We start from the raw sequence: 56057 nt of genomic DNA, 5'->3' as shown, positions 1-56057 counted from the left end.
CGTGAGGTAGCGCGTGACCTGCGTGATCTTGCGGCGACCGGAGTCGCCCTCACGCGCCCAGCGGCCCACGGCGGGGATGACGCCCTGCATCAGCTGCATGATGATCGATGCGGTGATGTAGGGCATGATGCCCAGCGAGAACACCGAGAAGTTCGACAGCGCACCGCCGGTGAACAGGTCGAGCATCGTCATGGCGACGCCGGTGTCCGCGAAGGCCGTGGCGAAGTCATGGAACGGGATGCCCGGGACCGGCACATAGGCGCCGAAGCGGTAGAGCGCGAGGATCGCCAGCGTGAAGAGGATCTTCTTGCGCAGCTCCGGTACCTTGAACGCGTCTATGATCGAGCTTAGCAAGGCTCTTCGACCTTTCCTCCAGCTGCTTCGATCTTCGCCTTGGCGGAAGCAGAAACCTTATCGACCTTGACCGTGAGGGCCTTGGTGATCTCGCCGTCGCCGAGCACCTTCACGAGCGCGTCGGCATGCTTGATGATGCCCTTGGCGCACAGGGACTCGCCGTCGACGACCTCGCCGGCCTCGTACTTCGCCTCGAGGCGGCTCACGTTCACCGGCAGGTACTCCACGCGGTTGAAGTTGCGGAAGCCGGGGAGCTTCGGCAGACGACGGGCGAGCGGCGTCTGGCCGCCCTCGAAGCCCGGGCCCTTGCCGCCGCCGGCACGGGACTTCTGGCCGTTCATGCCGCGGCCGGCCGTCTTGCCATGGCCGGACGCAGGGCCGCGGCCCACGCGCTTGCGGTTCTTCTTAGAGCCCTCAGCAGGCTTCAGATCCTTGAGTTCCATTGAGTCAATCTCCTTATTACGCTTCAGGGGAGCAGGTTCGCCCCTCCCCCGATGCTGGCAGCTCGCCGCCAGCAAACTTCCAAATACTATGCCAACGGCGCACCTCGAGAAAAGGCGCGCCGAACAGCATTATACCCGAATAAGAACATTAATATGCCCTTATCCGTTACAGCCAACTGCCCCTCACATGAACGATTAAGTCAGCGAGGGTTCGTGCGGTGCCTGGAATAGCCCCGCCTTGGGGCCAAGCGGCCTTCGCGCCGCGCCGCGCCCCAAACAAGGGGCTAGGCTAGGTGCCGTACGAAACCGCAGCGTCGGCGTAGAAGTTGAAGAGCTAAAGCTCTTCAACTTCGATAAGATGCTTCACCTTGAAGATCATGCCGCGGACGGACTCGTTGTCCACCTGCTCCACCGTGCGGCCGATCTTGCCGAGGCCGAGAGCCTTGAGCGTCTTGCCCTGGTCGGCCTTGCGACCGATGGCGCTCTTCACCTGCGTGATGCGCAGGGTCTTCTTCGCGTCAGACATTACTTCTGCTCCTTCCAGCCAAAGATCTCGCCGACGGACTTGTCGCGACGAGCGGCAACCTCAGCCGGGCTCTCGAGGGACTTGAGGCCCTCGGCGGCAGCCTTCACGATGTTCATGGCGTTGTCGGTGCCGAGGGACTTGCCGATGACGTTCTTCACGCCGGCAAGCTCGAGCAGCGCGCGGACGGAGCCGCCGGTGATGACGCCGGTACCGGGAACGGCCGGCTTCAGCAGCACGCGGCCGGCGCCGTACTCGCCGAGCACCTCGTGGGGAATGGTGCCGCCCTCGGTCAGCGGGACCGAGAACATGTTCTTCTTCGCGTCCTCGACGCCCTTCTTGATGGCGGTGGGGACCTCGGCGGACTTGCCCATGCCCACGCCGACGCGGCCCTTGCCGTCGCCGACGACCACGAGTGCCGTGAGCTGCATGCGGCGGCCGCCCTTGACGGTCTTGGAAACGCGGTTGATGCTGACGACGCGCTCCTGGAGCTCAGGAACGGCGTTCTCCTGCTGTTGTTTACGAGCCATAAGCTAAAACCCCTTCTAGAATTTCAAACCAGCTTCACGGGCAGCCTCGGCCAGAGCCTTGACGCGTCCGTGATACAGGTGGCCGCCACGGTCGAACACAACTTCCGTCACGCCGTTTTCCAGTGCCAGCTTGCCGGCGATCTCACCGAGGGCAGAGGCGCCCTCGACGTTGCTGCCCCTCTTGCCCGTGGCCTTGAACTCAGGGCCGAGCGTGGAGACGCCGCAGATGGTGGTGTGGGCAACGTCATCGACGAACTGAACGTAGATGTTGTTGTTGCTGCGCGTAACGCACAGACGAGGACGAGCCGCCGTGCCAGAGATCTTCGCGCGAACGCGACGATGGCGACGTGCCAACCCGGCCTGCTTTTTCTGAAGCTTATTCATTGATAATCCCTTCAATCAGATACCGAGCGGACGCTTAGTCCTTGCCAGCCTTGCCAACCTTGCGACGGACATGCTCGCCCTCGTAGCGGATGCCCTTGCCCTTGTAGGGCTCCGGCTTGCGCCACTTGCGGATGTTCGCGGCAACCTGGCCGACCTGCTCCTTGGAGGGGCCGGAGACGACGATCTCGGTCTGGCTGGGAACCTCGAAGGTGATGCCCTCGGGGGCCTCCACCAGAACGGGGTGCGAGTAGCCGAGCTGCATCTCGAGGTCCTTGCCCTTGAGCGCGGCGCGGTAGCCGACGCCCACGAGCTGCAGCTTCTTGGAGAAGCCGGCAGACACGCCCTCGACCATGTTGTGGATGAGGGTGCGGGTCAGGCCGTGGAAGCTCTTGGACTCACGGGTGTCATCAGGACGGGAGACGATGATCTCGCTGCCCTCCTGCGTGATGGTCATGCAGGGCTGAAAGGTGCGCGTGAGCTCACCCTTGGGGCCCTTGACGGTCACCGTGGTGCCGTCGATGGTCACGTCAACGCCAGCAGGAACGGTGACGGGCATCTTGCCGATACGAGACATAATGCAATACCTCCCTTTCCTACCAGATGTAAGCGATGACCTCGCCGCCGACGCCCTTCTTGCGGGCATCGCGGTCGGTCATGACGCCGTGACTCGTCGAGATGATTGCCGTGCCGAGGCCGCCGAGCACGCGGGGCAGCTCGTCCTTGCCGGCGTAGATGCGCAGGCCGGGCTTGGAGATGCGCTTGATGCCGCGGATGGTCTTGGCCTTCTTCGGGCCGTACTTCAGCGTGATCTCAAGCGTCGCGCGGGGCTCGCCGTCGATTACCTCGTAACCGCGGATGTAGCCCTCCTGGTCCATGATGCGAGCAATCTCGATGAGCTTCTTGCTCGAGGGCATGGACACCGTTTCCTTGCCGGCAGACTGGGCATTACGCACGCGCGTAAGCATATCTGCGATGGGATCGGTCATTGTCATGTTTGTTTTCTCCTTTGATTCGTGATGAGCCGAGCGTTCGGTTCGTCGGCGCCCTTAGCGCCTCCGCCTTTCACGTCGACACACCCTAAACGTGTGCCAGCTCTTACCAGGAAGACTTGGTCACGCCGGGCAGCTCGCCTTTGTTGGCCAATTCACGCAAGCAGATGCGGCACAGGCCGAACTTGCGATAGTAAGCACGGGGGCGTCCGCAACGCGTGCAGCGGTTGTGCTGACGCGTGGAGAACTTCGGCTCGCGCTTGGCTTTGGCGATCATCGATTTCTTAGCCATGCATTCCTTCTTTCTTGCTTAAAGACCCGAAACCCCATGCTTCAGGTCTTGTTGCCTGAGGTTACGCAAACAAGCCGCCCCTTGCGAGGCGGCTGTCTGGTTTACTTGCTCTTGAACGGGAAGCCCAGCGCGGAAAGCAGCGCGAAGGCGCTCTCGTTATCGTCAGCCGTGGTCACGAACGTGACGTCCATGCCGCGGGTGCGATCAATCTTGTCGTAGTCGATCTCGGGGAAGATCAGCTGCTCGGTGATGCCGAGCGTGTAGTTGCCGCGGCCGTCGAAGCTCTTCGGCGAGATGCCGCGGAAGTCGCGCACGCGGGGAAGGGCGGTCGCCAGCAGGCGGTCGAGGAACTCCCACATGCGGTTGCCGCGCAGGGTGACCTTGCAGCCGATGGCCTGGCCCTCGCGCACGTGGAAGCCGGCGATGGACTTCTTGGCGCGGGTGACGCAGGGCTGCTGGCCGGTGATGATGCGCATGTCGTTCATGGCGGCGTCGAGCAGCTTGGAGTCGCCGGCGGCAGCGCCCACGCCCATGTTCACGACGATCTTCTCGAGACGCGGAACCTGGTTGACGTTGGTGATGCCGAGCTCGCTCTCGAGCTTGGCGACGATCTCGTTCTGATACTTTTCCTTCAAACGAGGAGCCATAGGTGAAACCTTTCCGTCGATGAATTAAACGCGGGATTTCCGACCCCGCGTCCCTGGTATCCCAGGGCCATAGAGCGCATGGGCGCCCGAAGAAGAGACTTTACCTGAAAGCCCCTCCCCGGTCAACCCATGCGCTCAAAATAGCGTTCTGCCGCCGCTCTTGCGGCGGCAGATAATTATCTCTCATCCCCTACGAGGGTGAGCTTGGCGAGTGCAGGAGACGTGGCTAGCGGAGGGAGTTGGCTTCGTCCAACGACCGGAGCTAGACGCGGCTCCTGTGCCGCCAAGGTCGGCCTAGTCGATGTCCTTGCCGCACTTCTTGCAGACGCGGACCTTCTTGCCGGCCTCGTTCACGCGCTTGGAGACGCGGGACGCCTGGTTGCAGTGCGGGCACACCAGCATCACGTTGGAGACGTGGATGGGGGCCTCCACGGTGGAGATGCCGCCCTGCGGGTTCGCCTGAGTCGGGCGCATGGCCTTCTTCATCATGTTGGCGCCCTCGACGACCACGCGCTGCTTCTGCGGGATAGAGCGCAGGATCTTGCCCTGCTTGCCCTTGTCCTTGCCGCACAGGATCTTGACGGTATCGCCCTTCTTCACATGCATTTTCATGACTGACACCTCCCTTAGAGCGTTTCCGGTGCCAGAGACACGATCTTCATGTACTTCTTGTCGCGGAGCTCGCGAGCGACGGGCCCGAAGATGCGGGTGCCGCGCGGAGAGCCGTCGTTGTTGATCAGAACGGCGGCGTTCTGGTCGAAGCGGATGTAGGAGCCGTCGGCGCGACGGACCTCCTTCTTCACGCGCACGATCACGCAGCGGACGACCTCGCCCTTCTTCACGTTACCGTTGGGCATAGCCTCTTTCACGCTGCAGATGATCACGTCACCGAGGCCCGCATAGCGGCGCTTGGAGCCGCCGAGGACCTTGATGCACTGCACCTTGCGAGCGCCGGAGTTGTCGGCCACCGCGAGCATGGATTGCATCTGAATCATATGCTTTACCTAACTTTCCTAAAAAGATAGCTGCATGCAACGCACACGCGCTATTTGGCCTTCTCGACGATCTTCACGAGGCGCCAGCGCTTCATCTTGGACAGCGGGCGCGTCTCCATGATCTGAACGGTGTCGCCGACGCCGGCTTCGTTGTTCTCGTCATGGGCATGGAACTTCTTCGTGGTGGTCATCATCTTGCCGTACACCGGATGGGGCTTGCGCTGCTCGACGGCTACCACGATGGTCTTGTCATTGGTGTCGCTGACCACGACGCCCTGACGGACCTTACGCAAATTGCGCTCTTCAGTCATTTCTCACACCTTCCCTTAAGCTACGCGCTCAGCTCACGAGCACGCATCTCGGTCTGGATGCGCGCGATGTCCTTCTTAACCTGCTTGACGCGGGCGGTGTTGTCGAGCTGGCTCGTGGCCATCTGGAAGCGCAGGTTGAACAGCTCAGCACGCGCCTCCTTCAACTTCGCCTGCAGGTCTTCGGCAGAAAGTTCACGAATCTCTGCTGCTTTCATTTATTCCTGCCCTTCCGTCTCGCGAGTGACAATCTTGCACTTGATGGGCAGCTTGTTGATGGCGAGGCGCAGGGCCTCCTTGGCCGTCTCCTCGTCAACGCCGTCGATCTCGAACATGATGCGACCCGGCTTGACGACAGCTACCCAGCCCTCGGGGTTGCCCTTGCCGGAACCCATGCGGGTCTCGGCGGGCTTCGAGGTGATCGGCTTGTCGGGGAAGATCGTGATCCACACCTTGCCGCCACGCTTCATGTAGCGGGTCATGGCGATACGAGCTGCCTCGATCTGGCGGTTGGTGATCCAGTGGGCCTCAAGGGCCTGGATGCCGTAAGAACCGTGGTTCAGGCGCGTGCCGCCCTTGGCCTTGCCCTTCATGGAACCACGCTGCACCTTGCGGTGCTTGACGCGCTTAGGTACGAGCATTACTTGTGCCCCCTCTCGTTACGATCGTTGCGACGGCGGCTCGGGCGGGAGCTTCCCTCGAGAGCCGGCTGCGGAGCCTTCTGGCCGGGGAGCACGTCACCGTGGTAGACCCACACCTGGACGCCGATGGAGCCCATGGTGGTGGCGGCGGTGGCGAAGCCGTAGTCGATCTTGGCGCGCAGGGTGTGCAGCGGCACGCGACCCTCGCGGTACCACTCGCGGCGGCTCATCTCGGCGCCGCCGAGGCGGCCGGAGCACTGGATGCGGATGCCCTTGGCGCCGGACTTGCGGGCGGACTGGACGGCCTTGCGCATGGCGCGGCGGAAGGCGACGCGGCCCTCGAGCTGCTCGGCCACGGACTGGGCGATCAGCACGGCGTCAAGCTCGGGACGCTTGATCTCGACGACCTCGACGGAGACGGGGCCGGAGGCGACCTTCTCGAGCTTCTTGCGCAGGGCGTCGATCTCGGCGCCCTTCTTGCCGATGACCACGCCCGGGCGGGCCGTGGTGATGATGACCTTGATCTTGTCGCCGGCGCGCTCGATCTCAACCTTGGAGACAGCGGCACGGGCAAGGTAGGTGTCCAGGAACTTGCGGATGGCAAGATCGTTCTCGAGGGTAGCGGCGTAGTTCTTGTCGGCGTACCAACGGCTGCGCCAATCCTCGGTGATGCCCAGGCGGAACCCAGTAGGGCTGACTTTCTGACCCATGGACTTTATGCCTCCTCTCGCGGTGCGACGATGATGGTGATGTGGCTGGTGCGCTTGTTGATGCGCGACGCAGAGCCTTTGGCACGCGGGCGGATGCGCTTCAGCGTCGGACCCTCGTCCACGTAGGCGGCCTTCACGACGAGCGTGTCGGCGCGCAGGTGGTTGTTGTGCTCAGCGTTGGCCACGGCGGAGTTGAGCGTCTTCTCGACGGTCTCCGCGATGGCGCGGTTGGTAAATGCCAGAATCTCACGAGCCTGCTCGACGGACTTGCCGCGAACCAGGTCGACAACGACGCGAGCCTTGCGAGGGGAGACGCGAACGTAGCGGGATACTGCCTTAACTTCCATTGTTCACCCCTATCCTATCGCTTCTTGCCCTTGTCGGCCGAATGACCCTTGAACGTGCGGGTCGGGGCGAACTCGCCCAGCTTGTGGCCAACCATGGACTCGGTGATGTATACCGGCACGTGCTTGCGACCATCGTGAACGGCGATGGTGTGGCCGACCATCTCGGGGAAGATGGTGCTGGCACGGGACCAGGTCTTGATGACGTTCTTTTCGCCAGCCGCGTTCATAGCCTCGATGCGACCCAGAAGGCGCGGTTCTACGAAAGGACCCTTTTTCAAACTTCTGCTCACTTTTACTCCTTAAAGTGTCACGCGCTACTTCTTGCGACGGCGAATGATCAAGCGGCTCGACGCCTTCTTGGGGTTGCGGGTGCGATGGCCCTTGGTGGGAACGCCCCACGGCGTGACCGGATGACGGCCAGCGGACTTGTTCTTGCCCTCGCCGCCGCCATGCGGATGGTCGACCGGGTTCATGACGGTGCCGCGGACGGTGGGGCGAACGCCCATCCAGCGCTTGCGGCCGGCCTTGCCGATCTTGATGTTGGAGTGCTCAGCGTTGCCGACCTCGCCGATGGTGGCGCGGCACGTGAGGAGCACGCGGCGCATCTCGGAGGAGGGCATGCGCAGGATGGCGTACTTGCCTTCCTTGCCCATGAGCTGAATGCTGGTGCCGGCGGAGCGGGCGATCGCCGCGCCGCGACCCGGCTGCAGCTCGACGTTGTGGACGAGCGTGCCGACGGGGATGTTGGCCAGCGGCAGGGCGTTGCCGGGCTTGATGTCGGCCTCGGGGCCGCTTACCACCATGTCGCCTACCTTGAGGCCCTTGGGGTGGATGATGTAGCGCTTCTCGCCGTCGACGTAGTGCAGAAGGGCGATGCGAGCCGAGCGGTTGGGATCGTACTCGATCGTGGCGACCTTGGCGGGCACGCCGTCCTTGTTGCGCTTGAAGTCGATGATGCGGTAGCGCTGCTTGTTGCCGCCACCCTGATGACGGGTGGTGATGCGGCCGTAGTTGTTGCGCCCTGCCTTCTTAGGCTTCGGCGCAAGCAGCGACTTCTCCGGCTTCGACGTGGTGATCTCCGCGAAGTCGGAGACCGTCTGGAAGCGTCGGCCGGGGCTTGTCGGCTTGTACTGTTTAATACCCACAGTTCAACCTTTCCTGTACCTTCGAGCTAGCGTGCCTGCGCCCCGCGCCTGGTGACGGCAGGTGGAACGCCGGCGGCAGCTCGCCGAGACCCTTGCTCGCGCGCCTCTCCGCACACCAAGGACCTCCTCTACGTTACATGGCCAGGCGATTGCCGATCATGCGCCGATGGAGGCTCGGCGCCGCGACTCCGTCTAACCACGCGTCCGGGTGTATCCATAACACACGCAGACGCAAGGAAACATTATATGCGCGCGCAGGAAGGATTTCAAGAACGTTTTTTATCGTCTCTTGCGGATGCCGCCCTTGCGGCCGTTGGCCTTCGGGGGACGCCCGGCGCGCTGAGACTTCGCGGGCGCAGGGCGGGCGGCGCCCTTCGGGTCCCGCGCGGACTTCGCGCCCCTCGCGCCCTCCCCCTTCGCGCCGTCTTCCGCGGGGTTGCGCTTGCGGGGCTTGCGGGGGCGGATGAGGCATTCGGGGCCGTAGCCGATGAGGTCGCGGCGGCCCGCCTTCGCGAGCGCCTCGGCCACCAGGTCGTAGTTGGCGGGGTTGCGGTACTGGATGAGGGCGCGCTGCAGGGCCTTCTCGTGCGGCGAGCGCGGCACGTAGACGGGCTGCATGGTGCGCGGGTCGACGCCGGTGCAGTACATGCAGGTGGAGATGGTCGAGGGCGTGGGGTAGAAGTCCTGCACCTGCTCGGGGTTGTAGCCCATGTCGCGGCAGAACTCGGCGAGCTCGACGGCCTCCTTGAGCGTGGAGCCGGGATGCGACGACATGAGGTAGGGCACGAGGTACTGCTTCTTGCCCGCGCGCTCGTTCTCGGCCTCGTAGGCGCGCACGAACGCGTCGTACACCGCGCGGGAGGGCTTGCCCATGTGGCGCAGCACCTCGTCGGACACGTGCTCGGGCGCCACCTTGAGCTGGCCCGACACGTGGTGGGCCACGAGCTCGCGCAGGAACGCGGGGTCGGGGTCGGCCATCACGTAGTCGAAGCGGATGCCCGAGCGCACGAACACCTTCTTCACGCCCGGCAGCGCGCGCAGCTTCCGCAGAAGCTCCACGTAGTCGGCGTGGCTCACGTCCATGGCGCGGCAGGGCTCGGGCACAAGGCAGCGCTTGCGCGCGCACGCGCCGCGCTCGAGCTGGTGCGAGCAGGCCGGCGCGCGGAAGTTCGCCGTGGGGCCGCCCACGTCGTGGATGTAGCCCTTGAACCCGGGGTCCTGCGTGATGAGGCGCGCCTCGTCGAGGAGCGACTCGTGGCTGCGCGCCGAGATGACGCGCCCCTGGTGGAACGTGAGCGCGCAGAACGAGCACTCGCCGAAGCAGCCGCGGCAGCTCGCGAGGCTGAACTTCACCTCGGCGATGGCGGGCACGCCGCCGGCCGCGTCATAGGCGGGGTGCCACGTGCGCGCGTACGGCAGGCGGTAGACCGCGTCCATCTCGGAGGTGGTCAGCGGGGGCGCGGGCGGGTTCTGCACCACGAACTCGTGGTCGGAGTAGGGCTCGACCAGGCGCTTCCCGCGGACGGGGTCGGCGTTGTCGTACTGGACGGCGAAGCTCTCGGCGTACTTCAGCTTGTCGGCGCGGATCGCGTCCCACGAGGGCAGGAGCTCGTAGTCGTACACGTGCTCGAGCGAGCGCGCCCGGTACACGGTGCCGTCGATGAACGTGAGGTCGGAGACGGAGAGCCCCGCGGCGAGCGCGTCGGCGATCTGGATGATGGAGTGCTCCCCCATCCCGTAGCTCACGAGGTCGGCGCCTGAGTCGAGCAGGATGGAGCGCTTGAGGGAGTCCGACCAGTAGTCGTAGTGCGCCAGGCGGCGCAGGCTCGCCTCGATGCCGCCGAGGATGACGGGCGTCTTCTTGTAGGTGCGGCGGATGAGGTTCGCGTACACCACCGCCGCGTGGTCGGGGCGCCGCCCCGCCTCGCCGCCCGGCGTGAACGCGTCGGCGTGGCGGCGCTTCTTGGCCACGGTGTAGTGGTTCACCATGGAGTCCATGTTGCCCGCCGACACCAGAAAGCCCAGGCGCGGCTCGCCGAGCACGGTGACGGAGGCCGGGTCGCGCCAGTCGGGCTGCGCGATGACGCCCACGCGGTAGCCGTGCGCCTCGAGCAGGCGCGTGATGATGGCGTGGCCGAACGAGGGGTGGTCGACGTAGGCGTCGCCCGACACGTACACGAAGTCGAGCTCGTCCCACCCGCGCGCGGCCGCCGCCTCGCGCGTCATGGGCAGGAAGTCAGCGGCCGTGGGGCGCGGGGGCTGCGGGGGCTGCTGCGAGCCGTGGGCGCCGCGAGCGCCCTTCGCGCCGTGCGAGCCGTGGGCGCCGCGGGCGCTGCGAGCGCCCTTCGCGCCGTGCGAGCCGTGCGCGCCGCGAGGGCGCGAAAAGGCCGCAGCCTCCTTTCGCGCGGGGGCTGCGGCCTTGTTCTCTCGGGGCTTCGCGTGCGGCAAGGGCGGGCTACTCCGCGGCTTCCTCGGCTGCGGGCGCCTCAGGCGCTGCGGCAGGCGCTTCCTCGGGATGCTTCACGATCGCGTGCTCGAGCGCCCAGCGGTTGGCCTTCATGCGCTCGGCCGACTCGCGCAGGGCGAAGCCGCGGCCCGACTGCTCGAACTGCTGGCGAATCTGCTTGGGGTTCGCCTGCGGGTTCATCACGTGGCAGGCGGCGTTGATGTCGTCGTCGGTGAGCGTGAGCTTCTCGTGGCGGAACACCGCGTCGAGCGCGAAGCCCTGCACGAGCATCTCGCGCGTCTGGAGCATGAGCATCATGCCGAACTGCTGCTCGCCGCCGTTCTCCTGCACGAACTCCTCCCAGTCCTTGCCCTGCTGCTGCAGGTTGACGCGCAGGTTCTGCACGAGGTTGTCGCGCATGGCCTCGTAGGCCTCGTCGGCGATCTTGCCCTGGAAGCGGCGCCCGAGCTCGGAGGCGACCGCCTGCATGCAGTAGGTGTCGTACTGCTCGCGGTCCTGGCGCTCGAGGTTGCGGCCGATGTCAGCGCGCAGCGCGGCGAGGTCCTTGTACATGGGCATGTTCTTGGCGATCCACTCGTCGTCGATGGTGGGGACCGCCTCCTTCTGGATCTCCTTCACCGTGAGCGTGCAGTCGATGACCTGCGTGATCTCGTTGAAGTCGTCATCGATGCCGGGGCCCTCGAAGGTGAACTGCTTCGTCTCGCCCGGCTGCATGCCCAGGATCGCCTCGTCGAAGCCCTCGGGCATGTAGCCCTTGCCGGCCGTGTAGGTGCGGCCCTCGGTGCTGAGGCCCTTGAGCTCCTCGCCCTTCTCGAAGCACTTCATGGCGATGAGGCAGCTGTCACCCTTCTCGACCGGACGGGGGTCGTCTGCGACGAAGGAGGTGTAGCGCTTCGACATCTCCTCGATCTGCGCGTCGACGACGGCCTCGTTGAAGCGGTAGGGCTGGACGGTGACCTCGACCGGGTCGTACGAGGAGAGCTCGTAGGCGGGCTTCAGCGTGACCTCCACGTCGAAGGAGAACTGGCGGCCGCGCTTGAACGGCGACTTCGGCTCGGCCTTCGGCGGGAACAGAGGCACGATGTTCTTCTTGTCGAGCGCGAGCGGGACGAGCGCCTCGATGGCGCTGGCCTCCACGATGGAGTCGAGGTTCTTGATGCCCATGTGCTCCTCGGCGACCTCGGCGACCGTCTTGCCCTGCTGCGGCTGCAAGCCCATGGACTGGGCGAACGCCACGTGCGCCGCCTGCAGGACGTTGCTGACCTCGTCGACGGTGGCGACGGCCTCGAGGCGGACCTTGCCGGGCTCGAGCTTCTTCTGGTTGACCTTCATGAGGGGTTTCTCTCCTTCATCTCCCGTGCGCCCTTGCGGGCGCCTCGTTGTGCTTGGGCATCATTCTATCGCAGGAACAGCGCAAAAGCACACGGATTAGGCAGAAACGAGGAGAAGGCAAATCACGTTTGACATGCGGCGCAAGCGGGCGGGAGGGATGCGGAGGAGGAGCGAGCGCGGCATGAACGCGCAGCGCGGGCGCCGGGATTGCCCTGGCGCCCGCGCCGCATCTCATGGTTTCGGCGTGCTCAGCCCTTCCCTATTCGCTCTGGCTCGCGAACGCCGTCGCCGTCGCGCCCCGCGGAGCCATCGGGACCGGGCCGAGCCCGAAGCCCTCATGGGCAGGCTCCCTCGAAGGCGAGCCGTCGTCGCCCGCGATGTCGTCCTCGTACTTCTTGAGGCGGTGCGAGAACAGCGCGCGGCGAGCCGCCACGCATGCCGCGTAGACGAGCGTGACGATGATGCCGAGAATGATGTAGAGGTGCACCCAGCAGCTCACGTGGCGCTCGGCCAGCGGGGTGGCCTCGTCGCCGATGTCGGCGAGCGGCGTGGCGTCCTCGCCGATGACGATCTCGGCCGCGCCCTCGAGCGCGTCGACGAGAGGCGTGATGACGGGGGCGGCGGCCCCATCAGGCACCGTGCCAGGGATTTGCGCCGGCGTCGGCGGTGCCGGAATCACCGGAATGATGCTGCCGGGAGTCGTGCCGCCCGGAGCCGGCGTAGTGCCACCCGGAGCGGCGCCACCGGGAGTTGTGCCGCCGGGGCTGCCCGGCGTGGGGCCTTCGGGGGTCGTGCCGCCGGGCGTATCGGGCGCGGGCTCTTCAGAAACAGGCTCTTCGGTGATGGTGAAGGTGCCGGGAACGATTTCCACCGTGTAGTTCGGATTACTTGCATAGCTGGCCACAAGCACGTCGGGATACGAACCCACAGCCTCTTCGTCGCCAATGCGGTAGTAGGTGACGACGCCCAGATCGCCCTGGCTCATTAGGCCGGCAACCGAGCCTGCAAACGCTGGATCAGCCGTGCCGACTTGCTTGGAAGAGCTGTCGACCGTGATGATGGCGGGAGCAGGGTCAACGACCAACGTACCGTCCTTGACTTCAATGGCAAAGTTCCCCGTCACGTCGTTGCCGTCGGCATCGCGGACCACGACGTTCGACAGCGTGCTTGCGGAACTGCCTGCATTAGTCTGCTCACCCGAGATAACAGCCTCGGCCGTATATCCCGCCGGCAGCCCCTCGAAGACGGCGGCACCTGGGATAAGCGGTGCGCCATCATAGGTCTTCTGCCCGCTAGGAGCAATCGCGACAATTGAGCCGAGAGCGGCCGTCTTAACGTTAACCATATAGTCTCTGTCAACGCTGGGGATGGGCCCGAATGTGTAGGAGGTCGTGCCGGGTGCGACGCTCTGAGGTTCGCCGTTGACGGCGATCGAGACGATGCGATACCCACTCGCAGCCGTAAAGGTCATGGACTCGGAAGATGCCTGATAGCGTGCCTCTTGGTTGTTGCCTTCGACCGAACCGTCGTTGTCGATAACCCCATTCACCGCGTAGAGATCGCGGTCGTAGTACAGCCTAAGGACAAGTGAGCCATCGCCAGCGATGACGCCGGACTCAACCGAATCGCCAGTCATCACATGCGTAAAGCCCTTGTAATTCTTCGGCGCCGCTGTAACCTCAGCGCCTGCAGAACCCGTACCCTCCAGCATCTCGAACAGGGAGTAACCATCACCGACAACATCTTGACGGTAATGCTGCACTTCATACCTAGCATTGGGATTCGTCATCCACTGGGCGGTGTAGGTGACCGAGCCGGTGACGGTGCCGGCGACCTCGGGGCTCCAGCCCGTGAAGGTGTAGCCGGCGCGCGCCGGGGCGGTGGCGTCGCCCGCGCCGTCGAACGCGGGGGTGGCGGTGCCGTAGGTCAGGCTCTCGTGCTTCTGGTCGGCGAAGACCTCCTCGCCCTCGACGCCGTCGGTGTAGGTGACGGCGTAGACGTCCTGGGTCCACTGGGCGGTGTAGGTGACCGAGCCGGTGACGGTGCCGGCGACCTCGGGGCTCCAGCCCGTGAAGGTGTAGCCGGCGCGCGCCGGGGCGGTGGCGTCGCCCGCGCCGTCGAACGCGGGGGTGGCGGTGCCGTAGGTCAGGCTCTCGTGCTTCTGGTCGGCGAAGACCTCCTCGCCCTCGACGCCGTCGGTGTAGGTGACGGCGTAGACGTCCTGGGTCCACTGGGCGGTGTAGGTGACCGAGCCGGTGACGGTGCCGGCGACCTCGGGGCTCCAGCCCGTGAAGGTGTAGCCGGGCTGACCCTTGTAGGCCGGAGCGGCCGGGGTTTGAGCGCCGTAGTCGAGGCCCGAAGTGACCTGCTGTTTGGAGCCAGGCTTAGCGAGGTCTCCAGGCAGATAGGTTACCGTGAACTGCTTTTTGAAGTAGACCTTAAGCACAAGGGAGCCATCGCCGGCGATATTGCCGGAAAGCACGTTTTTAGCGTTCGTATCGAAGATGTAGTCATCTCGCAAGGGAACCCTATCCGTATCGGTCACAGTAGCTTTAGTGTCAGTGGTATCGGAACGCTCGACCGAAGAGTCGGCTACGGTAGAGTAAGTGCCATTGTCATTCATGTAGTAGTACTCGACCTTATACGGGGTGTCCCCATTCGGCTTCCATACGGCATAGAGCGTTGTGTTGGCGGCGTGCATCGTGTAGCTGGCCTTGTCAGTATATTTCACGCCTCCCTGAGGGCTAATCGCCCAACCTTCGAAGCTATAGCCAGCTCTCTTGAACTCGTTTGCCTTCAGTTCGAATGTCGTGGCAACCTCATGGGTTTCGGTATACGCATTATTCCCTTGCTCGGTCGCGCCACCATTGCCGTCATAAGTTAGGACAACATTTTGAGCTTTCCATATCGCATAGAGCGTGACGTCCGCGTTTGGCATCATGAAAGAGGTGGTTTCACCAGATTTGTACTGAGGCTCAGATGCCGTGGCGCTATCGCTCCAGCCGAGGAACGTATAGCCTGAGCGAGATGGAATCATATTGAAGTTTACATTGACGGTAGATCCCTCTGTATACGTGCTCCTCTCCGGAACGCGGCTGTCTCCCCCGTTGGGATCATAGGTGACCGTATGGCTCGAGAGATTCTGGATGATGCCATCCACATTGTAGTGAGGCCCAAGATAATAATCGTCAAGTTTCTTGATAACATACCAGGTTACCTTCTGTTTTGCGGGGTCAAAAGTGACCTGATTACCCGGATTTTTCGCATTCCAATCGTTCACAGCCGCCGTAATATCATCATTGGTCGGCCCCACTCCGATGTTGGCCTCAACGGCAGCAAGGTTGTTGTTTATCGCTATATCGGATTTCACCCTGCCAGTACCTGACGACCAAAGGATGCCATGGCCGCAACCTCCCGAAGGGAAGTATTTCGAATGCGACGCAGCGTCAGGCTCATAGGGCATCTCTCCATCTATACGGATGAAGTACTCCGCTCGAACCGCCTGGTTTGGGCTCGGATTGTTCGAGAGCCAGATCGCATAGTAGGTCTGGCCATCCTCGACAGCGATTTGCTGGGGCGTGTAGTTCGAGCCGTTGCCGGCCTTATTCGTCGACCACCCGACAAAGGTATGCCCCTCGTTCACAAAGTCTGTACTCGCTATTCCCGGCAAGGTGTACTTTCCGTCTGAGAACTCCCTCGTGAAGGCCGTACCTGTCGCGCCCATCTCGCTATTCGGATCGAACCTGATCGTGCCTTGCTTCACGCTCTGGGAAGCCTCTGCGGAGAACAGGCTCAAGCCCGCGATGACGTAGTCGGTGAAGTGGTCCACGTCGAAGCTCTGGACGTCGGAAGTGGCCTGGCGGGTGCCGATGGTCTCCACCTTGGCAGCGTCGTCGGAGACGCGGTAGACGCCGACCTCCTCGCCCTCGACGCTCGCGTTGAAGAAGCACACATTCACGGCGCCGTCAGGCTGGATGGTGTTGCCGTCCTTGTCGAGGAGAGTCACGTCGATGGCCACGGCGTCTTGGAGCTCCTTGCCCTGTGCCTCCACCTTGTCGCTCACGGCGTCGATCACGTCTTGGCGCTCGACGGCGACGGCCTCCACGGCAGTGCCCTCGGGGAGGATGCCTTCGCCGGCGGTCACCTTGACGATCACGTCGCCCACGTAGGCGTAGCCCTCGAAGGCGGGGCTGCTCACGTCGGCGTGGACGGTGACGACCTCATCGTCGGCAGCGGCCTTGTCATCGTCGGCAGCGGCCTTGCCATTGTCAGCGGCCTCAACCTTGTCAACGACCTCGTCATCAGCCGCAGCTTCGTCCTTGCCAGCGGCCTCGTCATCGGCAGGCTTGCCGTCAGACGCCGCTTTGTCGTTGTCGTCAGTCGCTTCGTCAGCAGAGGCTTTGTCGGCAGGCTCTGCGTCGTCAGCCACTTCGTCGGCTGCAGCTTCGACGTCGTCAGCATCCTCGCCGTCAACTGCGTCTTCCTTGCCGTTCGCATCTTTGCCATCAGCATCAGCCTGGCCGTCAGCGTCAGTTGCATCATTTTCGCCAGCTCCAGCGCTGGCGCCCTGAGGCTCAGCGGGGTTCTCAGCAGGCTCGACAGACTCGTTTTCAGGAGATTCGGAGCCTTCGGACTCGGAAGCTTCAGGTGTTTCGACTTCGGGAGCCTTGACAGCATCAGACGGCTCTGACGCCTCCGACGCCTCAGAAGCCTCTGGGATCTCGGACTCACCTTCGGACGCGGTCACAGCTTCAGGCTCACCCCCAGTCGCAGCCTCTTTCCCAGCCTCAGCTCCAGCCTCGCCCTCGGTCCCGGCCTCAGGCTCGCCAGCCTTCCCTTCCGCCTTGATGTCGGTTTCGTTGGTTATGGGAGTCGTGTCAGATGCCGGAGCAGCTTCGGCGGCCTCGTCGGCTTCGACCTTGACCACCACCACGAGGGTGCTGTTGACGTGGTCGGCGGCTATCGCAGACACATCGCCCTGGGTGGAGATGGGGACGTTCTCGGTCGCGGAGTTCTTCGCCTTGATGCTGGCGATCTTGTAGCCGGCGTTAGCGTTGGCGCGGAACGTGAGATCCTTCGACTTCTCGATCTTCATCTGGATCTTCTTGGTGCCGGCGAGCTTCTGCCCCTTCACCTCGACGTAGGCGTTCTCAAGGTCGAAGGTGACCACGGCCTCGTCAAGGTTCGCCTCGACAAGCGGCGGGGTGGGAAGGACGGCATGCGGGTCATGCGCAACCGCCGCCGTGCTGGAAGCCGACGGGGCAGCCTTCTTCTCGCCCGCGGACTCCTTCGTGTCGCCAGAAGTGGCGGATTCGGACGCAGCGGTGCCTTTGCTCTTGTCGGCGGACGTGGTCGGATCAGCCTGCTCGGTCTTGGCGTCTTTGCTCACGACGCCTCCGGCCTCAGCAAACGCGAACACGTTCGTCACGCTGAGCACGAGGGCAACCGACAGGAGAACCGAGAGAACCTTGCCTTCGAACGTTCCCTTCGCATCGACCAGTCGCTCAAACATTCCAACCACCCGAATCTCCCATGCGGCTTCCCACCTGCCGCGAGGCCTCCGATTGTGATTTTTCACAATCTCTTCACGCTTTGGCGGGGCGATCGGCGCAAAACGCGCCTCCGCCAAGCTCCTCATCCCTAGACCAATTCGTCACGCTCTTCGTTTTCGCAGGTCATAAGCTTGCACATGCATCGTGACAAAAAAGTATACGGCTGTTTACACTTGTACAATATGATATCACCGGCTATTGACAGAAGAATTCTCCTTTGCTACGAGATTCATGGCGTTTGTTACATCCTAGAAAGCTGGGGCATGCGTCCCAGGCCATTGATCGGGCCTGACGGCACGGCCGGAGCGAGGATCAGCATCTGCTTTGCGCAGGGTTGGGAAGTGGGGTATCGTATGGGGCTGCAGCTTTATACGCCTCCGCACAGCGATCACCGCTCGCCGATCGCCGCTCACACGCGGAGGCGCCGCTTGACGAGGAGGACAACGCCATGGGCTTGCTCGAACGCTCTGACGCCTATTGGAAGTTTTTGGGGCAGTGCACCCAGTGCGGCCACTGCGTGGACGCGTGCTCGTCGCTCACCAGCGCGAACATGACGCTCGGCGAGATCGCCCGGGCGCTTCTGGCCCACGAGCGCGCCGCCGGGTCGCGCGAGGACCTCGCCGCGCGCATCTTGGGCGACGGGGCGCTCATGCAGGCCGTGCGCGGCTGCTTCTTCTGCACCTCGTGCAAGAACACCTGCTTCGCGCACAACGACGTGTGCGACCTCATCTACAACGCGCGCGTGGACTTCCAAAGCCTCGGGCTCATCGAGCGCGGCGCCTGGTCGAGCGTGATGGTGGACCAGGAGTGGGACATCTTCACCGCGTACCGCGCCATCCACGGCATCGGCTTTGCCGACCTGGTGCGCCATGCGGAATCCGAGGGGCATGCCGCCGAGACCGACTGCGCGGTGGCGTTCTTCCCCGGCTGCTCGCTGGCCGCCTACGGCCCCGACCTCACGCGCGAGATCTTCGCCACCATGGAGGAGCTCGGCGGGAAGACCACCCTGATCGACCACTGCTGCGGCTCGCCCCTGAAGAGCGCCGGCTTCTTCGAGCGCGCCGAGGCGCTGTGCGACCGCATCGCCGACGAGGTGGCCCTCTCGGGCGCGCGCGAGATCGTGTGCGTGTGCCCGGGGTGCGCGAACGCCATGCGCTCGACGCTCGGGCGCCGCGGGCTTGACGTGGCGGTCACCCTGCTGCCGGCGTTTCTGACCGCGCACGGCTTCACGGGCAAGCGCGCGCTGCCCGAGGGCACGCTCTGCCTGTCGAAGTCGTGCCAAGACCGCGACGGGCGCTACCTCGAGGAGACGTGCCGCGCGCTCGGCGTGGAAGCGGACGCGAGCACGGCTTGCGGGGCCTGCGGGGCAACTGGCGCAACGCCCGGCACGCTTGGCGCGGCGGACGGCGCGCCCGGCGCGATCACCATCTTCAACGGGTGCTGCGGCGCAGGCGGCGCGGTGAGCGCGTTCGACCCCAACCGCCAGGCGAGCCAGGCCGACTCCAAGCTCTCCTTCGCCCCCGACGGCTCGACGGTGGTCACCATGTGCCCCACCTGCACCTACACCTACGCCTTCCGCCTGATGAGCGAGCCGCGCGACGTGGCGAACAAGCACTACACCGAGCTTCTGTTCGAGAACCAGCTCGACTGGGACACGGTGTTCGCCCAGCTCGGCGGCATGTGGTCCGGCGAGTACGGGCCTTGGCTCGCCCAGGTTTTCGCGTGACGGCGCCCAAGAGATCATGAGGAGTGAGAAGATGAGCAGAATCGAGCAAGCCGGCCTTTCGCAGGACGATCAAGCCGCGAAGGCCGAAGGGGCTGCGGGCGCCTCTGCAGGCGCGAGCGCCTCCGTGGGTCAGGAGAACGCCGCGGGCGCCGTCCCTGTGCGCGTGGCCGTCATCGGATACGGCACGGCGGGCGTGAACGCGCTCATCGCGCTGCGCCGCGCGGGCTACGCCGGGGACGTCCACGTGTTCTCGGACGCGGCCACGCTCCCCTACAGCCCCATCCTCACCTCCTACTACGCGGGCGGCGAGAAGGCCTACGAGGAGTGCTTCCCGTGGAGCGCCGACGAGCTCGCCTGCCTGGGCGCCGAGGTGCACCTGGGCTGCCCCGTCACCGCGCTCGACGTCGCCGCGCACCTCATCCGCACGCCGCAAGGCGACTTCTCGTACGAGAAGTGCCTGATCGCCTCAGGCGCGCACCCCTCCACGGCGGGCTTCCCCGCGACGGAGGGCTACGAGCCCCTGGTGCTGCGCACGCTCGACGACGCCTGCCGGCTCAAGCGCGTGCTCGAGGACGACGCCTGCCGCCGCGTGCTGGTGAGCGGCGCGTCCATGGTGGCGCTCAAGTCGCTCGAGGCGTGCCTGCGCCACGGCGTTACATGCACGCTCGTGGGCATGAACCCGCACGTGCTCGACTTCAACGCGCTGCCCGCAGCCGCCGAGCGGTTCGAGCGCGGGCTTGTCGCGAAGGGGATCGAGCTGCGGCTCGGGCAGACCATCAAGAGCGTGGAGGTCGCGGCCGCCGACGCCACGGCCGCCGCCCCCTCCGGCAAGCTCGCGGTCACCTTCTCCACCGGCGAGACGGACTGCTTCGACGAGATCATCGTGGCGCACGGCGTGAGGTCGAACCTCGGCTTCCTGCCCCAAGGCGCGCTCGAGGTCGACCGCGCGCTCCTCGTCGACGAGTTCATGCGCACGAGCGACCCCGACGTGTACGCCGCAGGCGACGTGGCCCAGGCCCTCGAGCTGGTGTCGGGTGAGCGCCGCGTGGTGGGCATCTGGAAGAGCGCCGCGCTCCAGGGCGCGTGCGCGGGAGCGGCCATGGCCGCCGAGCTCGCCGGGAGCGCGCCGCAGGCGGCTGACGCCTACCCGGGCAGCATCCCCACGAACACCATCGCCGTCTCGGGCACGCTGTTCATCTCGGCGGGAAGCGTGGAGATGGGCGAAGGACGCCGCGCGGAGATTCTCGAGGACGGCGACATGACGGTCGTCTACGTGTACGAGGACGCGGGCGACGGCGGGGAGCGCCTCGTGGGCTTCAACGTGACCTGCGACGAAGACGTCGCCGGCAGCCGCGCCTACGACACCGGCGCCATGCTCACCCTCCGCATCGAAGCCGCCTGCCGTCGTCAGAGCATCTGAGTCGCATCTCGTTCGCAAGCGTCAGCGAGAAGGGCTGAGGTGCCCTCAATTGCCCCGCCTTGGCACCAAGCGGCCTTCGCGCCGCGCAGCGTGCCAAACAAGGGGCAAGGGTGGGTGCCTCGGCCCTTCGCAGCGTCGAGCAGTTCCGCCCGCTCCGTCAGGACGGGCGGAATGATCTATTCGTTGCTCTTGAGGCTCTCCACCATGTTGACCTTCGCCAGCTTGCCGCGCATGACCAGCATGACGAAGGCGGCGAACGCGAGCGTGAGCGCGAAGGCCGCCGCGAAGCTCGCGGCGTGGATCTCGCGGCCGAACATCACGTAGTCCACCTCGGCGGTGACCACCACGAAGCCCTCGAGCACAATGCCGAGGAGCAGCCCCGCCACGCACCCGATGACGGTGAGCAGCATGGTCTCGCGGTAGATGTAGAGGTCCACCTCGCGGCGGGTGAAGCCGAGCACCTTCAGCGTGGCGATCTCGCGGACGCGCTCGGTGATGTTGATGTTGGTGAGGTTGTACAGCACGATGAACGCGAGCGCCGCCGCGGCCACCACCAGCACCACGACCACCATGTTCACGCTCTTGAGCATGGTGCGGTACGTGTCGATCGTCTCGTCGTTGAACGTGACCGTCTTCACGCCGTCGACCGCACGCGCGGCCTCGGCGAACGCCTCGTGCGCCGACGCGCTTGAGCCCACGGTGCCGAACAGCGTGCGGTACTCAGGTGATCGCCCGAAGACGGTCCCGTAGGCCTCCTCGCCCACGAACGCGTAGTTGGCGATGTAGTTCTCCGCCACGCCCGTCACCTTGAGCGCGCGTCCCGCCCCTGCGGCGTTGCCCATGACGTCCTGCTCGAAGAGCACGAGCTCGTCCCCCACGCCGATGCCGAGCGTCGAGGCGAGCTTCTCGGTGACCACCACGCTCTCGCCGTCGAGCGCCACGGGCGCATGCCCCATGCGCTCGCGCAGGGCCCACAGATCCGTGAAGGCGTCCGGGTCCTCGGGCACGACCATCGTCATGCGCACGTCGGCGCCCGCCTGCGTGCGCGCGACCATGGGCTCCTCCTGCGCCAGCGCGCTTACGCCCACGTGCTCCCCCACCTCGTCGAGCACGTCCTCGTCGGCGGCGGCGTCCGCGGTGACCACCACGTTGTAGCTCACGATCTCGCCGAACTGCTTGTCGATGATGTCGTTGATGGAGTCCTGCAGCCCCAGCCCCGTGAGCAGGAGCGCCGTGCAGCCCGCGATGCCGATGACCGTCATGACGAAGCGCTTCTTGTAGCGGAAGAGGTTGCGGAGGGTGACCTTCCAGCTGAACGACGCGCGCCGCCACAAAGGCCGGATGCGCTCGATCAGGATGCGCTTGCCCGCCTTCGGCGCGCGCGGCAGCATGAGGTGCGCGGGCTGCTCGCGCAGCGTGGCAGCTGCGGCGGCGAACGTGGCGAGAAGCGTCACGCCCACGCCGAGCCCCGCGGCGGCGAGCGCGATGGGCGCGTCGATGGGCAGCGCCGCGGGCGGCACGGCGTAGATGATCGAGTACGCCTCCATGATGACGGCCGGCAGCACCTGGCTCATGAGGGCGATGCCCGCGACGCTGCCCGTCACGGAGGCCGCCGCGGCGTAGACGAGGTACTTCGAGGTGATGCGCGCACGCGAGTAGCCGAGCGCCTTGAAGGTGCCGATGAGCACGCGCTCCTCCTCCACCATGCGCGTCATGGTGGTGAGCGCCACGAGCGCCGCCACCAGGAAGAAGATGAAGGGGAACACCTGCGCGATGGAGTCGATGCGGTGCGCGTCGGACTCGAAGCTCACCGCGCCGGTGAGCTTGGCGCGATCCATCACGAGCCACGCGGCGTCGTCTTCGGCGAGGCCGTCGAGCGCCTCCTGCGAGCGGTTGATCTCGTCCTCGGCGCTCGCGAGCTGGCTCTCGGCCTCGACGCGCGACTCCTCGTAGCGCGCGAGGTTGCGCTCGTAGGCCGCCTTCCCCTCCGCCAGCTGCGCGCGGGCGTCCTCGAGCTGGTCGGCCGCCTGGGAGAGCGCCTGCTCGGCGGCGGCGAACTGCGCGATCGCCTGGGCGCGGCGCCCCGCGAGCTCGGCGCGGGCGCCGCCGAGGTAGACCTCGGCGCCCTCGACGCCGGCGCTCTGCTCCTGCTGCGCGTCGATCTGCGCCTCGGCGGCGTCAAGCTGCTCGGTGACCGCGGCGCGCTGACGCGCCAGCTCGGCAGTGCCCGCGTAGTAGTCGGCCTGCCCCTGCGCGATGCGCGCCTCGCTCGCCTCGATGGCGGCGGCCGCCTCGTCGAGCTGCGCCTGGGCGTCATCGAGCTCGGCATATGCGCGGTCGCGCTCGGCGGCGTATTCGGCACGCGCCTCGTCGAGGGTGGCCTGGGTCTGCGCGCGGAAGCGCGCGAGGCTTCCCGGCGCGCGCTCGGCGGACACGCCCTCCGCGTTCGCGCAGGCCGCGTCGACGAGGCGCTGGTACGCCTCGTCTCCCGAGAACTCGTCCTTCGCGCCTTCCACCAGCGCGAACGCCTCCGCGTAGGGCACGTCCTCGCAGAACGCGCCGGGAAGCACGTACATGAACTGCTGGATGCTGCCCGAGCCGAGCGAGGTGGAGCCCATGGCCGTCGAGGCCACGTAGTAGGGCGCGTGCGCGAAGCCCACGACCGTGAACGTGCGCGTGACGAGCGTGTCGTCGAGCTCCTGGGTGCACTCGGTGAGCGTGACGGCGTCGCCGACGCCCACGGGCGAGCCCATCACGCGGTCGGCCGAGATCACGCACTCGTCGGCGCGCTCGGGCAGGCGCCCTTCCGCGAGCTCAAGCCGGTTGAGCTCGGGCGAGCCCTCCTCGGCGAGCGAGTGCACGCGCACGGCGTACTGCTCGCCGCCCATGGTGGCCATGACGTCGGTCTCGTACGCCGGCATGACGGCCGACACGCCCTCGACCGCGCGCAGCGCCTCTACGTCCGCCTCCTCGAGGCCGAGCGGCGCCACCACGCGCACGTCGCAGAGGTCCGAGCCGTCGTAGTACGCGTCGGCGGACAGCAGCATGTCGGGGCACGTCATGCGCAGCCCCGCGTAGAAGCCGCAGCCGAGGGCCACGATGGCGGCGATGGCCACGAAGCGCCCGAGCGAGCCCGTGACGGAGCGCAGGAGGTTTTTGCCGAACGAGCTGGTCACGCGCGCAGCCTCACCACTCGAGCGTCTCGGCCGAGGCGGGGTGCGCGTTGACCTCCATGGCGGCCACGCGCCCTTCGCGCACGTGGATCACGCGGTCGGCGATGGCCGTGAAGGCGGAGTTGTGCGTGATGACCACCACGGTGCGCCCCGTGGCGCGGCAGGTGTCCTGCAGAAGCGCCAAGATGGCCTTGCCCGTCTGGTAGTCGAGGGCGCCCGTGGGCTCGTCGCACAGCAGCAGCTTGGGGTTCTTCGCGAGCGCGCGGGCGATGGCCACGCGCTGCTGCTCGCCGCCGGAGAGCTGCCCGGGGAAGTTGTCGGCGCGATGGCCGAGCCCCACCTGGGCGAGCACCTCGTCGGCGTCGAGCGGCTCGGGGCAGATCTGGCTCGCCAGCTCCACGTTCTCGCGCGCCGTGAGGTTCTGCACGAGGTTGTAGAACTGGAACACGAAGCCGATGTCGAGCCGGCGGTACTGCGTGAGCGCGCGCTCGTCCATGCCGCTGATCTCGCGCCCGTCGAGCGTGATGGAGCCGCTCGTGCAGCCGTCCATGCCGCCGAGCATGTTGAGCAGCGTGGTCTTGCCGGCGCCCGACGGCCCCACCACCACGACGAACTCGCCGCGCTCGATCTCAAAGCTCATCCCGTCGACGGCGGCCACCTCGACCTCGCCCATGCGGTAGACCTTGCTCACCTCGCGAAACTCAACGAAAGCCACGCCCCGCGCTCCTCACTTCGCCTCTGTCCTTTTCCCTTACGATACACGATCAGCCCGCCGAAGAGCCCGCCTGCGCCTACCCGCCCACGGAAAAACCGCGCCGCGCAGGCAAGTCCAAGACGTCGACGGCGTCCAGAACGCTCGCCGCACGCCTAAGCCAAAGCGCACCCGAGATGCCCGCAATGTGTCCTTCACCCTTGACGAATCATCGAACAGCGTATGTCTCGAAAACTTAAAAGGCTCATATTAGCGCCCTTTCTTGTGATTTCTCATCATCAGAGCTAAAATATGAGTCATGATAAGTTTTGAGCAACAGACCCCTTGCGAGATTGCCGCTGCGCTGGCGCAGCGTGTCCGGGCGCGGCGCCGAGAGCTCGGACTCACCCAGACGCAAATGAGCAGGAAGGCGGGCATGAGCTTGGGATCGTACAAGCGGTTCGAGCAGACGCATCAGATCTCGCTTGAGTCGCTCATCAAGATCTCGATCGCCCTGAACCGCGAGGATGACTTCGACGTGCTCTTCGCGAAAAGGGAGTATGCCTCCATCCAAGACGTCATCAACGCAAGAAGATAGCCATGCCCACGCAGCCCATGTCGCCTCCTCCGTTCGCCGAAGAACCCGAGTCCCTCAACGTCGTCCACCGAGGGCGCGTCGTCGGAACGCTCGCACAAGACCCTGAGGGTCTGCTCGCGTTTGAATACAGCGACGAGTGGCTCGCCAACGGCTTCAGCATCAGCCCGTTCAGCCTCCCGCTTGAAAAGCGCGTGTTCGTTGCCAAGCCCCATCCACTCGACGGGATGTTCGGCGTGTTCGACGACAGCCTGCCTGACGGATGGGGGCGCCTCCTCGTCGACAGGCTCCTGCAGCGCCACGGCTCAAATCCCTTCGAGATAGGAGCCCTCGCACGTCTCTCCATTGTTGGCGCAAGCGGCCTCGGCGCGCTTGAATACGTCCCCGCAGCACAGCTTGGCAACTCCCAGGGCCCTGGGGATCTCGACGGCATCGCCGCGGAATGCGCGCGCTTGCTGAGCACTGATTTCTCAGATGACCTCGATGCGCTGTTCGCCCTCGGCGGATCATCGGGAGGCGCGAGGCCGAAGATCATGACGGAGATCGGCGGCGAGGATTGGATCATCAAGTTCCCCTCCTCGCATGACGACGCCGACATCGGCCTGCACGAGTACCGCATGGCCTGCGCCGCCCAACGCTGCGGCATCGTCATGCCCGAAACGAAGCTCTTCCCCTCCCGAAAGTGCGCCGGATACTTCGGCGTCCGACGGTTCGACCGACGTGTCGACGCGCAAGGCGACACCCGCAAGGTCCATATGGTCTCCGCTGGCGGCCTGCTTGAGACGTCGCACCGCATTCCCAACCTCGACTACGACTTGCTCATGCGCTTGATCCTGCGGCTCACAGACAGCTTCGACAGCATCGAGCAGCTCTACCGCCTCATGTGCTTCAACGTGTTCGCCGAGAACAGGGACGACCACGCCAAGAACTTCTCGTTCCTCTTCGACGAGGACAAGGGCGCCTGGGAGCTTTCCCCCGCCTACGACCTCACGCGAAATGAGGGCATGAACGGGGAACGCGCCACCACCGTGAACGGGAAGGGACGCGGCATCGAGCACGCCGACCTCGTGGCAGTCGGGCAGCGCGCGGGAATGAGCGCGCACGAGGCGCGTGCCGTCGCAAGCGAGGTGGAGGAAGCGGTCCGCGCAAGCCTGCAAGGATCAAAGAGGGTCAAATCATAGCAGCCAGATGACGCGCCCGCCGCACCCGCGCGAACCCACCTCGCACGCGCCTCCCCCGACACGCAAAAGAGGCACCCTCGCGGGTGCCTCCCTTCGCTGCGATATGGCGCGCCCTGCGGCGCTCCTACGCTTGCCTTAGCTCGCCTTAGCTGGCGAAGATCTCGATGGTGTCGCCTTCCTTCAGCGTGACCATGGCCTTCTTCCAGGTGCGGGTGCGGCCGATGGGGCCGCGCAGGCGCTTCGGCTTGGACTTCACGTTGAGGGTGTTCACCTTCGTGACCGTCACGTCGAAGATGGCCTCGACGGCCTGACGGATCTCGACCTTGTTGGCGTCCTTGGCCACCTCGAAGGTGAAGGTGTTCTTCTCCATCATGTCATAGCTGTGCTCCGTGATGACGGGGCGGATGATGACCTCGCGGGGATCCTTGTTCATTATGCAAGCACCTCCTCGATGCGAGCCAGGCAGGTGTCAACGATCACGAGCGCCTTGTTGTCAATGAGCTCGTAGGTGTTGATGTCACCCACGGGGACGATGTTCACCTCGGGGATGTTGCGGAACGACAAGAACGTCTCCACATCCTCGTTGCCGATGATGAGCGTGATGCGCTTGCCCTCGAGGCCGAGCGCCTTCAGGGCCGCCACGGCGTCCTTGGTGCGGGGCTTCTCGAAGCCGAAGTCCTTCACGACCACGAGCTCGCCGTCAGCCAGCTTGGCGGAGAGCGCAGAGCGCATGGCCAGCTTGACCTCCTTGCGGTTGACCTTCATCTCGTAGGAACGAGTGTGGGGGCCGAACACGACGCCGCCGCCCTTCCACTGGGGAGCGCGGATGGTGCCCTGGCGGGCACGGCCGGTGCCCTTCTGGCGCCACGGCTTCCTGCCGCCGCCGCGGACCATGCCGCGGGTGCGGGTGTTAGCGGTGCCCTGTCGCCAGGAGGCGCGCTGCGCCGTGACGACGTGGTGCATGACGTGAACGTTCGGCTCGATGCCGTACACGGACTCTGCGAGCTCAGCGGTGCCGGCTGCAGCGCCCTTCACGTCCTTGATCTCAATGGTTGTCATAGTATTAGCAGCTCCTTAACGTAAACGAGAACTTAAGCCATGCGAACGCGCACGATGCCGTTCTTGCCACCCGGAACCGCGCCCTTGACCAGGATGAGGTTCTGGTCCTCGTCGATGCGAACGACCTCGAGGTTCTTCACGGTGACGGTGTCGCAGCCCATGTGGCCCGGGAGCTTGAGGCCCTTGAACACACGGGAGGGCGTGGCGCACTGGCCCACGGAACCCGGAGCGCGATGGAAGTGCGCGCCATGGCCGCCCGGGCCGCCGCGGAATCCCCAGCGCTTCATGACGCCGGCGAAGCCCTTGCCCTTCGAGGTGCCCTGGACGTCGACCTTCTTGACGTCGGTGAACGCGGCCACGGTCTGCAGGTCGCCCGCCTTATAGTCGGCGGCGTTCTCCACGCGAACCTCGCGCAGGTAGCGCTTCGGCTCGATGCCCTGCTTCTCGAAGTGACCGGCCATGGGGCGGTTGACGCGGCGCGGCTTCACGTAGCCGAACGCCAGCTGGACAGCCTCGTAGCCGTCGGTCTCGGCGGTCTTCACCTGGCAGACCACGTTGGGCTCAGCCTGGATGACCGTCACGGGGACGACGGTGTCGTCCTCGGCGAAGATCTGGGTCATGCCGATCTTCTTGCCAAAAATAGCGTTAATCATGTTCGAGCAACCCCCTTACAGCTTGATCTCGATGTCAACGCCAGCAGGAAGATCGAGGCGCATCAGCGAGTCGACCGTGTTCGGGGTCGGCTCGAGGATGTCGATCAGGCGCTTGTGCGTGCGCATCTCGAACTGCTCGCGAGAGTCCTTGTTGACGTGCGGCGAGCGGATGACGCAGTACATGTTGCGCTCCGTCGGCAGCGGAATAGGACCGGAAACCTTGGCACCCGTCTTCTGGGCGGTGTCGACGATGAGCTTCGTGGACTGATCCACGATCTCATGATCGTATCCCTTGAGTCGGATGCGAATCTTTTGATTAGCCACTTACCTTACCTCCAAAGATAGCCTGTTGCGGGGCGCTTACGCGTTTCCGCCAGCCTTGCTGATGATTTCTTCCTGAACGCTCTTGGGAACCGGCTCGTAGGAGTCGAACTGCATGGTGTACACCGCGCGACCCTGAGTGCCGGAACGCAGGTCGGTGGCGTAGCCGAACATGTTGCCGAGCGGCACCTTCGCGCTGATCACGTTGGCGTTGCCGCGCTTGTCCTGGCCCTGGATCATGCCGCGGCGGCTCGGGATGTCGCCCATGACGAAGCCGGTGTACTCCTCGGGGGTCTCGACCTCGACGGCCATGACCGGCTCGAGGATGACCGGGTTGGACTTGCGCAGCGCGTCCTTGATGGCCATGGAGCCGGCGACCTTGAACGCAGCCTCGGAGGAGTCGACGTCGTGGTAGGAGCCGTCGATGAGCTCGACCTTCACGTCCTCGACCGGGTAGCCGGCCAGGACGCCGGAGTTCAGCGCCTCCTGGATGCCCTTGTCGATGGACGGGATGTACTCCTTGGGAACCACGCCGCCCACGATCTTGTTGACGAACTCGTAGCCCGCGCCCGGCTCCTGCGGGTACATGTTGATGACCGCATGGCCGTACTGGCCGCGACCGCCGGACTGGCGCACGAACTTGCCCTCGGCGTTGAGGACCTCCTTGCCCGGGCGCTCGCGGTAGGCGACCTGGGGCTTGCCCACGTTCGCCTCGACCTTGAACTCGCGCAGCAGGCGGTCGACGATGATCTCGAGGTGCAGCTCGCCCATGCCGGCGATGATGGTCTGACCGGTCTCGTGGTTGGTGGACACGCGGAACGTCGGGTCCTCCTCGGCGAGCTTCTGCAGGGCGATGGACATCTTGTCCTGCTCGGCCTTCGTCTTCGGCTCGACGGCGATGTCGATGACCGGGTCGGCGAACTCCATGGACTCCAGGACGATGGGGGCGTCCTCGGCGCACAGGGAGTCACCCGTGGAGGTGTCCTTGAGGCCCACGACAGCCACGATGTCGCCCGCGGAGCAGCTGTCGATGTCGACGCGCTGGTTGGAGTGCATCTGCAGCAGGCGGCCGATGCGCTCCTTCTTGCCCTTGACGGCGTTCGTCACGTAGCTGCCGGAGTCGAGCTTGCCCGAGTACACGCGCAGGTAGGTGAGCTTGCCGACGTAGGGGTCGGTCATGATCTTGAACGCCAGGGAGGCGAACGGCGCCTTCGGGTCGGCCGGGCGCTCCTCCTCCTCGCCGGTGTCGGGGTTGGTGCCCTTGATGGGCGGGATGTCGACCGGGGACGGCATGTAGTCGACCACCGCGTCGAGCAGCTCCTGCACGCCCTTGTTCTTGTAGGCGGAGCCCACGAACACGGGGTTGATCTGGCAGGCGATGACGCCCTTGCGGAGGGCGGCCTTCAGCTCCTCGACTGAGACCTCCTCCTCCATGAGGACCTTCTCCATGAGATCGTCGTCGCAGTCGGCGGCGGCCTCAAGGAGCTCCTGGCGGTAGAGCTCGGCGTCTTCGGCGAACTCGGCCGGGATGGCGTCCATGGGCTCGGGGTAGGTCATGCCCTTGTCGTCGGCCTTGAAGTCCCACGCGGTCATGGTCACCAGGTCGATGACGCCCCAGAACTTGTCCTCGGCGCCCATCGGGATCTGGGCGGCCACGGCGTTCGCGTCGAGGCGGTCGCGCATGGTCTGGATGGCGTGGAAGAAGTCAGCGCCCACGCGGTCGTACTTGTTGATGAAGGCGATGCGCGGAACGCCGTAGCGCTCGGCCTGGCGCCAGACCGTCTCGGACTGGGGCTGCACGCCGGCGACGGCGTCGAACACGGCGACGGTGCCGTCGAGCACGCGCAGGGAGCGCTCCACCTCGGCGGTGAAGTCAACGTGGCCGGGGGTGTCGATGATCTGGAAGCGATACTCCTTGCCGTCAGCCGCACCGCCGGGGTACTTCCAGAAGCACGTGGTGGCGGCGGCGGTGATGGTCACGCCGCGCTCCTGCTCCTGGACCATCCAGTCCATGGTCGCGGCGCCGTCGTGGACTTCGCCGATCTTGTGAGTCTTGCCTGTGTAGTAGAGGATGCGCTCGGTGGTGGTCGTCTTGCCCGCGTCGATGTGGGCCATGATGCCGATGTTGCGCGTATCCCTCAGATCGATCTTTGCCATGTTCACTCTCACCTTGCCCTAGAAACGGTAGTGCGAGAAGGCACGGTTTGCCTCGGCCATCTTGTACATGTCCTCGCGCTTCTTGATGGACGCGCCGGTGTTCTCGGAGGCGTCGATGATCTCGTTGGCGAGGCGCTCCTTCATGGTGTGCTCCTTGCGCTTGCGCGAGAAGTCGACGATCCAGCGAATGGCGAGCGTAGTGGCGCGACGGGAGTTGACCTCCATCGGCACCTGGTAGGTGGCGCCGCCGACACGCTTGGGCTTGCACTCGAGCGTGGGGCGCACGTTGTCCATGGCCTTCTTGAAGACGGACAGCGGATCCTGGCCGGTCTTGGTCTCCACGATGTCGAACGCACCGTAGACGATGCCCTCGGCGATGGACTTCTTGCCGTCAAGCAGGACCTTGTTGATCAGCTGCGTGACGAGACGGTTGTTGTACTTTGCGTCCGGCTGGGTTTCACGACGGACTGCTGCTGCACGACGCGGCATGTACTAACTCCTTTTTCCTCTGCGCGCTTCGAGGCCGCTTTCCTTCGGCCCATTAGGCTCCGCCTGCCGCCGGCCTCCTGCCGGCGCGGCGCTTCTCTTAGCCCGCGCGACTTAGCGATTACTTATTTGGGGCGCTTGGCGCCGTAGCGGCTGCGAGCCTGACGACGCTTGTCAACCGACGCGCAGTCGAGGGCGGCGCGAATGACCTTGTAGCGAACGCCAGGCAGGTCCTTCACACGGCCGCCGCGGATGAGCACCATGGAGTGCTCCTGCAGGTTGTGGCCCTCACCGGGGATGTAGGCGGTGACTTCCATGCCGTTGACGAGGCGCACACGGCAGACCTTGCGCAGAGCCGAGTTCGGCTTCTTCGGCGTGGTGGTGTACACGCGAGTGCACACGCCGCGCTTCTGCGGGTTGCCCTTGAGTGCCGGCGTCTTGGACTTGTCAGCCGTCTTCTTGCGGCCCTTGCGGACCAACTGGTTAATAGTAGGCAAGACTCATTCCTTCCTTTTTCTACCGACTGCGGCCCCTCGCCTTGGGCTTGAGGCCGCATGCCCTCGTCGCTGCCGCCTCACAAACAGCAGCGGCGAAGTGCGTGAAAGCTAACGCCTCTTTGAGACGCGAAGTGGTATATTATGCGCCTTTCGCCAGCTTGTCAAACGCCACGCACCCGGGAGTATCCATACCCCGGGGAGCGGAAACGCGCAGGTCAGAGGAAGAGTTTGCGCCCTGTGACGAGGTGCGCGGCCGCCGAGCGAATTTTTTTCGAGAAAATTACCACGCCGGGCGGCGCGCTAGCGAGCGCGCAAAGGCGCGTTAGCGGGCGTACTCGGCGATTATGGCCTCGACGTAGCGGGCGGACCCCTCAAGGTCGCGCACGGCGATGTGCTCGTCGCAGGTGTGGAAGTTCGTCATGCCGATGCCGAGCGTGATGGCGCAGGCCCCCTTGGTCGAGAGCACGTTGGCGTCGGCGCCGCCGCCCGACAGGGCGAGCCGCGGCTCGAGGCCCGCCGCCTTCGCAGCCCTGGCCAGGCTGGACACGATGGGCGCGTCCTCGCTGAAGAGGATGCCCGGGTAGTCGACCGTCCAGCTCACCTCAACCGCGCCGCCGAAGCGGGCCGCCGCCTCCTCGCACGCGCGCGTCATGGCGTCGCGCTGGGCGTTCACGCGGTCCTCGAAAAGCGAGCGGCACTCCCCCTCGACGCAGCAGCTCTCGGGGACGATGTTCACCGCCGCGCCGCCGCTGACGACGCCGACGTTGGCGGTGGTGTGCTCGTCGATGCGCCCGAGCGGCATGCTCGCCACGGCATGCGCGGCCATTTGGATGGCGCTCGCCCCCGCCTCGGGCTCGACGCCCGCGTGCGCCGCGCGGCCCGTGAAGCGGGCGCGCAGCGTGTAGTGGAAGGGGGCGCCGACGATGATGGAGCCCGGGCGCCCGTCGGCGTCGAGCACGAAGCACGGCACGGGATCGGGTTCTGCGAATGTTTCACGTGAAACATTCGTTCGCTCATCCGCCATCGCGGCGGCGCGGGCGAAGACGTCGGGGGCGAGCGCGGAGGCGCCCAGCAGGCTCTGCTCCTCGCAGGTGGTGAGCACCACCGTGAGATCGGGGCGCGGGGCGCCCGCCTCGAGCGTCGCGCGCACGCCTTCGAAGATGGCCGCGATGCCGGCCTTGTCGTCAGCCGAGAGGATCGTCTCCCCCGCCGAGCAGATGACCTCGACCTCCCCCTCGGCGCCTTCGGCGTCCTCGCAGCCGCACGCCGCCGCCGGGCGCGCCTCGATCACCGGGCGGATGCCCGCGCACGGCACCACCGTGTCCATGTGGGCCGAGAACGCGATGTGCCCCGGCGCGGTGCCGCGCAAATGGGCGACGAGGTTGCCGACCTCCGAGCCCGTCACCTCCGCCGAGTCGTCGAGCGCCACGGCGAAGCCCATGCCCTCGAGCTCACGTGTGCAGAAGTCGGCCATCGCCGCCTCGTGCCACGAGGGGCTCTCGACGGCGGTCATGGCGAGGAACGAGTCGAGCAGCCGCTGGGGGTTCATGACGGCGCTCCCCTACCCGAGGATCTTCGCGGCAACCTGCTTCTTGCGCGAGAGGATGCCGGGCATCCAGGTGCCGCCCTCGCCCGTGCACTCGATGCCGAACACGCGGTTCACCACGCGGCGGTTGCCCTCGCAGATGAACTGGCTGCCCTCGGCCACGATGTCGGTCACCATGAGCAGCACGAACTCGTAGCCGTTCGCCTCCAGAAGGGAGCGCATGTGCTCGCGGATCTCCTGCTCGCGGCTCATGACGGCGGCCAGGTCGACCGTCTCATGCTGCGCGATGAGCACCGTCTTGTCGCCGAGCAGGAATTCCTTGGAGTCAGCTTCAACAAGATCCTTCACCGGCATGTCGTCCTCGCCGCCGCGCGTGCGGAACACCTGCAGGCCGAACTCGGTGGGATCGGTGCCGATGATCTCGGCCAGATACGCCACCTGGTCGCTGTCGACCTGCGTGGCCGTGGGTGACTTGAGGATCACCGTGTCGGTCATGATGGCCGACAGCAGCACCGCCGCGATGTTGCGCGGGATCTCCACGCCGTGCTTGCGGAACTCCATGGTGACGATGGTGGCCGTGGAGCCCACCGGCAGGTTCAAGAACTGGATGGGGTTCGAGGTCATCACGTCGGCGATGCGATGGTGGTCGATGATCTCCACCACGTCGGCCTCCTCGATGCCGGGCGCGGCCTGGCGCGTCTCGTTGTGGTCGACGAGCACGACCTTGCGCCGCGGGCCCGTGGCGATGTCGGAGCGCGTGACGATGCCGATGCAGAAGCCGTCGTCGTCGATGACCACGCCTTCGCGGAGCTCGCTGGAGATGAGGTCCTCGACGGCGTCCTTGAGCAGGCCCTCCGCGTCGAGCACGAGCACGTTCTCCTCGGTGAGCTCCCTCACGCGCTGCCCGAGCGACTCGATGAGCGAGGCCGCCACGGCCATGGAGTTCGTCTCGCCCTCGTCGAGCAGGTCGGTGGCCGAGATGTAGCGGTTCGCGATGGCGCGCGTGGCGATGAGGCCGCGGAAGGTGCCGTCGTCGTTGGTGACCACGAGCGAGCGGATGTTGTTCTGGCGCAGCAGGCGGCCCGCCTCGAGCACCGTGGCGTCATGGTTGATGGTCACGAGGTCGGTGGTCATGACGTCGGCGATGCGCGCGTGCACGTGCGGGATGATGCGGGGGGCCGGGATGCCGTTGGCCTCGAGCACCCACTCGCTCTCAGGCGGCAGAGGGCCCAGTCGGGCGGGCAGGTAGGTGACCTCGTCGGCGCGCCCCTCGCGCCGGGCGAGCTCGTTCTTCAGGTACGCGTAGCCGACAGCGGCGCAGATCGAGTCGTTGTCAGGGTTGCGGTGTCCAACCACGATAACCGGTGATGACAATGCAGTGCTCCTTGTTGAATCTAGTCGTTCTCGAGCTCGCAGCCGGCGAGGCTAGCCGATCTTCACGATGGGCGCGTAGTCCTTGAGAAGCTTCTTGGTCTGGCCGGTCTTGGCGAACTTGACGTGCAGTGTATCACCGTCGACCCTGGTCACCTTGCCGCGACCGAACGTTTTATGGTCAACGGCGTCTCCCACGGCGAACGTTGCCGCAGCTCCCGACTTCCTCGAGGCCGCCGAGCCCGCGCCCGATGAGAAGCTGCCGTGGCCCGAGCGGCCTGCGCGCGACCGGTCGGCGCGGCCCGCCGAGCCCGACGCGCTCGAGCGCCCGAACACGCGCCCCTCGCCCGCCTCCGCGCCCGATCCCGCGATGCCGCGGCGGCTCCCGCGCTTCTCCCAGCCCGTGCCGGAGAAGCCCGCCGAGCCCACGCCGGACGTGCGGCGCAGCTCGGAGGGGATCTCGGAGACGAAGCGCGACGTGGGGTTCGCCGAGGTCTGGCCGAAGATCTGGCGCTGCTGGGCGCACGTGAGGAAGAGCTTCTTGCGGGCGCGCGTGATGGCCACGTACGCCAGGCGGCGCTCCTCCTCCACCGAGGCCGCGTCGCCCACCGAGTTCATGTGCGGGAACAGCGTCTCCTCCATGCCGGCCACGAACACGCAGTCGAACTCGAGACCCTTCGACGAGTGCACCGTCATGAGCGTGACGGCGTGCCCGTCCTCGGTGACGGTGTCGAGGTCCGTGCGCAGGCGCACCCACTCGATGAAGTCGGCGAGCGAGTCGCCGCGCAGCACGCGCACCGGCTCGGCGTCGGGGTCGGGGGCGGCGGCGGGGCCCGCATCCGCGCCCGTCAGCGCGTCCCCCAGCATGCCCGCGCCCGCCGTGGGCGCCGCGTAGTCCGCGTCGTCGGCATCGTGCGTCTCGGCGAACTCGTCCACCACGCCCATGAACTCCTGGATGTTCTCCACGCGCCCGCGCGCCTCGTCGGTGCCCTCGGCCTCGAGCGCGCTGACGAGCCCCGCCTGGTCGACGATCATCTCGATCACGCGGCGCAGCTCGCCCGAGTACGTGCGCGCCGTCTTGATGAGCTGCACGAACTCGCCCACCGACTTGCGCGTGGACGCGCGCACCTCCGGGTCGGCGAGCAGGAGCTCGGACGCCTCCAGAAACGGCATGCCCATCTCGCGCGCGAACTGCTCGATGCGCTCGACGGTCGTGCGCCCGATGCCGCGCTTGGGCACGTTGATCACGCGCTTGGCGGCGATGTCGTCGGCGGGGTTGATCACCAGCGTGAGGTAGGCCATGACGTCGCGGATCTCCGCGCGGTCGAAGAACCGCGTGCCGCCCACGATGCGGTAGGGCACGCCCGCGCGCAGCAGCATGTCCTCGAGCATGCGCGACTGGGCGTTCGTGCGGTAGAACACGGCCATGTCGTCGTAGCCCATGCCCTCGCCGCGGCGCTTCTCGATCTCGCCGGCGATCCAGCGGCCCTCGTCACGCTCGTCGGTGGCCATGTACACGTTGATCTTGTCGCCGTCCTCCGCGGCCGTGAACAGGCGCTTCTGCTTGCGGTGCTGGTTGTTCGCGATGACCGCGTTCGCCGCGGCGAGGATGTTGCCCACGCTGCGGTAGTTCTGCTCGAGCTTCACCACGTGCGCTTCGGGGAAGTCGCTCTCGAACTCGAGGATGTTGCGCAGGTCGGCCCCGCGCCAGCTGTAGATGGACTGGTCGTCGTCGCCGACCACCATGATGTTCTGGTGCGCGGCGGCCAGCAGCATGGTGATCTCGTACTGCGCGTGGTTGGTGTCCTGGTACTCGTCCACCATGATGTAGCGGAAGCGCTGCTGGTAGGCGTCGAGCACGTCGGGGTGGTTCTTCAGCAGCAGGTACGCGTAGAGCAGCAGGTCGTCGAAGTCGAACGCGTTCGCGGCGCGCAGGCGCTCCTGCAGACGGGCGTACACGCGCGCGGCCACCTTCCCCACCGGGTCGAGGGCCTGCTTCTCGAAGTCTCCGGGCACGATGAGCTCGTTTTTCGCCTGGGAGATGCGGTTCATGAGCGCGTTGACGGGGAAGCGCTTCGGGTCGACGTCGAGCTCGGCCATGATCTCCTTGTACAGGCGCTTCAGGTCGTCGGTGTCGTAGATGGTGAAGCCCTTGGTGAATCCGATCCGCTCGGCGTCGGCGCGCAGGATGCGCACGCACATGCTGTGGAAGGTGGACACCCACATGCCACGCGCGCTCGGGCCCACGAGCGCGCCGAGACGCTCGCGCATCTCGGCGGCGGCCTTGTTGGTGAACGTGATGGCCAGGATCTGCCACGGGTAGACGCCCTGCTCGATGAGGCGCGCGATGCGGAACGTGAGCACGCGCGTCTTGCCGGAGCCGGCGCCCGCCAGCACGAGCAGCGGGCCTTCCGTGGTGAGCACCGCCTCGCGCTGCGGGGCGTTGAGGGTGTCGAGGTCGAGGGGCATGGGCGTCTTCCTTCGCGTTCGTCTCGTGATCTGGTTCAGGGGGTGACGCACTATTCTAGCGCTTTCGCGCCCGCCTGTGGCGAGCGGGCGCCGCGCGCGCAAAGGAAAACCGACTCGGCAGGCGCATACGCCATCCGCTCAATCATGACGCTTCCGATGTCTTCTTCTGCGTTTGCGAGAGCTCCTGCCGTCGCTTGCCACCTTGCCACAGCTTGCGTCCGCAGCCGCCTAAATCGCCTCAAGCTGCTCGGTTGCCTGTTTGAACAGCTCTGGGGACCAAAGGACCAGCGAAGACCCGTCGGACAAGAACGGCTCCACATCGCGGGCGGCTGCCTTGTAGTCGATGCCGTCGAAACGGTCGGCCAGCAGCTGGCGCAAGCGTTCCACGGTGAGCTTTTCCCGGGAGTCCCAATGGCCCGTCTGCGCAAGGCGCTCCTGGAGGTGCGGCAGGTTCACCTTCGCGCCGCGCGCGAGATAGAAGAGGTAATCATAAAGGTCGCGGCCCTTGACGCGGTTCTTCCAGCCACGGCACAAGACCGCGTGGATCTTGCCGGCGAACAGGGACGGCCGGTCGTACAGGTTCACCTCATAGGGCGCGGGCAGCAGCCGGTAGCGCCGCTCGAAGGTCGCGAGCGCCGGTGGGTTCACGTCCACCTCGAACTTGATCTTTATCTTCTCGTCTCGTGGAACGCCCGCCGAAAAACTCTCCTGGGGGTAGAAAAGGAGCAGATGCTCGCGCGTGTTCCCCTTGAGAAACGCCGACTGCATGTCGGAGCCTGCCTTCACTCAAGAGCGGAGTTCATAACGGGCCTTCCTTTCCAAGTACTTGGCCAGCTTGCCAATGTTCGTGCTGCGGTATCGCCCGACAAGATCGGCTATGGCCCGGGAGTCCAAGTCGCGAAGCTCTGAGGGCTCGAGGCGGAGGTCGTCGAAGAGGAGGGCCTCGAGCTCGCGGTAGTTGGCAACGGGAGAGCGAAGCCAAAGCGTGTCGCACAGGGCCTTCTCGGGACTCGCGATGCGATAGGCGTAGTCGCCCTCCACGACCACTTCGACCCCCCAGGGGAAGGCGCGCGAGGGCACGTCGTGGAAGGTGAAGGTGCCGAAGGGAGTGTCGTAGCGCTTGGCCTTGCCCTTTTCGAAGGTGGCGCTCGTCACGACGGGCACGGCTTCGGGAATCATGCCGCGACGGGCGAGCGCGTATTCGAAGGAGATGTACGACGGACCGTAGATGCTCGCCGCCAGGTATTCGGGCGGCGTCGAGGCGTCGGTTTCGTAAAGGCCCTTCACGATGCGCGTGAGTTCGCCATTCCTCGCCATGCGGGCAATCTTGTTCTTCGGCGCTCCGTAGGAGGACAGTTTTTCTTGGAGCATTTTTGTTGTCATGAGCACTTATTTTCACCTCAAAGTTGCATTATACGCAACTTTGAGGTGAAAATATGGCAGTTTCTGTGCGCTTTTTGGAACATCATTGCGCGATTCCATCTATAGAGAGAAGGGCCTGGTCGACCCGCTGCGGCTCGGCTGACGAATGAACCGCCCCGCCTCTTGCGGGTCCGATTCTCCGTTTCGCCAGGCAAACGCCAGCGCCCTCCTTGACGCCGAAAGCCCACCGCCCGTGCGACCCCCGACCGCGCAAGCCCCCTCTCCGTCTGGCGCAGAGCCCTGTACCACTGTCAGCGATGCGGTCCCTACAGCGCCGTGCCCTTCTTGGGCGCATAGAGGTTCCCCATGTCGACGCCCTCATGCTCGAGCAGCCACGTCTTGCGCGCGAGGCCTCCCGCGTAGCCAGTGAGGCTCCCGTCTGCGCCCACCACGCGGTGGCACGGGATGATGATGGAGATGGGATTGTGCCCCACGGCTCCTCCCACCGCGAGCGCCGAGGCCTTCCCGCGCTCCTCCTTGAGGGCCTGCGCGATGGCGCCGTAGGTGGTCAGCTCGCCGTAGGGAATCTCGAGCAGCTTCTGCCAGACCGCTTGCCGGAACTCGCTCCCGATGGGTGCCAAGGGCACGCTCGCAGGGTCGGGTCGCTCGCCGGCGAAGTAGGCGTCGAGCCATGCGCGCAGCTCGGCGAGCCCGCCGGCCTCGTCGCTTCGCACCATCTCTTCGGACACGGTGGCTCCATGGTACTTCTGCCCCTCAAGCCAGAGCCCGCACACGGCCACGCCGTCGCTCGCGATGGTGAGCTTCCCCATGGGTGAGTCGTATTCGCTGCAGCAGTACATGGTTCTCCTTCGCTCGCGTTCTTATGTGCCTACGACCATGGATCCGGCTCCTTCATGTCTCACGTAAGAGTATATGCCGTGCGCGTTCAAAAGGTAGCCGTAATCGGACATGCATCGTTCGCTCGATGCAATTCAACTCAAGCGCCGGGTTCAGATGCCTTTCTCGGAAATTGCGCTTCTGCGAAAGACCGAGAAGCCCCATCGCCTTGCTTATGCTGAGAGGCCCGCCCGTCAGGACGACACACAGCCTTGCAACTGGATCGGTCAACTGGGTCGGCACTGGGTCGGTCAACTGGGTCGGTTTCATGCTCAACTTCCATGGAGGACCTCCGTCCCCCGGTTGTGCTTTGTGCGGAACATGCCTGCCTGGATTGCTTCCTGCGCAAAACAGAGCACAATGAGGTTGCGCTTTGCGCGAAGCCGATCCGCTCCATCCCGAGGGGGTGTTCGCTATGAGCTTCAAGCGTTCGGGCTGTTACGTAGCTGCAGGATTGGGCCTTCTGGCAGTAGTCGCGCTTTCCGTGTTCTCGATCGGGGCCGCTGCCGAGCTGGAGGACATGCGCCAAGGAGCCGCCGAAGGCTTCGAGCTCAGAGGCACGTATCTGGAGCCCGGGCAAAACAGCGGGAGATTCCTGAGCTTCGCAGAAGGCCAGGAGGATCAGGGCGAGCTGTCATGGCAGGCCCAGGACGAAAGCGGGGCCCGCGCTTCCGGGCGCGTCGAGAGAACCCCGGACCCGAACCTCTATGTCCTGATCGACTCGGACGGCAACGAGGTCGGCTGGACGTATCTTGCCAACGCGAGCCGCTTCAGAGCGAACGAGGCAACCCCCTACGCCGTTGCCAAGAAAAGGAGAAGCCGGGCATGGTTCACGCGATTCAGCATAAACGACGTCACTGCCCCTCCAGACGCAGCTCGTCTAGCTCATGCAGAAACGCTGCAAGCTCTCAATGCCCTCTTGCATGGCGCCGTCGCTGATTGAATAATGCATCCAGCGCCCCTGCTTTCGCGCGTTGACCAGACCCGCATCCTTCAAGATCTTCATGTGGTGCGAGAGGGTCGGCTGCGTAATCTCCAGCTCATCGAGTATGCGGCATGCGCAAAGATCCTCCTTCGCAGCAATGAGCTCCAGTATCCGAAGCCGGTTCTCGTCTCCGAGTGCTTTGAATAACAATGCTGTCTTCTCTAGATCCATGATCTCCCACATCTGATTATCGATTGGCATTGATGTTTGTCGATATATTGTGGCAGGAGCCCGTGTTCGTCAAGTGCCTTTTCAGACTTTCGAGCATCCACCCCCGAGCACGTGCCACCTCCTACCCGAAGCAAGCGAAGCATTCGCCGGAAGAATCAGCACAGGAACCTCGATGAGCGGACCAACTATGACAGCGAACGCCTCGCCAGAGGCCAAACCGAACGTGACTGCGGCAACGGCCAGGAAGATAAGCGCAAGCGCGAACATTATTCTTGCTCATCGGCACGCTCCTTCCCGGTCGCCGCAGCAGCTACAGCAATCCTTCGATTTCGGCAGCCGTGAGCACCTTGCCCTGGGAAACCACCTTGCCGTCCACGAGAAGCGCGGGCGTGGACATGATGCCCGCCTCAGCTATGGCGATCGGGTCGGTGACGTACTCCACGTTCACCGTCCTGCCCGGCTTCACCGCAACGGCGAGCGCGTTGTCGTTGAGCTCATGGCAGCGCTTGCATCCGGGGCCGAGCACCGTGAGCGTGACCGCGTCGCCGAATGGCGCTTCGCAGCCGCGTCCGCAGCCGCAGGCGTCGGTCGTCTCTTCGTCCTCGGGCGCCTCCACGATCTCCATCTCGCAGCAGCAGCTCTTCTTCTCGTCCTTGTCTTTGCCGAACATCTTTCCGAACAAACCCATTTTCTTCTCCTTACACGAATAGGGGTTGCAGCCAGTTGAAGAGGTATCCGCTTATGATCATGCCTCCGATGCAAATGCCGACGAACGTAGCGAGCAGCTTGGGCTTCACCACGCGCGAGAGCATGGTGAGCGACGGGATCGAGAGCACCGTGACGCTCATCATGAACGCGAGGATGGTGCCCAGCCCCACGCCCTTGCCGAAAAGCGCCTCGGCGATGGGGATCGTGCCGAAGATGTCGGCGTAGACGGGCGCGCCAATGAGCGTTGCGAGCACCACGGCGAACGGATTGCCGTCGCCGAGAACGGCCTCGATGATGCCCTGGGGGATCCAGTTGTGGATGAGCGCACCGATAGCGACGCCGACGAGGATGAACGGGAACACCTTCTTGAACGTCTCGCCGGTCTGGCCGAGCGCGTAGGACGCACGCTCCCTCTTCGTCATGGCCTCAGCCTGACCGGCATCCACCGCCTCCCCGCGAACGAAGTCGGCAACCTGGTCGTCCATGTTCAGGTGCTGGATGATGGTTCCGCCTACGACGGCGATGACGAGCCCGACGATCGTGTATATGGCCGCTACATGAGGTCCGAAGATGCTCATGATGAGGATGATGGAGGCGATGTCCACCATGGGAGATGATATGAGGAAGGAGAAGGTCACGCCGAGCGAGAGGCCCGCACGGGTGAATGCGATGAACAGCGGAATGGAAGAGCAGGCGCAGAACGGCGTCACCGTACCGAGGAGCGCTCCTACGATGTTGCCCCAGATACCCTTGAACCTTCCGAGTATGCGCTTGCTGCGCTCGGGCGGAAAGTAGCTCTGAATGTAGCTGATGATGAAGATCATCACGCACAAAAGAATGACGATCTTGATGGTGTCGTAGATGAAGAAATGGAGCGTTCCTCCCCATTGGGAGGCGACATCCAACCCGAAAGCGCCGACGAGCATGGCCACCAGATCAGATAGCCACTGCATCTTGAGCACTTGATCCATCAAAAATGTTCCGATTGCTTCCATTCGCTACCCTATTCATAGACAAACATCAATACGTTGAAGCCAGTATATCTATATATTCAAATCTGTCAATGCATTAATCGGAATACGCCATCAGGATGCGCGGGGTAAGCGCAGATCAACTGATGGTGATGTTGTGATGCAGTGGCCACGAAGGGCCATCTGGGACCAAGCTGATTGACCTCGAGCCCATATATTGTTAGACGGTTTAGCGAGACGCCTCACCAGGCGCGCCGTCGCCGCATCGCAGTTGCGGGCGCACGCAAACACCTTCACCTGGCCGAACGAGAGGTGGCCGCCCAGCCCGTCCATCATGCTGCGAACAGACTCGCTATCGCCGCCAAAGTGCCCGGGCGCGCCGCGCGCCTCACGGGGATGCTCCTGCGAGTGCCTGCATGTCTCTCGACAGAGGACGCTCTCGACCTGGCGTTCGTGCCCAACGGCGCCATGGACGTCATCGCGCTGCAGGGGAACGACTACGGCATAGGCTACGTTCGCTCGCTGCCAGAGCGGCCGCTCGGACGCCGAATCCCCTGTCAAGGAGTGAATGCCGTAGCCTTCAAACGTGAAAAGCCCCGCACCGTCTTCCGTTGTCGGGAAGATGGTACGGGGCGTCACAAACGCGCCCGGCGATCGAGCAGGTGCCATCTCAGTCACGCGCTTGGCGAGCACCGCCGTCATGTTCAAAGCTCCGCACGTCACATAGCCGTCTTCAACCAGATCTGAGGCAAACCTTGCCAAACCCATGTCTTCATCGGGATAGGCAATCCTCAAGTGAAAGCGCTACTCGAGACCCTCGTAGACCTCGTCGGTCACAGGCTCGCACCATTCGTTGCTCGCGTCGACGCCCGGGATCTCGACTGCCAGATGGGAGAACCAGCTGTCCTTCTTGGCGCCGTGCCAGTGCTTGACGTTGGCGGGGATCTCCACCACGGTGCCGGGGGTGAGGCTCACGGCCTCCTTCCCCTCTTCCTGGTACCAGCCCTCGCCCGTGGTGCAAAGGAGCATCTGGCCGCCGCCCTCCTTCGCATGGTGGATGTGCCAGTTGTTGCGGCATCCCGGGGAGAAGGTCACGTTCGCGACGAACACGGGAGAGGAACCCGGTTCGTTGAGCGGCTTCAGGAACGAGTCGCCCACGAAATACTGGGCGAAGATCTCGTTGGGCGCGCCGACCCCGAAGGTGTCTTCCTTCTCGAACTCGGCTTTATCGGCGATGCGGGTCATCATGTTCTCCTTTTCGATCTTGGCGGATAGCAGCGAGCCTAGTCGTGGATGCTGAAAGAGCTCAGGAACTTGGCGGTGGCGGGGTCGTTGTGGTCGATGATCTCGCTATGACCGAGGTCGAGGGCTTCGATGGCCTCCATGTCCTCGTCGGTGAGCTCGAAGTCCCAGATGTCGAAGTTCTCCTCGATGCGCTCCTCATGAACGGACTTGGGGATGACGACTATCCCGCGCTGAACGTTGAAGCGAAGCGCCACCTGGGCCGCCGTCTTCCCATGCTTCTCCCCTATGGCGGTAAGCGCCGAATGGGTGAAGATGCCGTGGCTTCCTTCCGCAAGCGGGCCCCAAGCCTCTAGCGTGTACCCGAATTCTTCCGCTACCTTCAGAGCTTCGCTCTGCTGGAAGAACGGATGGCATTCCACCTGGTTGACCATGGGCTTGATGTCCACGTGAAGGCACAGGTCGGTGATGCGCTCGGAGTAGAAGTTGCAGACGCCGATGGCCTTCGCCTTGCCCGACCGGTAGATCTCCTCAAGCGAGCGCCAGGCTGCGTAGTAGTCGCCTATGGGCTGGTGCAGGAGATAGAGGTCGACGTAATCCATGCCGAGCTTCTTCAGAGACGATTCGAAGGCAGCCTCAGCATCCGGGTAATCTTGGATCCAGAGCTTCGTGGTGACGAAGAGCTCATCGCGAGTGCAGATGCCGTCCTCGACGGCTCGCTTGACCGCAGCGCCCACCGCCTCTTCGTTGGCGTAGGCGGAGGCGGTGTCGATGAGCCGATAACCGTTCTTGATCGCAGCGTAGACGCTGTCCTCGCATTCCTTCAGATCGGGGATTTGGAAGACCCCGAATCCCTCAAGGGGCATCTTCAGGCCATTGGGCAGAGTCGCGTATTCCATTGGCATCTCCTTCTGTCGTCGACTCGGTGATTTCTCAAGAATAGGAGGTGCGAGGCGGCCTGTGAAATCGAAATCAGGTATAGTGGTATACGCACGGCGTATAGTTTCGATAGAGCGATTTGGGCTATGCGTCATGCTTATAGCCAGACGATGTGAACGGCTGGTTGGACGACGGAACAAGTCCTGTTCGAGGTGCCTTCGTGATAGAGCTCTACCTTCTTGAGCAATTGGTGGGAATCTCCCGATATCAGACGCTGTCCGAAGCGGCTTCGAAGCTTCATATAACCCAGCCTACTTTGACACGCAGCATACAAAAGCTCGAAGAGCTCTTGGAGGTGCCGCTCTTCACTCGCGAGAAGAACCGCCTCCGCCTCAACGGGAACGGAGAGATGGCCGTCGAATACGCGAAGAGGATCTTGGCCTTGGAAGACGAGCTGGTCAAGCATGTGCGCGCCAACCAGGACGGCTCCACCCTCGTGAGCATCGGCACCTGCGCTCCGGCTCCGGGCCTCGTTTTGAAGCGCGCGATGCTGAAGGATCTCCCTGCGGCCCATATCGAGGTAACCCAGGAAGACGAAGACAAGCTGATAACCGGCCTCAAAGACAACCGGTTCCAATACATCATCCTCACCCACAAGCTCGATGACCCCGATCTCGAGTGCAGGGAGCTCGGCACGGAGCACCTTCATGTGTCCGTTCTGCCCGCCCATCCCTTTGCGCTCAAGGAATCGGTCACGTTTGACGAGATAGACACCGGGGTTTTCCTCGTCTACAAAGCTCTGGGGTCTTGGGGCAATGTCTGCCCCGACCACATGCCCCATGCGCGGTTCATATACCAAGAGGGAATGGACGACTATCTCGAGGTTGTGAGGTCCTCATCGCTTCCCACCTTCGACACCGACTGGGGCATCGAGCTTTTCGGAAAGCGCGCGAATCGCGTAAGCGTGCCCATCGCAGAGGATGCCGCGTCCATGACGTTCTTCGTGATTGCCAAAAGGGGATGAAGCATCTCCTGTGCTCCATGGAGCCGCGCCAGGTGGGCCTCATCGCGCTCTCGCTACGGCTTATCGCTTGTAATCACCCGACAGAAACAACGGCAGCTTAGAAACATGAGGTGATAGCATTCACAGCCGGCCGCAAGCGGAAAACCGCGAGGCGGGGCGAAGAAGTTCGCCGCCCCGCGAGAGCCTTTTGCCATCATGGCACCACACGAGCGGCCCTCGCCTGGCGGGGCCGTTTCTCGTTACCGCTTGAACCCAAGGAAGGAACGAACCATGCCTGACACGAGCCACGCACGCATGGAACTCGAGGCGCACCGCGCCGCGATCGACGTGATCTGCCGCGAGCTCATCGCCAACACGCTCATCCACCGCGAGTACACGAGCCCCTTCCCGGCGAAGATGGTCATAGACGTCGACGGCATCCGCACGGAGAACGCCAGCAGGCCGCGCTTCATCGGCCCGCTCACGCCCGACCGGTTCAACCCACTGCCCAAGAACCCCATAATCGCCGACTTCTTCGCCAACATCGGGCGCGCCGACACGCTTGGCAGCGGCACGCGCAACCTTTTCAAGTACTCCTGGGCGTATGGCGGGGCGCAGCCGATGCTGACCGAGGGGGACGTCTTCGAGGCATCCATCCCCATCCTCAAAGGCGCCGCATCTGCCATGGGCACGTCCTTTAGCGTGGACGAAGTCATCTTCCAGATGATGAGGGACTACGGGTACGCGACGGTGCCCGGTGTGGCGGCCATCGCCGATGTGACGGGGAGAACAGTGAGGCGCCACATCTCCGCGCTGGTGGCCGAGGGAAGAGTCGTCGCCACGGGCACGACGAGAAGCCGGCGCTATCTTTTGCCACCCGAGACAGACCAGTAGGGGCGATTCCGGACATTTGCGGACATTGTCCTAAATTGCGGGATTATCGTCCGCTAGTGTCTTCCAATGTCCTGAATCAAGCAATACGGGGCATTCATGGCAATCGGAACCCTAGCGCCTAATCAGCCGCCGCTGTCAAACTGCTTAACGAAAAGGACTACGCGGCGAGAAGGCTGCTTAATGCAATGGTCGATGAAGGGTTGCTCGAGAAGACTGGCGGCCGCAAGGAGCGCGCCTACAAGGCCATCTGACACTCTTTCTAACAGTCGGGTCAAAAAGGCTGTTAAAAAGAAATGGCTGTTGAGCGACATGGTTCTGCACCTATTTAACTCGAATGGTTCCGAAGCTGTCATTTCACTTGCACACTTTGTCCCAGCTTGCCATCTTGCCTTAAAGATGCCTGAGGTTCGCCCTGTAGTTTCGCAACCTCTTCTCACCAACCTCTATGATGGCAGAATCTAACGATGAAGGATCCTGTTCTTGCTGAGATGCCGTTCTGAGTTGACATATCGCAAACCATTGTTGGTTGATTGCCCTCCCCATCGCTCGATACATTTGAGCCGCAACGTTGCACACATTGCTCAACCGCATAAGGAGGAAGAAATGAACTTCAACGAAAAGCTCATCGAGCTGAGAAAATCAAAGCACCTTTCCCAAGAGGAGTTAGGAAACGAGCTCGGGGTGTCAAGACAGACGATCTCCAAGTGGGAGCTGGCGCAATCCTATCCGGATTTCCAACGCCTTGTTCTGCTGAGCGACTACTACGGCCTGAGCCTTGACGAGTTGGTACACGACCTCGACGTCCAAGACGTGCGCGAAAAGAACTTAGATGCTGTTCAGCTGAACTCGATCTACAACGATGTAGGGCGAGCAAAGAAATGGATCAGATGGTGGATTGCCATCGTGGGCATCGCCATTGGGATCGTCGTGTTGCTCATCTTGTACTTCACGATCAACGCCATCTTCTTCTGGTGATCCAGAAACGTCGTGGCGCTCTAACCAAAGAAGTTCGCCGCCCCGGACAAGCCTTTTGCTATCATGGCACCACACGAGTGGCCCTCGCCTGGCGGGGGCCGTTTCTCGTTACCGCTTGAACCCAAGGAAGGAACGAACCATGCCTGACACGAGCCACGCACGCATGGAACTCGAGGCGCACCGCGCCGCGATCGACGTGATCGACCGGCAGCTGGTGGCGCTCATCAACGAGCGCGCCGGCCACTCCCTGGCCATCCGCGAGCTCAAGCCGACCCTCGGCATGAAGCTCTACGACCCCGCGCGCGAGGGCGAGATCTTCGAGCGCATCAGCGCCTACAGCGAAGGCCCCCTGTACGACCAGGGGCTGCGCGAGATCTACGAGACGCTTCTGAAGGTTATGAAGGAGACGCCGAGCGCGTAGGCGCCTCGGCAAGGAAAGGCAATACCCATGGCAATGAACTTCAAGCGCCGCCTGCCCATCCCCAAGGACATCCGCGAGGAGATGCCGCTGTCGGCTGAGCTCACGAAGAAGAAGGAGCTCTTCGACGCGCAGGTGGCACGCGTGCTCTCAGGCGAGGACGCGCGCAAGCTGCTGGTGATCGGCCCGTGCTCGGCCGACCGCGAGGACTCCGTCCTCGCGTACATGACGCGCCTGGCGAAGCTCGCCGAGGAGGTCGACGACAAGATCATCATCATCCCGCGCGTCTACACCAACAAGCCGCGCACCAAGGGCACCGGCTACAAGGGCCTCCTCCACAACCCCGACCCCGAGGCACCCTCTGACCTGCTCGAAGGCGTGAAGGCCATCCGCAGCATGCACCTGCACGTGATCGAGGGCACGGGGATGTTCACCGCCGACGAGATGCTCTACCCGGCGCACTACCAGTACCTGCTCGACCTGCTGTCCTACGTGGCCGTGGGCGCGCGCTCGGTCGAGAACCAGGAGCACCGCCTGGTGGCCTCGGGCCTCTCGGTGCCGACGGGCATGAAGAACCCCACGGCCGGCTCCACGTCGGTGATGCTGAACTCCATCTACGCGGCGCAGGCTCCGCAGGAGTTCATCTACCGCAACTGGGAGGTGTCCACGCCGGGCAACCCGTTCGCGCACGCGGTGCTGCGCGGCTACATCGGGCTCGACGGGCGCACGTACCCCAACTTCCACTACGAGCACCTCGAGCGCCTCACCGAGACGTACACGTCCGAGAAGTACCGCAACCCCGCCGTGATCGTGGACTGCAACCACGACAACTCGGGCAAGCGGCCGTTCGAGCAGTTCCGCATCTGCAAGGAGGTGCTCGACTCGTGCCGCCGCAACGAGGCCATCCGCGGCCTGGTGAAGGGCTTCATGGTGGAGTCGTACCTGGAGGACGGCAACCAGCCCGTCGACGGCGGCGTGTTCGGCAAGTCGATCACCGACCCGTGCCTGGGCTGGGACAAGACCGAGAGCCTGGTGAAGGAGCTCGCCGACCGCCTGTAGGGCGCGCCTTACAGGACGCCTGCCAGCTTGAGGCCGAAGTAGGCCAGCACCACCACGCCCACGACGATGCGGTAGACGCCGAACGCCGTGAAGTCGTTGTTCTTGATGTAGCCCATGAGGAACTTGATGGAGAGCACCGACACCACGAACGCCGTCACGATGCCCGTCAGCAGAACCGCGATCTCGGTGGTGCTCATGACCAGGCCGCCGATGATGAACTTGAGCGCCTTCAGGCAGCCCCAGCCGAACATCACGGGGATGGCCAGGAAGAACGTGAACTCCGCCGCCGCCGTGCGCGAGCAGCCGCACAGCATGCCGCCGATGATGGTCGAGCCCGAGCGGCTCGTGCCCGGGATGATCGCGAGCATCTGGAAGCAGCCGATCTTGAGCGCCGTCTTCCAGTCGATCTCGTCGACGGTGCGCACCTTGAACAGCGCCGCCTCGACGTCCTCGGCCGTGTCGGCGAGCTGGGCCGCAGCCTCGACGCGCGCGTGGCGGCCGCGCGGGCGCTCGGTGCGCACGGAGGCGAGGTAGGCCTCCTCGCGGCGGCGGTTGCGGCGCTCGAGCAGGATGAACACCACGCCGTACGCGATGAGCGCGATCGCCACCGTCCAGGCGTTGTAGAAGTACTCGTTGAAGAAGTCGTCGAGCGTGAGGCCGATGGCCGCGGCGGGGAGGCAGCCGATCACCACCATGCCCCACAGCCGCCACGTGCCCTTGCGCTCGGCGGGCGTCTTGCGCGTGGAGAACGGGTTGAGCTTGTGGAAGTACAGCACGAGCACCGCGCAGATGGCGCCGATCTGGATGACCACCAGGAACAGCTCGAGGAACTCGGGGCTCACCTGCAGCTTGACGAACTCGTCAACGAGGATCATGTGGCCCGTCGACGAGATGGGCAGCCATTCGGTAACGCCCTCGACAATGCCGATGAGCAGCGCTTTCAGAACTTCTACGATCATATCCACGGTGAAAACCATCTTTCGCGTCTTGAGGTAAACCCGAAGCATCGTATCATGGGGAGGCGACGAGCCCCGCAACCTCTAGCAAATGAACACGAACCGAAGGAGGCCCCGTGAGCCCCGTGAAGAGCCCCGCGCTCTACGACCTGCACTGCCATGTGGACTTCGCCGCGAGCCCCGAGGCGCTCGCACGCGACGCGTCGGCGCTCGGCGTGCGCGCGCTCTCGTGCACCGTGACGCCTGCGGGCTACGTCGCCGCACGCGAGCTGCTGGCGGAGAGCGCGAACGTGCGCGTGGGGCTCGGGATGCACCCGTGGTGGGTGGCCGACGGGCGCGTTGACGCCGCGGCGGTCGCGCAGTTCGAGAGGCTCGCGCCCCAGGCGCGGTTCGTCGGCGAGGTCGGGCTCGACTTCGCGGGCGAGCGCGGACAGGAGGAGTGCCGCGCGCGCCAACGCGCAGCGCTCGAGCGCGCGCTGGCGGCATGCTGCGGAAAGGCGGCGGGGGACAACGCCGACGCATCACCCAAGGTGATCTCGCTGCACGCGGTGCGCGCGGCGAGCGACGTGCTCGACGCGCTCGAGCGCTCAGGCGCCCTCGACCAGCACGCCTGCGTGTTCCACTGGTTCTCGGGAACCTCCGACGAGCTCACCCGCGCGGTGCGCGCCGGCTGCCTCTTCTCGGTGGGGCCGCGCATGCTCGCCGGCAAGCGCGGGCGCGCCTACGCGCGCGCCATCCCCGCAAAGCAGCTGCTGCTGGAGACCGACTCCCCCGCCCGCGCGGGCGAGACGTGGTCGGCCGCGGCATGGCGCGCCCAGCTCGAGGAGGCGCTCCGCCTGCTCGCCGAGGCCCGCGGCGCCGACGGGCGCGAGCTCGCCGAAGCCCTCGCCGTCACGAGCGAGCAGGTGCTCGCTCGCGCGGCACGCCCCTCCTCCCCACCCGCCTCCCAGGCGAAATGTGCGCCGAAAAAGCCCCGCCTTGCCCCATAATGGGAGGGACGACGCGAGGAACGGAGCGAGACCCATGCAAGTTCGAACCCCCATCAAGGTGCGCTACGACGAGACCGACATGATGGGCGTGGTGTACCACGCCAACTACCTGCTGTACTTCGAGGACGCGCGCACCGACTTCTTGGAGAAGGTCGGCTTTCCCTACGAGCGGATCGAGGAAGCGGGCTACATGTGCCCCATCTTCCATGTGGACATCCAGTACGGGGAGCCGCTGCGCTACGGCGAGGGCGCGTTCGTGGTCACGCGCGTGGTGAGGAGCGCGCCCACCAAGACCACCTACCTGCAGGAGGTCTACCGCGAAGGGGCGGATCCCGCGCACGACAAGCCGCTGGTCAGCGGGCACGTCACCGCATGCACGGTGGAGCGCGCGACGTTTCGGCCCGTGAGCATCAAGCGCACCTTCCCCGAGCTCTACGAGCTCTACAACACGCTGGTCGAGCCCGAGGAGTAGCCGAAGGCCGGGCCGCCCGCCGTCGACCCCGCCCGTTAGCGGGAAGGGACGCGGCGAAGGGCGTAGTCCTCCGGGATCCTGAAGCCAAGGTGCGGCGTGCGGCCGAAGGCGCCGTGGTAGTCGGAGCCCGCCGTGAGCACAAGGCCGAACCGGTCGGCGAGGCGCTTGCAGCGGACGTGGTCGACGGGCGTGTGGTCGGGGTGGTAGCACTCGATGCCGCCGAGGCCCGCCGCCGCCAGCTCGCTCGCCGCCTCGTAGCTGTCGAGCTGACCGGGGTGCGCCAGCACCGCCAGGCCGCCGTCGCGCACCACCGCGCGCACGGCGTCGCGCGCGTCGACGTAGTCTATCTCCAGGACGCACGGGCCCTCGCCCTTGAACAGGCGCCTGTACAAGTCCTGGTACTCCGCTGACGCATAGGAGGCGTCGGTCATCGCGGCCATGAGGTGCTGCTTGTACAGGCACGTCGACGCCTCGCCCAACTCGAGCGCACGCGCCACGTCAATCGGCAGCCCCGCCTCCACGATGCGGTCGAGCTGCTCGAGCGTGGCGGCGCGCCGCCGATCGAGCAAGGGCGCGCACAGCTCCTCCACGGCCGGCGAGCCCTCCTCGAGGCCCAGCCCCAGCACGTGCACCTTGCGCCCGCGCCTCTCGTCCCACGCGCTTATCTCCACGCCTCCCACCACGCGCACGCCCGCCTGCGCGCCGAGAGCGCGCGCCTGGCCGAGGCCCCGCGTGGTGTCGTGGTTGGTGAAGGCGACCGTGCCGACGCCGCGCTCGCGCGCCTGCTCGATCACCTCCGCGAACGTGTCCGACCCGTCCGAGGTCGTGGTGTGCACGTGCAGGTCAACCGACCCCGCGCCGCCTTCTGTCATATCGAAGAGCTCTTCTGCGCTCACGCCATCATCCCTTCCTGCATGTTGAACTCATGGTCGCACAGCCCCTCCATGAACTCAAGGTCGTGGAAGATGCCCACCATGGTGGTCCCCTCGCCCTTCAGCTGCTCGATGAGCGCGCGCACCTTGAGCTTGGAGGCGTTGTCCAGAGACGCTGTCGGCTCGTCAAGCAGAAGCAGCCGCGGGCGCTTTATCATGGCGCAGGCTATGTTGAGCCTGAGCTTCTCGCCGCCCGAGAACGTGCGCGGGTAGATGTCCCAGAGATCCTCGCCGAGGCCGAAGTGGCGAAGCATGTGCTCGGTCTCGCGGCGCGCGAGGCCCTCCCCCGAGGGGCCGTGCGCGTCGAGCGCGCTGCGCAGCACGATGTCGAACGCGGTTTGGCGCGGCAGCGCGCTCAGGAACTGGGACACGTAGCCGAGCTCGTAGCGGCGCAAGTAGACCACCTGGCGCTGCGTCGCGGTCATGAGGTCGAGCATGCCGAAGCGCGCGGAGTCGTACAGGATGCGCCCCTCCTCGGGCACGTTCGTCCGCCAGATGCAGCGCAGGATGGTCGACTTGCCCGAGCCGCTCTTCCCCGTGATGCCCACGAACTCGCCCTCCTCGACGGAGAAGCTGACGTCGCGGCAGCCCTGGATGCGGCGGTTCGCGTGATGCAGGGTGAAGGACTTCGAGAGGCCCTCGATGCTCAGAAGCGCCATGGCCTAGACCGCCTTCGCCACGAGGGAGCCCGCCGCGGCAGGCGCGGCCTCCGCTGCAGGCCCAGCCGCCGCCTGCGCGGCCTCCGCTGCGGGCACGGCCCTCGCCGCAGGCGCAGCCTCCGCTTGCGCAGCCCCCGCGCGCGCGTGCGCCTCGCGCGTGTCGCGCCCGTAGCCGCTCGGCTGGTCGGGGTAGTGCGAGCGGTACACCGAGTGGCCGCCCACGAAGGCGCGCGTCACCACGGGCATGGTGCGGCCCGCCGCGCCGCACGCGATCTCGCGCACCACCAGCACGTCGGCGCGCTTGCCCGCCTCGATCGAGCCCAGCTCCGCGCCGATCCCCGCGGCCTGCGCGGGGTTGGCCGTCACCAGCGCGAACGCCGCGGCAAGGTCCATCCCGCACACGTCGCGCAGCACGAACACCGCGTCGAGCAGCGCCGCCGGGTAGTAGTCGCTGCACAAGACGTCGATGCCGCCCGCGTCGATGGCCTCGCGCGCCGAGAGGTTGCCCGAGTGGCTGTGCCCCATGAGCACGTTGGGCGCGCCGGCGAGCGTGCGCATGCCGAGCGCGCGGGCGGCGCGGGCCACCTCGAGCGTGATGGGGAACTCGGAGATCCGCGCGCCGGCGCCGCTCATGGCCTCCACCTTCCCCACGCTGTCGTCATCGTGCGACGCCACCGAGATGCCGCGCGCGCCGGCGAGCCGCGCGAGCCTCACGACCTGCGCGGCGGTGAGCTTGGGCGCCTGCTGCTGGCGCGCGACGATGTCACGCACCTCCTCGTCGGTCGCCTCGCGGTACCCCCTGATGGTGTCTGCGAAAAGCGCGAGGTCGGCGTATTGCCCCTGCCCGGGCGTGTGGTCCATGAACGACAGCAGGTCGACCTTGCCCGCGTCCACGTACGCGGTGACCTCGTCGAGCAGGCGCACCGCGTCGAGCTCGACGCGCAGGTGGAGGCGGTGGCGGATCAGGTGGTCGCGCTCCTCGCCCGCCCGCATGGCCGCAACCTGGTCGACCAGCGCGCTCACGTTGCTGAAGCTGCGGATGGGCTTGTGGTCGAAGATGGTCTCGCCGTACACCGACAGCGAGTGGTAGATGGTGGTGATGCCGTGGCTGACCAGCTCGCGGTCGGCCTTGTACAGCGACGACGCCAGATCCATGATGACGCTCGGGCGCGGCGAGGCGACGTTCTCCACGTAGTCGGAGTGGATGTCCACGAGGCCGGGGGTGACGAGGGCCCCGCGCGCGTCGATCACGGGAAGCGCGCCGCACGCCGCGTCCGGCTGCAGGTCGAGCTCGGCGGACTCGGTGGGGACGACGGCCTCGATGCGCCCGTCGCGCACGACCACGTCATGGCCCTTGAGCACGCGATCAGGGCACACCACGTCCCCGCCTCGGATGATGCACGAGTTGACGTCCATGTGCTTGCTCTCTTTCTCCTTGGCGCCAGCCCGCCTGGCTGGCATGGTTCGCGAGGGAAGGCCCGAAAGGCCGCCTTTGCGCGGGGCGCTACAAAAGCGAGCTCACGAGCTTCTGGGTGTAGGGATGCTGCGGGTCCTCCAGGATCTGGTCGGTCAGGCCCTGCTCGACCACGCGCCCGGACAGCATCACCAGCGTGCGGTCGGCGAGCATCCGAATGACCCCGAGGTCGTGGCTCACCACCAGCATGCTCACGTTGAAGCTGCGCCGGATGTCCAGGATCAGGTCGAGCACGGCGGCCTGGACCGACAGGTCGAGCCCGGTGGTGACCTCGTCGAGCAGCAGGATGGGCGGGTTGGCGGAGAGCGCCTTGGCTATCTGCACGCGCTGCTGCATGCCGCCCGAGAACACGCGCGGCGGGCACGTCGCGCGCGCGAGGGGGATGCTCACGCGCTCGAGCAGGCCCTCTCCGCGGGCGCGCATGGCGCCCACGTTGCGCTCGCCCGAGGCGATCATGGCCTCGGCGATGTTGGACAGCGACGAGAAGCCCATGCGCAGCCCCAGGTGGGGGTTTTGGTACACCATGCCGAACACCTGGTTGCGCACCGCGCGCTTGCGCTGCGGGGAGAGCTCGAGCAGGTTGCGCGCGCCGCCGTCGAAGGGGAGCGCCCGCACGTCGCCGCCGGTGGCCTGCTCGTCGAAGTAGACGCAGCGCATGAGGCTCGACTTGCCGCTGCCTGACTCCCCCACGATGCCCACGATCTCGCCGGGGTACACCTCCAGGCTCACCGCGCGCACGGCGTGCACCGTGCCGCAGGCGGGGCACACGTTGCCCGCGAGCTCAGACGCCGCGCCCTGGCAGGCGGGGCACCCCCGCCCGAAGCGCAGGGAGAGGTCCCTGACCGAAAGCTGCGGGGCGTCCTCCTCGCACGCGACAGCGGGCGCGGTCAGCTCCTCAGCCATGTCACCTCACCTCCCTCTCGCCGGGCGCTTCGCCGGGCTCCGCATCGGGTGCTGAGCCGTCGGACGCTGCGTCGGATGCTGTGCTGGGCACTACGTCGGGCGCGCCTTCGGGCGCCGCGTCATCGGGCGCGACGCCGTGCGCACGCTGCTGCGCGCGACGCGCCGCGCAGAAGGCCGTGTCGTTGCATTGGTAGCGCACCTCGCCGGTGGCCTCGTCCTCCAGCTCGTCGAAGAACACGCCCTCCGCGCCGCACAGCGCGCAGCGCACGCCCTCGAAGCGCTCGCGGACGAACGGGTAGTCCTCGAAGTCGAGCGGTCGCACGCTGGTGTGGGGCGGCACGGCGTAGATCTTCTTCTCGCGCCCCGCGCCGAAGAGCGTGAGGTTCTCGGCCTGGTCGAGCTTCAGGTTGTCGAAGCGCGGGATCGGCGAGGGCGCCATCACGTAGCGCCCGTTCACCACCACGGGGTGGTCGGCGCCGGTCACCGTGGTGTCGTACGCCACGATCTGGTCGAACAGCTCAAGCCACGCGCCCGTGTAGTCGGCCTCGGCGTGCAGGACGCGCGTGGCCGCCTCGCTCGGCTCGAAGGTGCGCAGGGGCTCGGGCGTGGGAACCTGCAGCACGAGGATCTGCTTGGAGGTGAGGGGCTGCTCGGGGATGCGGTGGCGCGACTGGATGAGCGTGGCGCGCGCGGTGTCGTCGGTCACGTCCACGTCGGTGGTGTCGCATACGAGCTTCTTGATGTTGACGGCGTTCACCGAGTCGTCGGCGCCCTGGTCGATCACCTTGAGCACGTCGTCCCGCCCGATGAGCGACAGCGTGATCTGCAGCCCGCCGGTTCCCCACCCGCGCCCGATGGGCATCTCGCGCGAGGCGAAGGGGACCTGGTACCCCGGGATGCACACGCCCTTGAGCACGGCGCGGCGGATCTCGCGCTTCGACGCCTCGTCGAAGAACGCGAAGTTATAGCGTTGCTGCATCGGCGCCTCCTTCGGCGTCTTCCTGGCGGGGCTGGTCGGGCGAGTCGGGCGCGGCGCCCACGTCGGGCCTGGCGGGCGCGCTGGGCTCGGCGGGCGCGCTGGCCGCAGCGGGCGCGCTGGGCTCG

Annotated in this window: 60 protein-coding genes (1 of these 60 running past the window's edge); 12 read left to right on the top strand and 48 right to left on the bottom strand. The window is 65.2% G+C overall.

Annotation, left to right across the window (positions count from 1 at the left end; translation table 11 throughout):
- The 21 genes from secY to HRL41_RS00200 all read right to left on the bottom strand — a co-directional run.
- A protein-coding gene (gene secY / locus HRL41_RS00300) for a preprotein translocase subunit SecY (RefSeq protein ID WP_165171222.1) crosses the window boundary here: on the bottom strand, positions 1-354 show its 5' portion. It extends 927 nt beyond the left edge of the window; 354 of the gene's 1281 nt are visible here — the first part of the coding sequence; its start codon is at positions 352-354; its stop codon lies beyond the left edge, outside the window.
- Positions 348-797, bottom strand: coding sequence for a 50S ribosomal protein L15 (rplO, locus tag HRL41_RS00295; protein ID WP_165050157.1), 450 nt, complete (start codon positions 795-797; stop codon positions 348-350). Before rplO ends, secY begins: the two co-directional genes overlap by 7 nt.
- Before the next feature lie 334 nt (positions 798-1131).
- Positions 1132-1323: a 50S ribosomal protein L30 gene (gene rpmD / locus HRL41_RS00290; protein ID WP_165171224.1), complete on the bottom strand. Its 192-nt coding sequence runs from the start codon at positions 1321-1323 to the stop codon at positions 1132-1134.
- The gene (rpsE, locus tag HRL41_RS00285; protein ID WP_165050119.1) at positions 1323-1850 is read right to left on the bottom strand and encodes a 30S ribosomal protein S5; all 528 of its coding nucleotides are present in this window, start codon (positions 1848-1850) and stop codon (positions 1323-1325) included. Before rpsE ends, rpmD begins: the two co-directional genes overlap by 1 nt.
- A gap of 15 nt (positions 1851-1865) precedes the next feature.
- On the bottom strand, positions 1866-2234 hold the full coding sequence (gene rplR / locus HRL41_RS00280) for a 50S ribosomal protein L18 (protein WP_165050089.1): 369 nt from the start codon (positions 2232-2234) through the stop codon (positions 1866-1868).
- A 34-nt stretch (positions 2235-2268) separates the two neighbouring features.
- On the bottom strand, positions 2269-2808 hold the full coding sequence (rplF, locus tag HRL41_RS00275) for a 50S ribosomal protein L6 (RefSeq protein ID WP_165171228.1): 540 nt from the start codon (positions 2806-2808) through the stop codon (positions 2269-2271).
- A gap of 19 nt (positions 2809-2827) precedes the next feature.
- Positions 2828-3226, bottom strand: a complete 399-nt coding sequence (gene rpsH, locus HRL41_RS00270) for a 30S ribosomal protein S8 (protein ID WP_165050075.1) — start codon at positions 3224-3226, stop codon at positions 2828-2830.
- A gap of 103 nt (positions 3227-3329) precedes the next feature.
- Entirely contained in the window at positions 3330-3515 is a 186-nt protein-coding gene (locus tag HRL41_RS00265; RefSeq protein ID WP_103265579.1) for a type Z 30S ribosomal protein S14, read from the bottom strand.
- 101 nt (positions 3516-3616) lie between these two features.
- The gene (rplE, locus tag HRL41_RS00260) at positions 3617-4162 is read right to left on the bottom strand and encodes a 50S ribosomal protein L5 (RefSeq protein ID WP_172134990.1); all 546 of its coding nucleotides are present in this window, start codon (positions 4160-4162) and stop codon (positions 3617-3619) included.
- Between the two features lie 294 nt (positions 4163-4456).
- Entirely contained in the window at positions 4457-4768 is a 312-nt protein-coding gene (rplX, locus tag HRL41_RS00255) for a 50S ribosomal protein L24 (RefSeq protein WP_165171250.1), read from the bottom strand.
- A 20-nt stretch (positions 4769-4788) separates the two neighbouring features.
- Entirely contained in the window at positions 4789-5157 is a 369-nt protein-coding gene (gene rplN, locus HRL41_RS00250; protein ID WP_022740329.1) for a 50S ribosomal protein L14, read from the bottom strand.
- A 50-nt stretch (positions 5158-5207) separates the two neighbouring features.
- A complete protein-coding gene (gene rpsQ, locus HRL41_RS00245) occupies positions 5208-5468 on the bottom strand; it encodes a 30S ribosomal protein S17 (RefSeq protein ID WP_165171232.1) in 261 nt (86 codons plus the stop codon).
- A 20-nt stretch (positions 5469-5488) separates the two neighbouring features.
- Positions 5489-5683 (bottom strand): 50S ribosomal protein L29, encoded by a 195-nt coding sequence (gene rpmC, locus HRL41_RS00240; RefSeq protein WP_160710048.1) that lies wholly within the window; start codon positions 5681-5683, stop codon positions 5489-5491.
- Entirely contained in the window at positions 5684-6106 is a 423-nt protein-coding gene (rplP, locus tag HRL41_RS00235) for a 50S ribosomal protein L16 (protein ID WP_165050028.1), read from the bottom strand.
- Complete coding sequence (gene rpsC, locus HRL41_RS00230) at positions 6106-6816, bottom strand: 30S ribosomal protein S3 (protein WP_165049999.1); 711 nt, start codon at positions 6814-6816, stop codon at positions 6106-6108. The genes rplP and rpsC overlap by 1 nt, the downstream gene beginning before the upstream one ends.
- A 5-nt stretch (positions 6817-6821) precedes the next feature.
- Positions 6822-7163, bottom strand: coding sequence for a 50S ribosomal protein L22 (gene rplV, locus HRL41_RS00225; RefSeq protein ID WP_165049990.1), 342 nt, complete (start codon positions 7161-7163; stop codon positions 6822-6824).
- A gap of 14 nt (positions 7164-7177) precedes the next feature.
- A complete protein-coding gene (rpsS, locus tag HRL41_RS00220) occupies positions 7178-7453 on the bottom strand; it encodes a 30S ribosomal protein S19 (protein WP_165049968.1) in 276 nt (91 codons plus the stop codon).
- Positions 7454-7477: 24 nt separating this feature from the next.
- The gene (gene rplB, locus HRL41_RS00215; protein WP_165049944.1) at positions 7478-8308 is read right to left on the bottom strand and encodes a 50S ribosomal protein L2; all 831 of its coding nucleotides are present in this window, start codon (positions 8306-8308) and stop codon (positions 7478-7480) included.
- A 279-nt stretch (positions 8309-8587) separates the two neighbouring features.
- Positions 8588-10756, bottom strand: coding sequence for a YgiQ family radical SAM protein (locus tag HRL41_RS00210; protein ID WP_253904610.1), 2169 nt, complete (start codon positions 10754-10756; stop codon positions 8588-8590).
- A gap of 7 nt (positions 10757-10763) precedes the next feature.
- Positions 10764-12107, bottom strand: a complete 1344-nt coding sequence (tig, locus tag HRL41_RS00205; RefSeq protein WP_172134989.1) for a trigger factor — start codon at positions 12105-12107, stop codon at positions 10764-10766.
- Between the two features lie 259 nt (positions 12108-12366).
- Positions 12367-17619 carry an InlB B-repeat-containing protein gene (locus tag HRL41_RS00200; protein ID WP_172134988.1) on the bottom strand — a complete coding sequence of 1751 codons (5253 nt, stop codon included), beginning with the start codon at positions 17617-17619 and terminating at the stop codon, positions 12367-12369.
- A 488-nt stretch (positions 17620-18107) separates the two neighbouring features.
- Here HRL41_RS00200 and HRL41_RS00195 point away from each other — a divergent pair, with 488 nt between their 5' ends.
- Complete coding sequence (locus HRL41_RS00195) at positions 18108-19385, top strand: (Fe-S)-binding protein (RefSeq protein ID WP_172134987.1); 1278 nt, start codon at positions 18108-18110, stop codon at positions 19383-19385.
- A gap of 31 nt (positions 19386-19416) precedes the next feature.
- Entirely contained in the window at positions 19417-20805 is a 1389-nt protein-coding gene (locus HRL41_RS00190) for an NAD(P)/FAD-dependent oxidoreductase (protein WP_172134986.1), read from the top strand.
- Between the two features lie 176 nt (positions 20806-20981).
- Here HRL41_RS00190 and HRL41_RS00185 read toward each other — a convergent pair whose 3' ends face one another.
- On the bottom strand, positions 20982-23981 hold the full coding sequence (locus HRL41_RS00185; protein WP_172134985.1) for an FtsX-like permease family protein: 3000 nt from the start codon (positions 23979-23981) through the stop codon (positions 20982-20984).
- Positions 23982-23991: 10 nt separating this feature from the next.
- Positions 23992-24693, bottom strand: a complete 702-nt coding sequence (locus tag HRL41_RS00180) for an ABC transporter ATP-binding protein (RefSeq protein WP_172134984.1) — start codon at positions 24691-24693, stop codon at positions 23992-23994.
- Positions 24694-24988: 295 nt separating this feature from the next.
- Between HRL41_RS00180 and HRL41_RS12270 the strand changes: the two genes are divergently transcribed.
- Positions 24989-25267: a helix-turn-helix domain-containing protein gene (locus tag HRL41_RS12270; RefSeq protein WP_172134983.1), complete on the top strand. Its 279-nt coding sequence runs from the start codon at positions 24989-24991 to the stop codon at positions 25265-25267.
- A gap of 2 nt (positions 25268-25269) precedes the next feature.
- Positions 25270-26445 carry a type II toxin-antitoxin system HipA family toxin gene (locus tag HRL41_RS00170; RefSeq protein ID WP_216662430.1) on the top strand — a complete coding sequence of 392 codons (1176 nt, stop codon included), beginning with the start codon at positions 25270-25272 and terminating at the stop codon, positions 26443-26445.
- Positions 26446-26590: 145 nt separating this feature from the next.
- On the opposite strand, the gene rplW is transcribed toward HRL41_RS00170, so the two are convergent.
- The 14 genes from rplW to HRL41_RS12355 form a co-directional block, all read right to left on the bottom strand.
- Positions 26591-26878 carry a 50S ribosomal protein L23 gene (gene rplW, locus HRL41_RS00165; RefSeq protein ID WP_172134982.1) on the bottom strand — a complete coding sequence of 96 codons (288 nt, stop codon included), beginning with the start codon at positions 26876-26878 and terminating at the stop codon, positions 26591-26593.
- A complete protein-coding gene (rplD, locus tag HRL41_RS00160) occupies positions 26878-27504 on the bottom strand; it encodes a 50S ribosomal protein L4 (RefSeq protein WP_165172940.1) in 627 nt (208 codons plus the stop codon). The genes rplW and rplD overlap by 1 nt, the downstream gene beginning before the upstream one ends.
- Before the next feature lie 32 nt (positions 27505-27536).
- The gene (gene rplC, locus HRL41_RS00155) at positions 27537-28157 is read right to left on the bottom strand and encodes a 50S ribosomal protein L3 (protein ID WP_172134981.1); all 621 of its coding nucleotides are present in this window, start codon (positions 28155-28157) and stop codon (positions 27537-27539) included.
- A gap of 15 nt (positions 28158-28172) precedes the next feature.
- On the bottom strand, positions 28173-28481 hold the full coding sequence (gene rpsJ / locus HRL41_RS00150) for a 30S ribosomal protein S10 (RefSeq protein ID WP_102377598.1): 309 nt from the start codon (positions 28479-28481) through the stop codon (positions 28173-28175).
- Between the two features lie 36 nt (positions 28482-28517).
- Complete coding sequence (gene fusA, locus HRL41_RS00145; protein ID WP_172134980.1) at positions 28518-30635, bottom strand: elongation factor G; 2118 nt, start codon at positions 30633-30635, stop codon at positions 28518-28520.
- An 18-nt stretch (positions 30636-30653) separates the two neighbouring features.
- Positions 30654-31124 carry a 30S ribosomal protein S7 gene (rpsG, locus tag HRL41_RS00140; RefSeq protein WP_165049794.1) on the bottom strand — a complete coding sequence of 157 codons (471 nt, stop codon included), beginning with the start codon at positions 31122-31124 and terminating at the stop codon, positions 30654-30656.
- A gap of 122 nt (positions 31125-31246) precedes the next feature.
- A complete protein-coding gene (rpsL, locus tag HRL41_RS00135; protein ID WP_165049765.1) occupies positions 31247-31618 on the bottom strand; it encodes a 30S ribosomal protein S12 in 372 nt (123 codons plus the stop codon).
- A 322-nt stretch (positions 31619-31940) separates the two neighbouring features.
- Positions 31941-33167 (bottom strand): M20/M25/M40 family metallo-hydrolase, encoded by a 1227-nt coding sequence (locus tag HRL41_RS00130; RefSeq protein WP_172134979.1) that lies wholly within the window; start codon positions 33165-33167, stop codon positions 31941-31943.
- 12 nt (positions 33168-33179) lie between these two features.
- The gene (locus HRL41_RS00125) at positions 33180-34538 is read right to left on the bottom strand and encodes a putative manganese-dependent inorganic diphosphatase (RefSeq protein WP_172134978.1); all 1359 of its coding nucleotides are present in this window, start codon (positions 34536-34538) and stop codon (positions 33180-33182) included.
- A 51-nt stretch (positions 34539-34589) separates the two neighbouring features.
- Entirely contained in the window at positions 34590-37004 is a 2415-nt protein-coding gene (locus tag HRL41_RS00120; protein WP_172134977.1) for an ATP-dependent helicase, read from the bottom strand.
- Between the two features lie 228 nt (positions 37005-37232).
- The gene (locus tag HRL41_RS00115) at positions 37233-37772 is read right to left on the bottom strand and encodes a nucleotidyl transferase AbiEii/AbiGii toxin family protein (protein WP_172134976.1); all 540 of its coding nucleotides are present in this window, start codon (positions 37770-37772) and stop codon (positions 37233-37235) included.
- An 18-nt stretch (positions 37773-37790) separates the two neighbouring features.
- Entirely contained in the window at positions 37791-38387 is a 597-nt protein-coding gene (locus HRL41_RS00110) for a hypothetical protein (protein ID WP_172134975.1), read from the bottom strand.
- A 305-nt stretch (positions 38388-38692) separates the two neighbouring features.
- Positions 38693-39226 carry a methylated-DNA--[protein]-cysteine S-methyltransferase gene (locus HRL41_RS00105; RefSeq protein ID WP_172134974.1) on the bottom strand — a complete coding sequence of 178 codons (534 nt, stop codon included), beginning with the start codon at positions 39224-39226 and terminating at the stop codon, positions 38693-38695.
- A gap of 52 nt (positions 39227-39278) precedes the next feature.
- Positions 39279-39533 carry a Fic family protein gene (locus tag HRL41_RS12355; protein WP_371808771.1) on the bottom strand — a complete coding sequence of 85 codons (255 nt, stop codon included), beginning with the start codon at positions 39531-39533 and terminating at the stop codon, positions 39279-39281.
- 145 nt (positions 39534-39678) lie between these two features.
- Here HRL41_RS12355 and HRL41_RS00100 point away from each other — a divergent pair, with 145 nt between their 5' ends.
- Complete coding sequence (locus tag HRL41_RS00100; RefSeq protein WP_172134973.1) at positions 39679-40206, top strand: hypothetical protein; 528 nt, start codon at positions 39679-39681, stop codon at positions 40204-40206.
- Here HRL41_RS00100 and HRL41_RS12350 read toward each other — a convergent pair.
- The 5 genes from HRL41_RS12350 to HRL41_RS00075 all read right to left on the bottom strand — a co-directional run bounded on the left by HRL41_RS12350 (position 40144) and on the right by HRL41_RS00075 (position 44239).
- Positions 40144-40419, bottom strand: coding sequence for a metalloregulator ArsR/SmtB family transcription factor (locus tag HRL41_RS12350; protein WP_172134972.1), 276 nt, complete (start codon positions 40417-40419; stop codon positions 40144-40146). The two genes, HRL41_RS00100 and HRL41_RS12350, sit on opposite strands and share 63 nt — an antisense overlap.
- Positions 40420-40729: 310 nt before the next feature.
- Entirely contained in the window at positions 40730-41107 is a 378-nt protein-coding gene (locus tag HRL41_RS00090) for a thioredoxin family protein (RefSeq protein ID WP_172134971.1), read from the bottom strand.
- 10 nt (positions 41108-41117) lie between these two features.
- On the bottom strand, positions 41118-42098 hold the full coding sequence (locus HRL41_RS00085) for a permease (protein WP_216662429.1): 981 nt from the start codon (positions 42096-42098) through the stop codon (positions 41118-41120).
- An 804-nt stretch (positions 42099-42902) separates the two neighbouring features.
- Positions 42903-43343 carry a cupin domain-containing protein gene (locus HRL41_RS00080; protein ID WP_172134969.1) on the bottom strand — a complete coding sequence of 147 codons (441 nt, stop codon included), beginning with the start codon at positions 43341-43343 and terminating at the stop codon, positions 42903-42905.
- A gap of 38 nt (positions 43344-43381) precedes the next feature.
- Positions 43382-44239 carry an aldo/keto reductase gene (locus HRL41_RS00075; protein WP_172134968.1) on the bottom strand — a complete coding sequence of 286 codons (858 nt, stop codon included), beginning with the start codon at positions 44237-44239 and terminating at the stop codon, positions 43382-43384.
- A gap of 200 nt (positions 44240-44439) precedes the next feature.
- Between HRL41_RS00075 and HRL41_RS00070 the strand changes: the two genes are divergently transcribed.
- The 5 genes from HRL41_RS00070 (at position 44440) to HRL41_RS00050 (ending at position 48568) form a co-directional block, all read left to right on the top strand.
- On the top strand, positions 44440-45243 hold the full coding sequence (locus HRL41_RS00070) for a LysR family transcriptional regulator (RefSeq protein WP_172134967.1): 804 nt from the start codon (positions 44440-44442) through the stop codon (positions 45241-45243).
- Positions 45244-45513: 270 nt separating this feature from the next.
- Positions 45514-46116 carry a hypothetical protein gene (locus tag HRL41_RS00065; protein ID WP_172134966.1) on the top strand — a complete coding sequence of 201 codons (603 nt, stop codon included), beginning with the start codon at positions 45514-45516 and terminating at the stop codon, positions 46114-46116.
- A 603-nt stretch (positions 46117-46719) separates the two neighbouring features.
- Positions 46720-47091 (top strand): helix-turn-helix domain-containing protein, encoded by a 372-nt coding sequence (locus HRL41_RS00060; protein WP_172134965.1) that lies wholly within the window; start codon positions 46720-46722, stop codon positions 47089-47091.
- 139 nt (positions 47092-47230) lie between these two features.
- Positions 47231-47512, top strand: coding sequence for a chorismate mutase (locus tag HRL41_RS00055; protein ID WP_172134964.1), 282 nt, complete (start codon positions 47231-47233; stop codon positions 47510-47512).
- A gap of 27 nt (positions 47513-47539) precedes the next feature.
- Positions 47540-48568 carry a 3-deoxy-7-phosphoheptulonate synthase gene (locus HRL41_RS00050; RefSeq protein WP_172134963.1) on the top strand — a complete coding sequence of 343 codons (1029 nt, stop codon included), beginning with the start codon at positions 47540-47542 and terminating at the stop codon, positions 48566-48568.
- 8 nt (positions 48569-48576) lie between these two features.
- Here HRL41_RS00050 and HRL41_RS00045 read toward each other — a convergent pair whose 3' ends face one another.
- A complete protein-coding gene (locus HRL41_RS00045) occupies positions 48577-49527 on the bottom strand; it encodes an undecaprenyl-diphosphate phosphatase (RefSeq protein ID WP_172135024.1) in 951 nt (316 codons plus the stop codon).
- A 113-nt stretch (positions 49528-49640) separates the two neighbouring features.
- Here HRL41_RS00045 and HRL41_RS00040 point away from each other — a divergent pair, with 113 nt between their 5' ends.
- Entirely contained in the window at positions 49641-50513 is an 873-nt protein-coding gene (locus tag HRL41_RS00040) for a TatD family hydrolase (RefSeq protein ID WP_172134962.1), read from the top strand.
- A gap of 34 nt (positions 50514-50547) precedes the next feature.
- Positions 50548-50985: a thioesterase family protein gene (locus tag HRL41_RS00035; protein ID WP_172134961.1), complete on the top strand. Its 438-nt coding sequence runs from the start codon at positions 50548-50550 to the stop codon at positions 50983-50985.
- Between the two features lie 35 nt (positions 50986-51020).
- On the opposite strand, the gene HRL41_RS00030 is transcribed toward HRL41_RS00035, so the two are convergent.
- From HRL41_RS00030 to HRL41_RS00005, 5 genes are all read right to left on the bottom strand, one after another.
- The gene (locus tag HRL41_RS00030) at positions 51021-51881 is read right to left on the bottom strand and encodes a PHP domain-containing protein (RefSeq protein WP_371808770.1); all 861 of its coding nucleotides are present in this window, start codon (positions 51879-51881) and stop codon (positions 51021-51023) included.
- Positions 51878-52576, bottom strand: coding sequence for a phosphonate C-P lyase system protein PhnL (locus tag HRL41_RS00025; RefSeq protein ID WP_165173702.1), 699 nt, complete (start codon positions 52574-52576; stop codon positions 51878-51880). The genes HRL41_RS00030 and HRL41_RS00025 overlap by 4 nt, the downstream gene beginning before the upstream one ends.
- 3 nt (positions 52577-52579) lie before the next feature.
- Complete coding sequence (phnM, locus tag HRL41_RS00015) at positions 52580-53992, bottom strand: phosphonate metabolism protein PhnM (RefSeq protein WP_216662427.1); 1413 nt, start codon at positions 53990-53992, stop codon at positions 52580-52582.
- Between the two features lie 88 nt (positions 53993-54080).
- Positions 54081-54953 carry an ATP-binding cassette domain-containing protein gene (locus HRL41_RS00010; protein WP_172134960.1) on the bottom strand — a complete coding sequence of 291 codons (873 nt, stop codon included), beginning with the start codon at positions 54951-54953 and terminating at the stop codon, positions 54081-54083.
- Between the two features lies 1 nt (position 54954).
- The gene (locus tag HRL41_RS00005; protein WP_172134959.1) at positions 54955-55932 is read right to left on the bottom strand and encodes an alpha-D-ribose 1-methylphosphonate 5-phosphate C-P-lyase PhnJ; all 978 of its coding nucleotides are present in this window, start codon (positions 55930-55932) and stop codon (positions 54955-54957) included.
- Positions 55933-56057 lie beyond the last annotated feature (125 nt).

The sequence above is a fragment of the Adlercreutzia sp. ZJ473 genome (genome assembly GCF_013185065.1).
Taxonomy (GTDB): domain Bacteria; phylum Actinomycetota; class Coriobacteriia; order Coriobacteriales; family Eggerthellaceae; genus CAAEEV01.
This window is presented reverse-complemented; position numbering and strand designations above follow the sequence as displayed.

Coding starts and splice junctions, on each gene's coding strand:
- rplO (WP_165050157.1), bottom strand. CDS start 797: ATGGAACTCAAGGATCTGAAGCCTGCTGAGGGCTCTAAGAAGAACCGC.
- rpmD (WP_165171224.1), bottom strand. CDS start 1,323: ATGTCTGACGCGAAGAAGACCCTGCGCATCACGCAGGTGAAGAGCGCC.
- rpsE (WP_165050119.1), bottom strand. CDS start 1,850: ATGGCTCGTAAACAACAGCAGGAGAACGCCGTTCCTGAGCTCCAGGAG.
- rplR (WP_165050089.1), bottom strand. CDS start 2,234: ATGAATAAGCTTCAGAAAAAGCAGGCCGGGTTGGCACGTCGCCATCGT.
- rplF (WP_165171228.1), bottom strand. CDS start 2,808: ATGTCTCGTATCGGCAAGATGCCCGTCACCGTTCCTGCTGGCGTTGAC.
- rpsH (WP_165050075.1), bottom strand. CDS start 3,226: ATGACAATGACCGATCCCATCGCAGATATGCTTACGCGCGTGCGTAAT.
- HRL41_RS00265 (WP_103265579.1), bottom strand. CDS start 3,515: ATGGCTAAGAAATCGATGATCGCCAAAGCCAAGCGCGAGCCGAAGTTC.
- rplE (WP_172134990.1), bottom strand. CDS start 4,162: ATGGCTCCTCGTTTGAAGGAAAAGTATCAGAACGAGATCGTCGCCAAG.
- rplX (WP_165171250.1), bottom strand. CDS start 4,768: ATGCATGTGAAGAAGGGCGATACCGTCAAGATCCTGTGCGGCAAGGAC.
- rplN (WP_022740329.1), bottom strand. CDS start 5,157: ATGATTCAGATGCAATCCATGCTCGCGGTGGCCGACAACTCCGGCGCT.
- rpsQ (WP_165171232.1), bottom strand. CDS start 5,468: ATGACTGAAGAGCGCAATTTGCGTAAGGTCCGTCAGGGCGTCGTGGTC.
- rpmC (WP_160710048.1), bottom strand. CDS start 5,683: ATGAAAGCAGCAGAGATTCGTGAACTTTCTGCCGAAGACCTGCAGGCG.
- rplP (WP_165050028.1), bottom strand. CDS start 6,106: ATGCTCGTACCTAAGCGCGTCAAGCACCGCAAGGTGCAGCGTGGTTCC.
- rpsC (WP_165049999.1), bottom strand. CDS start 6,816: ATGGGTCAGAAAGTCAGCCCTACTGGGTTCCGCCTGGGCATCACCGAG.
- rplV (WP_165049990.1), bottom strand. CDS start 7,163: ATGGAAGTTAAGGCAGTATCCCGCTACGTTCGCGTCTCCCCTCGCAAG.
- tig (WP_172134989.1), bottom strand. CDS start 12,107: ATGAAGGTCAACCAGAAGAAGCTCGAGCCCGGCAAGGTCCGCCTCGAG.
- HRL41_RS00200 (WP_172134988.1), bottom strand. CDS start 17,619: ATGTTTGAGCGACTGGTCGATGCGAAGGGAACGTTCGAAGGCAAGGTT.
- HRL41_RS00195 (WP_172134987.1), top strand. CDS start 18,108: ATGGGCTTGCTCGAACGCTCTGACGCCTATTGGAAGTTTTTGGGGCAG.
- HRL41_RS00190 (WP_172134986.1), top strand. CDS start 19,417: ATGAGCAGAATCGAGCAAGCCGGCCTTTCGCAGGACGATCAAGCCGCG.
- HRL41_RS12270 (WP_172134983.1), top strand. CDS start 24,989: ATGATAAGTTTTGAGCAACAGACCCCTTGCGAGATTGCCGCTGCGCTG.
- HRL41_RS00170 (WP_216662430.1), top strand. CDS start 25,270: ATGCCCACGCAGCCCATGTCGCCTCCTCCGTTCGCCGAAGAACCCGAG.
- rplW (WP_172134982.1), bottom strand. CDS start 26,878: ATGAACAAGGATCCCCGCGAGGTCATCATCCGCCCCGTCATCACGGAG.
- rplD (WP_165172940.1), bottom strand. CDS start 27,504: ATGACAACCATTGAGATCAAGGACGTGAAGGGCGCTGCAGCCGGCACC.
- rplC (WP_172134981.1), bottom strand. CDS start 28,157: ATGATTAACGCTATTTTTGGCAAGAAGATCGGCATGACCCAGATCTTC.
- fusA (WP_172134980.1), bottom strand. CDS start 30,635: ATGGCAAAGATCGATCTGAGGGATACGCGCAACATCGGCATCATGGCC.
- rpsG (WP_165049794.1), bottom strand. CDS start 31,124: ATGCCGCGTCGTGCAGCAGCAGTCCGTCGTGAAACCCAGCCGGACGCA.
- HRL41_RS00130 (WP_172134979.1), bottom strand. CDS start 33,167: ATGAACCCCCAGCGGCTGCTCGACTCGTTCCTCGCCATGACCGCCGTC.
- HRL41_RS00120 (WP_172134977.1), bottom strand. CDS start 37,004: ATGCCCCTCGACCTCGACACCCTCAACGCCCCGCAGCGCGAGGCGGTG.
- HRL41_RS00115 (WP_172134976.1), bottom strand. CDS start 37,772: ATGCAGTCGGCGTTTCTCAAGGGGAACACGCGCGAGCATCTGCTCCTT.
- HRL41_RS00110 (WP_172134975.1), bottom strand. CDS start 38,387: ATGACAACAAAAATGCTCCAAGAAAAACTGTCCTCCTACGGAGCGCCG.
- HRL41_RS00105 (WP_172134974.1), bottom strand. CDS start 39,226: ATGTACTGCTGCAGCGAATACGACTCACCCATGGGGAAGCTCACCATC.
- HRL41_RS12355 (WP_371808771.1), bottom strand. CDS start 39,533: ATGAAACCGACCCAGTTGACCGACCCAGTGCCGACCCAGTTGACCGAT.
- HRL41_RS00100 (WP_172134973.1), top strand. CDS start 39,679: ATGAGCTTCAAGCGTTCGGGCTGTTACGTAGCTGCAGGATTGGGCCTT.
- HRL41_RS12350 (WP_172134972.1), bottom strand. CDS start 40,419: ATGGATCTAGAGAAGACAGCATTGTTATTCAAAGCACTCGGAGACGAG.
- HRL41_RS00090 (WP_172134971.1), bottom strand. CDS start 41,107: ATGGGTTTGTTCGGAAAGATGTTCGGCAAAGACAAGGACGAGAAGAAG.
- HRL41_RS00085 (WP_216662429.1), bottom strand. CDS start 42,098: ATGGATCAAGTGCTCAAGATGCAGTGGCTATCTGATCTGGTGGCCATG.
- HRL41_RS00080 (WP_172134969.1), bottom strand. CDS start 43,343: ATGACCCGCATCGCCGATAAAGCCGAGTTCGAGAAGGAAGACACCTTC.
- HRL41_RS00075 (WP_172134968.1), bottom strand. CDS start 44,239: ATGGAATACGCGACTCTGCCCAATGGCCTGAAGATGCCCCTTGAGGGA.
- HRL41_RS00065 (WP_172134966.1), top strand. CDS start 45,514: ATGCCTGACACGAGCCACGCACGCATGGAACTCGAGGCGCACCGCGCC.
- HRL41_RS00060 (WP_172134965.1), top strand. CDS start 46,720: ATGAACTTCAACGAAAAGCTCATCGAGCTGAGAAAATCAAAGCACCTT.
- HRL41_RS00055 (WP_172134964.1), top strand. CDS start 47,231: ATGCCTGACACGAGCCACGCACGCATGGAACTCGAGGCGCACCGCGCC.
- HRL41_RS00050 (WP_172134963.1), top strand. CDS start 47,540: ATGGCAATGAACTTCAAGCGCCGCCTGCCCATCCCCAAGGACATCCGC.
- HRL41_RS00045 (WP_172135024.1), bottom strand. CDS start 49,527: ATGATCGTAGAAGTTCTGAAAGCGCTGCTCATCGGCATTGTCGAGGGC.
- HRL41_RS00035 (WP_172134961.1), top strand. CDS start 50,548: ATGCAAGTTCGAACCCCCATCAAGGTGCGCTACGACGAGACCGACATG.
- HRL41_RS00025 (WP_165173702.1), bottom strand. CDS start 52,576: ATGGCGCTTCTGAGCATCGAGGGCCTCTCGAAGTCCTTCACCCTGCAT.
- phnM (WP_216662427.1), bottom strand. CDS start 53,992: ATGGACGTCAACTCGTGCATCATCCGAGGCGGGGACGTGGTGTGCCCT.
- HRL41_RS00010 (WP_172134960.1), bottom strand. CDS start 54,953: ATGGCTGAGGAGCTGACCGCGCCCGCTGTCGCGTGCGAGGAGGACGCC.
- HRL41_RS00005 (WP_172134959.1), bottom strand. CDS start 55,932: ATGCAGCAACGCTATAACTTCGCGTTCTTCGACGAGGCGTCGAAGCGC.